The following is a 57,671-nucleotide window of genomic DNA, read 5'->3' as shown; positions in this document are numbered from 1 at the left end:
TCCAGAAAGGCTACAATGATTTAGATTTTATAGCAGGTGGATCTGGATTTAACGATTTACTTCGCTTAACCGATGATGAATTGAACTACTTTGCCGAGCAAGTCATGCAGCTCAACGGATATGTTGATTTTATTATTTTTGACACAGGGGCCGGATTGTCCAAAGAAACGTTGAAGTTTATTCTCGCTGCCGAAGAAGCTTTTGTTGTCACAACGCCTGAGCCTACTTCCATAACGGATGCTTATGCCATTATAAAAATGGTTAACTCAATGGGACATGACGTTTCTTTTAAACTAGTAATTAACCGAGTAACCGATGCAAAGGAAGGCAAGCACACGGCTGATAAAATTTCTTTAGTCGCTAAACAATTTCTGGATATCCAGATCCCTACATTAGGATTCGTTGACGATGACGCAGCTGTATCTAAGGCGGTTAAAAAGCAAATACCTTTTACTGTTGCTTTTCCGAATTCGGCCGCATCACGAAGTCTTCAATTATTAGTCGATAATTATCTTAATGGTTATCGAGTAATCGACACACCTACTTCCGGTGTCAAGGGCTTTTTAAATAAAATGATGAAACTTTTAAAATAGGATTTTCGCAAATCGTGGTCGAATATGCACATAAGAGGGAGGGAAGCAGCTTGGCACCATATAACATTCTTGTCGTAGACGACTCCGTCTTTATGCGAAAAATTATAAGCGATTTGATCTCTGATAATCCTCAGTACAAAGTCATAGGAACAGCAAAAAATGGTCAAGAAGCTATTGAACAAGTGAAGCTATTGCGCCCCGATGCCGTTACGATGGATGTGGAAATGCCAATAATGAACGGTTTGGATGCTTTACAGCGAATCATGACCGAACAACCAACACCCGTCATTATGTTAAGTTCCTTAACCCAAGAGGGTGCATCTGAAACGATTAAAGCACTCGAGTGGGGAGCCGTCGACTTTATTCGAAAGCCGTCAGGCTCCATATCCCTTGACCTGTATAAAGTAAAACAACTTCTACACGAGAAGCTGCATATGGCAGTTCGAACAAAGTTGCGGCCGGTACAGCAACAGCCTGTGCCTCCGCGGGTTATTCAACCGCTAATAGCCAAGAGTATTGCAAGTTCGATAAAAGCACCCGATACTAAACTTGCTGCAAAGCCTGGTTCAACGCATTTCGATCATCTAGTAGCCATAGGTACTTCAACTGGAGGACCTCGCGCTTTACATCAGGTGATCTCTCATATTCCAGCAGGTTTTCCTGCGCCGATCTTAATTGTTCAACATATGCCGCCTAATTTCACCAAATCATTAGCCCAACGTCTGAATGACATTTCTCAGATACAAGTAGTCGAGGCTGCGGAAGGGGATGTGCTCCAAACGGCAACAGCTTATGTAGCACCGGGAGGATGGCATATGGTCATCTACAAAGATACGGACAAAACGTACAAAATTCGCTTGACCAAAGAAGAACCTCGTTCTGGCCACCGCCCTTCGGTGGATGTCATGTTTGAGTCCTTGCTTGGAATGAATGAGTTGAAGCGGCACATCGTCCTGATGACCGGCATGGGGAGCGATGGAGCTAAAGGTATGCTCTCATTAAAGCAATCCGGTGTATCAACAACCATTGCCGAGTGCGAAGAAACTTGTGTCGTATACGGGATGCCAAGAGCTGCTGTAGAGATCCAAGCTGCGATGCATGTTTTGCCACAGCAGGATATTGCAAGTCGGTTAGCTCAATGCGTACTTAATTAAATGAAATTTAGTAAACAGGTTACATAATGATTCTATTGGAGGTGTGTGGTTTTGGAACTTAGTCAATATTTATCCATGTTTATCGATGAATCGAAAGAGCATTTGCAATCTTTGAATGAGAACTTACTTAGTTTAGAAAGCAATCCTCAGGATATTAGTATTGTTCATAACATTTTCCGCTCTGCTCATACGTTGAAAGGGATGTCCGCAACAATGGGCTTTGAAGATATCGCTGCCCTAACGCACGAGATGGAAAATGTGTTGGACTTGGTACGTAACAGTAAAATTGAAATGAACCCATTCATTTTTGACTGCATTTTCAAAAGTCTTGATTCATTGGAATCTATGGTCGAAGATATTATTCAAGGTGGTACAGGAAAAGCGGATGTTTCACCAATCGTCGTTGCTCTTCGTTCCATCGTGACAGGTGACTATAAAACCGCACAAGCTCCAGCTGTGACAGCTGCGAAGGAACCAGCAAAAGGTATCGAAGTTGATGAGTTTCAATTTTCTATTCTTCAACAATCGATTGACTCGGGATTCCTTGTATTTTATATCGAAGTAAGTGTTAATGAGAATTGTGTACTTAAGGCAGCAAGGGCATACATGGTGTTCGATGCACTGGAGCAAATGGGCGAAATCGTAAAAGCGACGCCATCCGTACAAGAAATCGAACAAGAGAAATTTGATCGTTCCTTCTCGCTTTATTTTATTTCTAAGGTTGATCAAGTAACGTTAGAGAAAGAAATTTTGAACGTTTCCGAAATCCAATCAGCCGTCATTATCACAGTTGATTCAGAATCACTAGCCGAATTATCCCGTCCAAGAACTGAAGTTGAGGCGGCAAGACAAGAAATAGCTGCAGCGGTTGCAGAAGGGATTGCACCAGCTGTATCTGTTGAAGCCATACATAATGTTGAGCCAGCTACAGCTGCAGCTAAACCAGCAGCAGGTGGGGCTCCTGTTGCAAGTCGTACCATTCGTGTTGATATTGAACGCTTAGATGCGCTCATGAATCTGTTCAGCGAACTTTTAATTGATCGAGTACGTTTAGAACAACTTGCTAGCGAGGTTAAACGTAATGATCTAACTGAAACAGTTGAGCATATGTCAAGGGTTAGCAGTGATTTGCAAAATATTGTATTGAAGCTCCGCATGGTACCAGTAGATTCGGTATTTAATCGTTTCCCACGGATGATAAGGGATTTGGCTAAATCGCTAGATAAGAAAGTAGATCTGGTCATTACTGGTGCAGAAACGGAATTAGATCGGACCGTCATTGATGAAATTGGTGATCCGCTTGTACATTTACTTCGTAATGCTGTGGATCATGGTATTGAGTCAATCAGCGATCGACTGGCTGCTGGCAAAAGTGAGCAAGGTACCATTCAGTTGCGTGCTTTCCATAGCGGCAATCATGTCTTTATAGAAATTGAAGAAGATGGTAGAGGGATTTATAGAGAAAAAGTATTGAAGACTGCACTCAAGAATGGCCTTGTAACAGCTGAACAAGCAGCGAAGTTAAGTGATTTGGAAGTATACAACTTGTTGTTCGCATCTGGTTTTAGTACGGCTGAGAAAATTTCTGATATTTCAGGACGAGGCGTAGGTCTAGACGTTGTGAAAACGAAGATTCAAATGTTGGGTGGACATGTTCAAGTTGATTCCAAACCAGGTTTTGGAAGTAAGTTCTCTGTCCAATTACCACTGACACTGTCTATTATTTCCGCCATGCTTGTGCGTCTTGGCAGCGAAAAATATGCGATACCGTTGTCATCCATTGTTGAAACTTCAGCTATTCAGAAGCAACAGATTCGTAACATTCACGGGAACAAAATGGTGGATTATCGTAATACGGTTATTCCTCTTGTATCGCTCAGTACATTGTTTAATGTACCTGATTTCGATGAGGATCTTGAGGAAGAGACTGAGATTGTTGTTGTACGCAAAGGGGACAAACAAGTTGCCTTGATGGTAGACGAATTTATTGGTCAGCAAGAAATTGTTCTCAAAACGTTAGGTAAATATTTATCCGGTCTATTTGCAATATCCGGTGCAACGATTCTAGGAGATGGACAAGTTGCATTGATCATTGATCCGAATGCATTGATTAAATAATTACATACTTTTAGGGAGGTTTTCACAATGGGAGAAGAGAAAAAGGTAATCGTCTTCGCACTTGGAACGGAAGAGTACGGCGTGGAAGTTGAGAAAGTTAGAACGATCGAAAGAATGCAGCCAATGACTCGCGTACCTAAAGCACCTGCATTTATTAAAGGCGTTATTAATCTTCGCGGTGTTGTTATTCCTATTATCGATCTTCGCTCAAGGTTTGGACTTGAAGAACAAGCTAATTCAGATGCTACTCGTATTATCATCGTATCTGCAGGTGACTTTGAAGTTGGTCTTATCGTAGATTCTGCGAATGATGTTATTGATCTGGACACAGACAATATTGATAATCCACCAGAAATTGTGGGTGGTATCAAAGCCAAGTATCTGGATGGTATCGCGCGTGTCGGCGAACAAAGATTACTTGTTTTGCTGAATTTAGAGCAAGTCTTGGATCGTGATGAACTTCAACAGTTAGAAAGAGTAGAGGAATAGCTTGTGGATGTGTTTAGTCGTTTAGAGGATTTTCAAATGGACGTTCTCAAGGAAGTAGGTAACATAGGTGCAGGGCATGCAGCTACTGCCCTATCTACTTTGCTGGATAAGCCGATTGATATGCTTGTTCCAAAGGTTAGAATGCTTCCTTTCGAAGAAATCTGCGAAAGTGTTGGCGGTGCAGAGACGGTGGTTCTTGCTATCTTCTTGCGAGTGGATGGTGACGCACCTGGAAATATGTTTTTTATCCTTGATTTAGATGCTGCCAAAAATATGCTAAGGGATTTGATTGGGCTAAGTATCGAAAATCAGGAAGAGTATTCAGAACTGGAATTATCTGCTCTGAATGAAATAGGGAATATTCTAGCCGGTTCTTATTTATCTTCTCTTGCTGATTTTACGAATTTGAATATGCAACCTACTGTCCCTGCATTAGCCATTGACATGGCTGGTGCCATCTTAAGCTATGGATTATTGCAATTTGGCCAAATGGGAGATCAAGCCCTTCTCATTGATACCAAATTTATGGAAGGGGAAAATGAAGTACAAGGGCATTTCTTCTTAATTCCTGATCCGGAATCGTTTGGCAAAATATTTTCGGCATTAGGGGTAGAGTCTCCATGACGTTAGATAATTTAATTAAAGTAGGAATGGCTGACCTGAATGTTGCTCACCAGACAGGTGTATTGAAGACAACGGGGCTGGGTTCGTGTGTGGGTGTCACCTTATATGATAGCCGCGTAAAAGTGGCAGGTATGGCTCATGTGATGCTGCCTTCCTCCGAGATAGCTCGTGAAGGTTCGCTGAATATTGCTAAATACGCGGATACGGCTATTCCTGAGTTAATCTCCAGAATGGAAAAGCTAGGAGCTACTGTGAATAGGCTGGAAGCTAAGCTTGCTGGCGGTGCTCAAATGTTTGCATTTGCAGGAAATAATGATACGATGAGAATTGGTCCAAGAAATGTAGAATCTTGTAAAGAAATGTTGAATAAATACAAAATTCAGATTCGTGCTGAGGATACCGGGGCTAATTACGGTCGAACGATAGAATTTCATAGCGAAACCGGCATCCTGGTTATTCGAAGTGTCCAATTAGGAGTAAAGGAAATTTGATGATGATTGGAACCATTCGAATTAATGTCATCGTAGCATCATTGGCGGGCTTATTTACATTTGCCTTATCGATCGGCAATAATTTATTTTTTTCTACTTGTCTAAAAAGTGCATACAGCTTTCTTATTTTATTCGTTCTGACATTTGGTTTTAGATGGGTGTTGGGTGTAATGATAGGAGCTGAACATGCTGCAGGCGGAGCATCTTATGCGAATTCCGCAACAGAATCATCCGTTGGTCAATCATTGGATTTGACTACACCGGATGAGGATGAGGAAACACGTGAGATGATGAAGGCTAACCTGGGCAGTAATAACTCTGTACTATCTAACGAAATGCAATTTTCACCACTGAATCCACCTAAGCTAGTCACCAAGAATAATTTGGACCCTGAACAACTGGCGGGTGCCTTAAGGCGAATGTCTGAAGACTAAGGATGGTGAAACATAGATCATGATCGAGCAAAAGCAATCACAACTAGTTAATATCGAGTTATGGAAGCAATGGAAGGAGCAGGGCTGGGTTCCCGCTAAGCAGTCGCTTATCGAGAGTTACTTGCCCTTAGTCGACTATGTTTCCGGACGTATGGCAATAGGACTTCCCAAAAGTGTTTCGAGAGAGGATCTTTCGAGCTTTGGTGTGATGGGCCTTATCGATGCTGTGGAGAAATTTGACTATTCACGGGGACTACAATTCGAGACCTATGCTTCTTGGAGAATTCGTGGTTCAATTATTGATGGACTTCGGCAAGGGGATTGGGTTCCTCGATCTGTGAGAGAAAAGGCCAAGAAGGTCGAAGATGCTTACCAGAAGCTAGAGCAGCAGTATCTACGTTCCGTTACGGATGCTGAGATCAGCGACTATTTACAAATTAGTGAGCAAGATTTTCAGCAGATGCTTCAGGATATTTCGATTACAACCGTTTGTTCGATTGATGATCCCATCCGTGAGGAAGATTCGGAAACGCGTCTTTCATTACTTGTTGACGAAAAAGCCAAGAACCCGGAGTTTCAAGTTAATGAGTTTTATTTGAAGGAGTCATTGGCCAAGGCTATTGAACGACTAACAGAGAAAGAGAGAACGGTTGTCTCGTTATTCTATTTCGAAGAGCTCTCCTTAAGTGAAATTGCTGAGGTTATGTGCTTGTCTCCTTCTCGTATTTCCCAATTACATTCGAAAGCAATTCTTCGACTTAAAGGCGTACTAGGTCGATTTAAGACGCAATTATTTCAAGATACATAAACATACAATCAGAAGGTAATGAAAGGTGGTTTGTCTATGCTTGAGAGGAACATGCCTTTGGATTTTTACATTAGTATTTCCATCTCGGATGACAAATTAACAGCTTATTTGTTAATTAACAATGTTGATGACGATTTTCGAGTAACAGCAGGACAATTGGAAGAGTTAGTTCAAACGAATCACATCGTTCACGGTTTAAATCGACCTTTACTTGCTCAAATAGCTGCAAATCCGAAACCTTTTTATCATCAAAAAGTTGCAATTGCAACGGGGACCAAAGCAATAGAAGGCCAAAGCGGCTATATTAAATTTATTTTTGATTTTGATGAGGATGAAAAAAAACCGCTGGAGCTGGATGACGGCAGGGTAAATTATAAAGAAGTTGTATCCCTTCATAATGTTAGAAAAGGACAGCTTATCGGACAGCGTTTTCTGGCAACGGAAGGCACACCGGGAAGAGCGGTTACAGGCGAGACCCTTTTTACTAAAGCAGGGAAAGAAGCTAGATTTAAATTAGGTAAGAATGTGGTAACAGACGCTGAACAAATGGGCCTTTATTCTACAATTGACGGCATGGTGGTAAGAACAGATCGTGACAAAATTAATGTGTTTCCTGTCTATGAAGTAAATGGAAATGTTGATTATAATATTGGGAATATTGATTTTATTGGTACAGTGGTTATTCGTGGAAATGTTCTTCCTGGTTTTAAAATCCGTGCAGCAGGAGATATTCGTGTTACTGGTGGCGTGGAAGCTGCAGAACTTGAAGCTGAAGGTTCAATTGATATTAGTGCAGGCATTGTTGGGCAGAATAAAGCACATGTCAAAGCTGGAAAGAATGTAAAAAGTTCTTTCATTCAAGATGCTGTTGTTGAAGTTACTGGAGAATTAACGGTTTCTCAGAGTATTATGCATTCAACGATTAGAGCAGGCAAGGCTGTTAATTGTAGCGGTTCCAAAGGACTCATTGTTGGAGGCACCATACAAGCCGGGGAGCGTGTTACTGCGAGGACGATAGGGAATTCGATGTCAACGGCTACAGTTGTTGAAGTTGGCGTTCTACCAGAGCTTCGTAATGAAATGATTGATCTACGCAATCAACTGAAAGTATACATGGAAAATATGGATAAAACGGATAAAGCGCTTACGCTATTAAATCAATTAGCTGCAGCAGGTCAACTAGGCCCGGATAAAGTGGCCATGCGAATCAAGTTGACTCATACGAAAAAGCAAGCGTTAGAAGAGCAAAATACCATTAAAGAACGTATACTTGAGATTGAGAAATCGTTAGAAGACTCCGACAAAGCGAAAGTAGAAGTATTGTCTACTATTTACGGGGGAACGAAGATTGTCATCGGCCGGTATACGAAATTTATCAAGGATCCAACAAACCGTATGACTTTCCGTTTAAGTGAAGGCGATATTTCTATGAGTGCCTATGTGTAAGTGAAGGAGAGGGTAAGCGATGAGTTTTAAAGCCATCGATTTACAGTTCGCTGTACACAAAAACGATGAAGCGGGCATCCGTCAAAATCAGCTTATGCAGAAACCGCGGCAGGACGAAACGGTCTTGGAGAATCAAGCTGCTCAAACAACGGAGAAGGATCGCCATCGCAGCAGCAAGCTTGAAGAGAGTGTTCGTACAGATATCAAGGATCATGGTGACCAGCGTCAGCAGTTTAACAAGGGTAAGACGAAGAACAAAGGTAAAGCAGTTTCCGCTTCTCCTGAAGGCAGCTATCAGCCAGATCATCCGTATAAAGGGCATCATATTGATTTATCCTTATAACTAGTTATCTCTCATATAGAAAAAGGTGAACCCAATGGCTATGCAGCCGTGGATGTATGTCGTACTTTTAGGACTTGTTTTGATTGTTTATGCACGTTTCTTGCCTAAGGAGCAAGCGTCTGCGTCCACAAAGAACAACGTAGTCCAAGAGATCGAGGAAACCATCGAGCATTTCGCTGCTGAGATGGATGAACAAAATCAAACGCTGCTCAATCTGTTCTCCAAAACGAAACAAGATTACGAGAAAGAGCTTGCTAAGCTTGCTGGCAGACTGGAATCATTGGAAAAGCAAAAGCATGAACTGTCGCAGGAATTAACGAAAGTGCATGTCAATCATCAAATGAATCAAGGAATAAATGCGGCAACTGACGTGTTATCTGATGATCAGCATGCTGTGATTTCGGGAGTACCTATTACTAATCCAGCTCATTCTGTTCAAGTCACGTCTTCTGAACTTATTGCATCTTCTAAAGAACAATCCTTAGTAGACGAATCTACCTACACTGGATTGAGCATGAAGAGCAGATACAGTGAACTATTTTCATTACATGATCAAGGAAAAGGCGTCGAAGCGATTTCTAAGAAGCTAGGCATGAATAAAGGCGAGGTCAGTCTAATCCTTCAATTATCCAGACAGGAGGAGAGGGCACGTGTTTAAAAATAGGTCGTATGTTTTTGGAATAGGGACTGGAATTATTGTAGGAGCTTTACTTCTGCAAATTATGTCTGTGCGGGCTAGTGCACCTAGTCAAACTGGCCTTACATTGGATGAAATGGATCCTCAGAAGTTAAAAGTCGAAGCTGCGAAGTACTACCAAGTATTCGATAAGAACACAAAAGTTTTTACGCAATCGGAGTTCGATGCAGCAGTATTGAAAAAGGTAAAAGAGGAAACAGACAAGTTGACGGCAGCTAAACCTCAGGAACAGCCCAAAGCAAATACACCTGAAGTTGCTCCGAAAATAATTATTTATGTACAACCAAATCTTGATGCAACAGCTGTCAGTGAACTTCTCGTGAAATCCGGCATTATTTCGGATCGTAAAACTTTCATTACGGAGCTCGATAAGCAAGGTGGCAGCACCAAAATTCAGATCGGTTACCATGTTTTTGAAGGTGTTACGGATATCCCCAAAGTCGTGGCCAATTTAATTACAGTTCAATAGATAGTCCGACAAATGGATCTTTATTATGGAGGTCTGTTTTTGTTGTTTCTATACATATACATGCCTTTTGTAGGACAAAATGACTATCATGACAAAAGGTTGCATAGGCATTTCAGTTGTGGTATATTTATTCACGGTGTTAAAAACTCACGCCCGTCAATTTGCATAATGGTGCTTACTTCGGTAAGTTTTATGCAAAGATGCGACAGGCGGCGGATACCAAATAAACCATTTTAGAGGAGGGATTGGGGATGGCAGTTATCTCCATGAAACAGCTTTTAGAAGCTGGCGTACATTTCGGTCACCAAACACGTCGTTGGAACCCGAAAATGGACAAATACATCTTTACAGAAAGAAACGGTATTTACATTATCGATCTACAAAAAACGGTTAAAAAAGTTGAAGAAGCTTACAACTTTGTTAAATCCGTTTCAGAAGATAATGGAACGATTCTTTTCGTAGGAACGAAAAAACAAGCACAAGATTCCGTTGCTGAAGAAGCAGAACGTTGCGGAATGTACTTCATCAACCAACGTTGGTTGGGTGGTACACTAACAAACTTCCAAACGATTCAAAAACGTATTGACCGTTTGAAAACTCTTGAAAGATGGGAAGAGGACGGTACTTTCGAAGTTCTTCCTAAGAAAGAAGTTATCATTCTCCGTAAAGAGAAAGATCGTCTTGAGAAATTCTTGGGCGGAATCAAGAACATGAAGGGGCTGCCTAGCGCACTTTTCATTATCGACCCACGCAAAGAGCGTATTGCTGTTGCGGAAGCTCGCAAATTGGGTATCCCAATCGTTGGTATCGTTGATACAAACTGCGATCCGGACGAAATTGATTACGTGATTCCAGGTAACGATGATGCTATTCGTGCCGTTAAATTATTAACAGCTAAAATTGCTGATGCAGTTATCGAGGCACACCAAGGCGAGCAAACAACAGCTTAATCTATAGGAATGTGAAAAGGGTGGTTGGAAGGTGTAACAGCCTGTCACCACCCTTTTTTTAAAGAATCAATAGGTATTACATACCAATAACAACTATCGGGAGGTTTCTTTCAATGGCAGTTACAGCAGGACAAGTGAAAGAATTACGTGAAAAAACAGGCGCAGGGATGTTGGATTGTAAGAAAGCACTTGAAGAAGCAAATGGTGATATCGTCAAAGCGGGCGAACTGCTTCGCGAGAAAGGTCTTTCTGCTGCAGCTAACAAAGCAGGCCGTATTGCTACAGAAGGCGCAGTAGAATCTTACATTCACGCTGGCGGTAAAGTAGGCGTACTTGTTGAGATCAACTGTGAAACTGACTTCGTTGGTAAAACAGAGCAATTCCGTACTTTCTGCAGAGACATCGCAATGCATATCGCAGCGGCTAACCCGACGTATGTACGTCGTGAAGAAGTGCCAACAGAAGCTTTGGAGAAAGAAAAAGAAATTCTTCGTAACCAAGCTTTGAATGAAGGTAAACCAGAGAAAATCATTGACAAAATGGTTGAAGGCCGTATTGGTAAATACTACGAAGAGTTCTGCTTGATGGAGCAACAATTCGTTAAAGATCCAGACAAAACAATCGACCAATTGTTGAATGAAAAAGTCGCAGCAATCGGCGAGAACATCACCATTCGTCGTTTCGTACGTTTCGGCCTTGGTGAAGGTCTTGAGAAAAAACAAGAGAACTTTGCAGAAGAAGTTATGTCCCAAGTTAAACTATAATAGGCGTTTAAAAAAGATGGAACACTTGGTGTTCCTTCTTTTTTAGCCAATAAGAGAGATCTTTTCAAGCATTGAAACGGAGGTTATACAAGTTGGGTCAACCTTTTTATAAAAGAATAGTGCTAAAATTGAGCGGCGAAGCTTTGGCAGGACAGCAGGGTTATGGCATTGATTCGGAAGTGATTACTTCCATTGCCCAACAGGTAAAGGATGTTGTGGAATTAAGTGTAGAAGTCGCTATCGTTGTTGGCGGTGGAAACATTTGGCGCGGTATTGCAGGCAGTGAGAAGGGGATGGATCGTGCGACAGCAGATTACATGGGTATGCTTGCAACTGTCATGAATTCATTGGCTCTGCAGGATGCATTGGAGAATCTGGATGTACCTACAAGAGTTCAATCTTCTATTACTATGCAGCAAGTGGCTGAACCATACATCCGTAGAAGAGCAATGCGTCACCTTGAAAAAGGGAGAGTTGTTATCTTCGCGGCAGGTACAGGGAATCCATACTTCTCAACAGATACTACAGCGGCTTTAAGAGCAGCTGAAATTGAAGCAGAAGTTATTCTTATGGCCAAAAATAAAGTGGATGGCGTATATTCAGCAGATCCATTCAAAGATCCAACAGCGAAGAAGTTCGAGACGTTAACTTATATGGAAGTTATCAGTAACAATCTTGGTGTCATGGATTCCACCGCATCTTCCCTTTGTATGGATAACAACATCCCGTTAGTGGTGTTCAATATCACAGAAAAAGGGAATATCAAACGAGTGGTCCTTGGCGAGAAAATTGGGACTACAGTTAAAGGGAGTGTCTAAACCATGCCACAATCAGTAAAAAAGAATGCAGAAGATCGGATGGATAAAGCAATTGGCGCATTAAGAAGAGATTTAACTTCTCTTCGTGCAGGCCGTGCTACGCCATCTTTATTAGATCGCATCCAAGTGGAATATTACGGAGCGATGACACCTGTGAATCAACTTGCGAATTTAACAACACCTGATTCACGTACTTTACTCATTCAACCATGGGACAAAAGTTCGATGACATCGATTGAGAAAGCGATTATGAAGTCTGACTTAGGATTAACGCCATCTAATGACGGATTGGTTATTCGAATTGTTATTCCTGCTTTAACAGAAGAGCGTCGTAGTGATCTAGTGAAAATGACGAAGAAATTTGGCGAGGAAGCCAAGATCGCTATTCGTAACATCCGTCGCGATGCCAACGATGAGATCAAAAAGTTAGAAAAAGCAGGGATCTCTGAAGACGAGTCCCGCAAACATCAAGAGGATATCCAAAAGTTTACGGATAAATTCGTAGCTGAAGTTGAGAAAGTTTTGGCTGCTAAAGAAAAAGAAATCATGGAAGTATAAGATAGATATGCCCCCGGGTATTCGCTGGGGGTTTTTCATCTTTCCCTAGTTGGGAGGAACAACTGTGCTCAAGCTATTTAAGAAATGGTTAGGAATTAATGGTAAGTCTGTTTCTTCAGCTATACCAGCTATCGAATTAGATAAAGTGCCAGCACATGTCGCTATCATTATGGACGGGAACGGTCGTTGGGCTAAGCAAAGAGGCTTGCCTCGTGTAGCAGGGCATCATTCCGGGATGAAAAATGTTAAGAAAATTACGATGGCTGCAAATGAGATCGGTGTTAAAGTGCTAACAATGTATGCTTTTTCAACGGAAAATTGGAAAAGACCGAAGGAAGAAGTCGAATTTCTAATGAAACTTCCTCAAGAATTTTTTCCTTTAGAAATTGAAGAGTTGATCGAAAACAATGTTCGTATCCGAATGACGGGTTGGAAAGAAGGCTTACCTGATTACACACTCAAAGCGATTGAGGGAGCTATCGAACGGACGAAAGATAATACAGGACTCATTCTTAACTTTGCCTTAAATTATGGTGGACGTAAAGAAATGATTGCTGGTGTTCAGGATATGATTCGTGATGTTCAAAATGGCAAACTACAAATAGAAGATTTGGATGAGGCAAGTTTTTCTTCCTATATGTTAACCTCGGATTTACCAGATCCAGATTTGTTAATTCGAACAAGTGGTGAGCTTAGACTTAGCAACTTTCTTCTTTGGCAATTAGCATATTCGGAGCTTTGGTTTACGGAGGCATACTGGCCGGAATTCACGGAATCATTATTTATGCAAGCAATTGCAGAATATCAGCGCCGCGGGAGAAGATACGGAGGTATCTAATCACTTCGTATGCTTCCGGCGCGTGTTCATCTAGGAGGATTCAACTTGAAGCAAAGGATCATCACGGGAGTCATTGCCGGGCTCGTTTTCATTACGTTATTAGTATTGGGTGGTTATTGGTACGCTGGGTTAATCGTGTTATTGTCAATTATCGGCTATCGTGAGTATATGCAAATGAATGGCTACACGAAGTATAGATTAACAGCGGTTGTTGGTTTAATCTCTTTGTTATACTTAACGGTGCCGTGGGAGGCATTTGGTGGTTCACTTCCCGTTTCTTCGACTGCCATGATTTGGCTGACTATGTTTGTCTTGCTTTTCATTACAGTTGCTTCAAAAAATACGATTACAATCGATCAGGTTTCTGTTGTTTTACTTGGTGTCATTTACATAGGTTTTGGATTCAATTATATGATTGCTGCACGCTTAATGGAGCATGGCTTATTTTGGTCAATCGTTGTGTTTGTATGTATTTGGGCTTCGGATTCAGGAGCTTATTTTGTCGGTTCGAAGCTAGGAAAACATCTTCTATGGCCTCAAATCAGTCCTAAGAAGTCAATTGAGGGAGCCGTTGGTGGCGTCGTTATTTCGATGATTGCCGCACTTGCTTTCGCCTGGTATGCACCGGATTTACTGGGACTTGGCAAGGCATTGGTGCTTGGCTTCGTGATTGCTGTTGTTGGACAAGTCGGAGACTTAATACAGTCTGCTTATAAACGAGTAAAGGGTATTAAAGATACGGGAGCCTTACTTCCCGGGCACGGTGGTGTACTCGATCGTATGGATAGTTGGCTTATCGTATTTCCATTTATTCATTGGCTGGGAATTCTTACTCACTAATAGTCATAGGCGAGGTGGAATATGATGAAACGGATTGCCATTCTGGGTTCAACAGGATCTATTGGTACACAAACCTTAGATATTGTCCAGCATGCCCCTGATAAATTTCAAATCGAAGCATTATCTGGCGGTTATAATAGTCAATTATTGATTGAACAGGTGAAAAAGTTTCACCCAAAAGTAGTATCCATAGCGACCAAGGAGCTGGCCGACGAAGTTTCCAAGAATGTTTCATCATCGACCAAGGTGTTATATGGTGAAGAGGGATTATTGGAAGTTGCCGCATCGACAGATGCAGAACTGGTTGTAACAGCTTTGGTAGGGAGTCAGGGACTTAAGCCTACAATGGCTGCGATTGAAGCCGGCAAACACATTGGTCTTGCAAATAAAGAGACGTTAGTGAGTGCAGGCCATATTGTAAAGGATGCTATTCGTCGAAAAGGTGTGTCTTTGCTGCCTATTGATAGTGAGCATTCGGCTATATTTCAATGTTTGAATGGTGAGAATCGCTCACAAATTTCGAAAATAACGCTTACTGCTTCTGGTGGTTCCTTTCGCGATCGATCGCGTGAAGAGTTAGAGGGAGTAACGGTCGAACAAGCCCTCCAACATCCGAATTGGTCGATGGGAGCCAAGATTACGATCGATTCCGCGACGATGGTTAATAAAGGTCTTGAGGTCATTGAGGCTCATTGGTTATTTGATCTCTCCTATGACCAAATAGATGTCCTCATTCATCCTGAAAGTGTCATTCATTCCTTTGTAGAGTTTGTTGATAATAGTGTTATTGCTCAACTTGGTAATCCGGATATGCGAGTTCCTATTCAATACGCATTAACTTATCCAGACAGATATCCGACGCCGACCAATCGACTAGATTTGGCTGCCATCGGAAAGCTTCATTTCCGTGAAATGGATTACAATCGGTATCCGTGTTTACGAATGGCCTTTGAGAGCGGTAAACAGGGAGGTACTACACCTACTGTTTATAATGCAGCGAACGAAATAGCTGTTGCACGGTTCCTCAAAGGTGAGATTAAGTTCTTGCAAATTGAACAGATCATTGAAGTTGTTTTGCAGAAACACGAATCCCATTCAAACCCTCATTTAGAACTCATTCATGAGCAGGATATTTGGGCAAGAGCCTTTGCATCATCCATCGCTTTTTAATTTCATGAGAGCTTGGTCAGCGAGGTTGGCTCGGCTCTTTTTTCAATCTATCACCTAGGCGCTTTATAAAGTAAAGTCTAATTCAATCTCCCAGCTCGTATACTGTGCTAAAAGAGCATAGCTTGTATTCAGCAGTTCAATAATGGTAATCTAAGAACATGCTGTCCATAAGTGGATGCTTAAAAGGCAGGTTTTCAAACGAAAACGATATGGTTTTTGCAAACATAGGTAAGTTTTCTGAAGAAAACTCGAAGGAGGAAATACGACTTGTCAGCCATAGAAGTTGGATTGAAGGTTATTTTGTTGTTTTTCGTTCTTGTTACGATTCATGAATGGGGTCATTTTTATTTTGCGAAACGTGCAGGCATCTTAGTTCGGGAATTTGCAATCGGTTTTGGACCCAAAATTTTCTCATATAAAAAAGGGGAAACTCGATATACCTTGCGTATTCTGCCAATTGGTGGATTTGTTCGCATGGCAGGGGAAGACCCGGAAATTGTCCAAGTGAACCCTGGACAAACGGTTGCCGTTAAATTAAATAAACAAGATCAAGTGTCATCTCTTTATCTTGATCAACTAGATCGACGCTCAAATGTTATCATTGGTGTCGTGGAACAAATTGATCTAGAGAGAGCGCTTCAAGTATCACTTGATGTTGACGGAGAAAGAGTTACTTATCCCATTGATCCACAAGCGATGATGGTGACCAAAGGGACAGAAACACAGATTGCTCCATATGATCGTCAGTTTGGTTCGAAAACAGTTGGTCAGAGAGCAATTGCTATTGTGATGGGGCCTGTGATGAACTTCATACTCGCCATTGTGTTGTTCTTTATGGTTGTTATTATGTCGGGCGTATTTACGAACGTCAAGCTAGATTCTGTGCTTGCAGGTAAGGCAGGCGAGAAATCGGGTCTCCACAAAGGGGATATCATTATATCAATTGATAATCAGCCGATTGGTGATGACCGCGAGAAGCTTGTCACCTCGATTCAATCATCTGCAGGAAAGCCTATGACCTGGGTTGTGGATCGTTCAGGTAATCCAATTACACTTCAAGTTACACCTGAAATGGAAGCAGGGGCTGGTAAGCTAGGTGTAGTCATTTCAGGGGATCGTAGAAGTGCAACCTTTAGCGAAGTGTTAACTGGCACTTATGAACAAGTTGTTGGAACAACGATTGGCATTGTGACTGGTTTACAGAAACTTGTAATGCTGCAGTTTAAACTTGATGATCTAGGCGGACCTGTCCGTACAGCTCAAGTATCAGCTGAGTTTGCCAAAATGGGAATTACTTACTTAATCTCATGGGCAGCAACATTGAGCTTGTATCTAGGTATATTTAATCTCCTGCCTATTCCAGCTTTAGATGGAAGTCGACTTCTATTTATGGGTCTAGAGGCATTACGCGGGAAGCCAATTGATCCGAATCGAGAAAGTATGGTTCATTTTGTTGGTTTTGCATTGCTAATGCTTCTCATGGTGGCAGTTACTTACAATGATATTTTAAGATTAATTAAGGGATAGTCCTAATATTGTAGGAGGGTTTATGTCAAACGATAAACAGTTTGTTAAAGAGATTACACCACAGGGAGAGGATTTCTCCCGTTGGTACATAGACGTAATCAAGAAAGCTGATTTGATGAGCTATTCGCCAGTTCGCGGATGTATCGTATTTAAACCGGATGGCTATGAAATCTGGGAAAACATTCAACGTGAACTCGATAGCAAATTCAAAGAAACGGGTCACCGGAACGCCTATTTCCCTTTATTTATTCCAGAAAGTTTTTTCCAGAAGGAAAAAGAACACGTGGAAGGCTTTAATCCAGAGCTGCCTTGGGTCACTGAAGCAGGTGGAGAGAAGCTCGAAGAGCGACTAGCTATTCGTCCAACTTCGGAAACGATGATTGGTCACATGTATTCAGAATGGATCAACTCCTATCGCGATCTTCCGCTTTTGATTAATCAATGGGCTAACGTAGTTCGATGGGAGAAGCGGACATTGCCTTTCCTTCGTACTACGGAGTTCCTGTGGCAGGAAGGTCATACGGCTCATGAAGACGAGCAGGATGCTCGCCGTGAAACGATGCAGATGCTGGAAGTATACCGCGAATTTGCGGAAGATTTCTTAGCAATCCCTGTCATTGTTGGGCAGAAGACTCCTTCTGAGAAATTCGCGGGTGCTGTCGATACATTCTCTATCGAGGCAATGATGAAAGATGGGAAAGCGGTGCAAGCTGGCACTTCTCACTATCTGGGTACGAATTTTGCAGTCGCTTTCGATATCAAGTTCTTGGACCGTGAGAATCAGCATCAATTTGCCCATACGACTTCATGGGGAGTTAGTACTCGACTCATCGGTGCGCTTATCATGGCTCATGGCGATGATCGTGGGTTGGTATTGCCTCCTAAAGTAGCCCCTACACAAGTCATCATGATTCCAATTGGTCCTCCAAAAACACGGGAACAAGTTATTGGGCGTGTAGACGAATTGTTTGCAGAGCTAAAGAAAACAGGCGTTCGTGTTAAAGTGGATGACCGAGCTGACCAAAGCCCAGGTTGGAAATTTAATGAATATGAAATGCGTGGTGTACCGATCCGTGTTGAATTAGGTCCTCGTGACATGGAAAATGGACAAGTCGTTCTCGTTTCTCGCGTAAGCGGGGAGAAGAAAACCGTTCAGCAAGCTGACTTTGTTCAGGAAGTTCAAAATTTACTTGCTGAGATTCATCAGCAGATGTATGATAAAGCGAAGCAGTTCCGTGACGAGCATTACATAGCGGTGGATTCTATTGATGAGTTCAAATCATTCCTAGAGACCAAACGCGGATTTGCTTTGGCCGGCTGGTGCGGGTCTAATGTTTGTGAAGATCAAGTGAAGGAAGAGACGGGGGCAACAAGCCGAAATATTCCCTTCAATCCTTCAGAAACGAAATCAACATGTCTGGTTTGCGGCGATGCTGCTAAACATACGGTCGTTTTTGGCCGAAGTTATTAATTACAATCAAGGGCAAATGGAAGCAACAATTCCATTGCCCTTCGTATTTTTATGGGGAGGCTGTTCATGAGTAATTTGGCTGATAAACGGAATCGCTTTGAGCTTTTGATGCAGCAAGCCGAGATTCCAGCCGATATCGTGCGGTCATTTTTTGCGGAAGGCTACATCGAGCAAGTAGAAATTAGTCGTAAAAATCGCGACTGGACCTTTTATTTGGTGAAAAATGAAATAGTGCCTCAAAACACTTACCGTTCATTTTGTAAAATGATCCAAGAGAAGTTTGCTCAAATTGCGAAGATTCGTTTTATTTGGAAATTTGAGCAAGCAGAACCCGCGGCTTTGGTAGATGAATACTGGAGCCTGTTTATGGAATGGCTGCAGCGTGAAGTTGCATCGATTAATGGTTGGATGTCAAAAGCAAGGGTTGAGGTACAAGGTCACACGCTAACTCTCATCATGCTAGATCAGATTGGACTTGAACTTGCTAAAAAGAAAAATGTAGATATGTTCATACGGAACTTTTTTCATAACTTTTTTCAAACAGAATTTAACGTAAAGTATGCGGTTAGTGATTCTACCGAGATCGAAGCTGAGTACGAGAAATTTGCGAAGCAGCGCGAGCAAGGCGAGAAGACCATTACCCAAGAGATCATGATGTCCATCGACATGGAAGAAGAAGTATCTTCATTACCAGATACGGATCTCAAGCTTGTCATGGGCATTGATATCAAAGAGGTACCGACGCCAATCAAGGACATTCAAGAAGAAGAGAAGAAAGTGGCAGTTCAGGGTACCGTATTTGGGCTAGATGTCAAGGAATTGAGAAACGGGAACACGTTATATACATTTAACCTGACTGATTTTACCGATTCTTTGGCGATGAAGGTATTTGCGAAAACCAAAGATGATGTGAAAATTATGAGCTTGCTTGCAAATGGAACATGGATTAGAGCGCGAGGCAAGGTCGAGTATGATCGTTTCATGCAAATTCCTGAACTTGTCATGATTCCAAATGACTTGTATGAAGTTATGGCACCTAGAGATCGGATGGACGATGCAGCTGAGAAGCGCGTTGAGTTTCATTTGCACACGACCATGAGTACTATGGATGCTTTAACTCCTATTGATCAATATGTGAAAATGGCCGCTAAATGGGGACATAAAGCCATAGCGGTTACTGATCATAGTAACATTCAATGTTTCCCTGATGCAGGAAAAGCAGCCAAAAAGCATGGGATTAAAGTGATTTATGGTGTGGAAGCTAACGTTGTGAATGACTCTGTTCCTATTGTGATGAATGGTAGAGATATGGATCTGAAGCAAGCCACATATGTGATATTCGACGTAGAAACAACGGGGCTTTCTGTTACCAATAACCGAATTATCGAGCTTGCTGGTGTTAAAATGCAGGACGGTAAAGAAATTGAGCGGTTTGCAACGTTCATTAATCCTCACGAGAAAATTCCTTATAACATTCAACAACTAACGAACATTAACGATGATATGGTAAAAGATGCGCCTGATATCGAGGACGAGCTTCCTAAGTTCATTGAGTTTGTCGGTGATTGCGTTCTCGTAGCCCATAATGCACGATTTGATATGGGTTTCCTTCAAGCGAATTTGAAGCGTATGGGATTGCCAGAGGTTACGAACTCCGTACTGGATACCCTTGAGCTTGCTAGATTTTTATTCCCATCAATGAAGAACCATCGTTTGAATACCTTGTCGGATAAATTTAAAGTAGGCTTGGACAACCATCACCGAGCGATTGATGACTCTATTGCCTTAGGTTTTGTTTTGTATCATTTAATTAACGAGGCTAATGATCGACAAATAACGAATCTTGCTAAATTGAATGATTATGTAGGCAAAGATTTGTCTAATCAGCGCCCTTTCCATTGTTGTGTTTACGCACTAAATGCCGTTGGGAAAAAGAACTTATTCAAACTTATATCCTTATCCCATACTACGTATTTACAACGCTCCGCAACGATTCCAAAAAGTGTTCTAGTAGAGCATAGAGAAGGTCTTCTTATTACCTCCGGCTGTGAAAAAGGGGAATTCTTTGAAGCCGTTCTAAATAAATCAATCGAAGAAGCCGAGCAAGTGGCCGAGTTCTATGACATTCTCGAGATTCAACCAGTGAGCTATAACATGCATCTGGTAGAGAAGGGTCTCGTGGGGAGTGTCGAAGATTTAGAGAATGCGGTACGACGTGTTTGTGAAATTGGTTATAAGACCGGTAAACCGGTTATTGCTACAGGGAATGCGCATTATCTGAATCCTCGTGAGAAAGTATGCAGAGATATTGCCATTAATGGAATTACCGGATTTAGTCCACTGAAAACCATGAAAAAACCGGATGCTCACTTCCGTACGACCAAAGAGATGCTGGAAGAATTCAAGTTTCTTGGTGAAGAGAAAGCACTTGAAGTTGTCGTGCGCAGTACGAATGATCTGGCAGATCGGTTCGAAGTCATTGAACTATTCCCGGATAAGCTGTTCACACCCATCATCGAAGGAGCCGACGAAGAAATTCGGACGACTTGTTATAATACTGCGAAGGCTATGTATGGAGACGAACTTCCGGAAGTCATTATAGCCCGGCTTGAGAAAGAGCTTGTTCCGATTATTAAGTTCGGTTTCTCTGCCAACTATTTGATTTCCGAACGTCTTGTGAAAAAGTCGAATGCGGATGGCTATCTCGTAGGTTCAAGGGGTTCCGTTGGTTCTTCCGTCGTTGCGATGATGTTAGGCATTTCCGAGGTTAATCCGCTTCCTCCTCATTATATATGTCTATCTTGTCAGCATAGTGAGTGGTTCCTGGACGGGAGTGTTCCGAGTGGATTCGATCTTCCGAACAAAGTTTGCCCGAATTGCGGGGGGAATTTAAAAGGTGACGGTCACGACATTCCGTTCGAGACGTTTCTAGGCTTTAAAGGGGACAAGGTTCCCGATATCGATTTGAACTTCTCTGGCGTTTATCAACCAATTGCGCATAATTTTACGAAAGAAATTTTTGGTGAGAAGAATGTATTCCGTGCGGGTACCATCGGTACTGTCGCCGAGAAGACAGCATTCGGATTCGTTAAGAAGTATGAAGAAGAGCAAGGCCAGAAATGGCGCGGTGCTGAGATAAGCCGACTTGCTGCGGGCTGTACAGGTGTGAAGAGAAGTACAGGTCAACATCCCGGCGGTATTGTCGTTGTACCCGATTATATGGAAGTTGATGATATCACACCCGTACAATATCCAGCAGATGATAAGAATTCAGAATGGAAAACAACCCATTTTGATTATCATGCCTTTGACGCCAATTTGCTGAAACTTGATATTCTCGGACACGACGACCCGACGATGATGCGGATGCTGCAAGATTTAACGGGAGTTGATCCAACGACCATACCTATGAATGATCCGAAAGCGATGAGCATTTTCAACTCGACTGAGGCGATTGGGGTCAGACCGGATCAAATTCGTTCTCCAGTAGCTACTTATGGTGTTCCGGAAATGGGAACCAAGTTCGTTCGTCAAATGCTTCAGGAAACGCAGCCAAGCTCCTTTGCCGATTTATTGCAAATTTCCGGTTTATCACATGGAACGGGAGTTTGGCTTGGTAATGCACAGGAGTTAATTAAAAAAGGGATATGCAACATTAAGACGGTTATTGGTTGTCGGGATGATATCATGCTCTTCTTGATTTATAAGGCAGGAATGGATGCAGGTCTTGCTTTCAAAATTACCGAGAGTGTTCGTAAAGGTAAGGGGCTTACAGATGAATGGAAAGATGAGATGAAACGCTGTAATGTGCCAGCTTGGTATATTGAATCTTGTGAACGGATTGAATATATGTTTCCAAAGGCGCATGCTGCTGCTTACGTTATCTCTGCTGTTCGTACAGCTTACTTTAAGGTTTATCATCCGATAGCCTACTATGCGACTTATTTTAGTGTTCGTGCGGCTGACTTTGATCTAGAGCTTCTGTGCCAAGGATATGATGCCATTCTTAAAAAGTTGATTGAGATTGAAGAGAAAGGCTTCCAGGCGCTGCCGAAAGAAAAAGCGATGGTTTCCATTTTGGAAATGTCACTCGAAATGACGTCCCGTGGCTTCAGTTTCAAACCGATTGATATCTATCGTTCGGATGCAACGCGGTTTATTATCGATGGTACGTCACTTATCCCGCCATTTGCGGCAATGTCAGGTATCGGAGATAACGCAGCCCAAAATATTGCTGCTGCCAAAGAGGAGGGAGACTTCCTTTCCATCGAAGATTTCCAGAAACGATCCAAAGCCTCAAAGACGGTTATTGAGATGCTCAGCGCGATGGGATGCTTCCGCGGATTGCCGGAATCGAATCAATTGTCCTTATTCTAAGCTTTCGAAGTGAGTTTTCTAAAGAAAAACTTTAGGCTGTCAAGTGAAAATGATTAACAAGTTTGCTATTGTAATGCAAAGAATGGTTATGGTATAATTTTTATTGGCAATAATGAGGATATCATCTTGTGATTAAAGAGTGGGGAAACCCACTCTTTACATTTTGATATAGGACTTTTCGGAATACGATAAAGGAAAGTCAATTTAGGAGGTACATTTATCTGTGGCTACACAAGCGCAAATCAAATCCGTCATTGAGGACATGCTGAAGGATTTCATTGAACAAAATGGATTTGAACTCGTGGATATTGAATATGTCAAAGAAGGCAGCAATTGGTTCCTTCGTGTCTATGCAGACAAGGAAGGCGGAATTGATATAGATGATTGCGGCCGCATCAGTGAATACTTAAGTGTTCAATTGGATGAGAAAGATCCCATTGCTGATGCCTATTTCTTGGAAGTTTCTTCACCAGGCGCGGAACGTCCGCTTAAGAAGACACAAGATTATCACAAGGCTGTGAATAGTCATGTATTTGTTACCACCTATGAACCGATAGACGGTTCCAAGGAATTTGAAGGTTTGCTGCTTTCCTTTGACGAGGAAGACCTCGTTATTGAAATTGGCAAAAAGAAAATTATTATCCCGTTCGCTAAAGTAGCAAGCGCTCGTCTAGCTATCGTTTTTTAGTGACCGTTACTTATTGAAAGGGGGGACTCAGTTCAAATGAACACGGATTTTATCGAAGCGCTGTCGGAAATTGAACGTGAGAAAGGTATCTCAAAGGAGTTACTTATCGATGCAATTGAAGCAGCGATGATTTCAAGTTATAAACGTAATTTCAACACCGCACAGAACGTGCGAGTTGATATCAATCGCCATACTGGCCTCATTAAGGTATATGCCCGTAAGACCGTAACTGAGGAAGTATTAGATCCAAGATTGGAAATTTCACTCCACGCTTCTCGTGAAATTAATCCGAATTACCAATTGGAAGATATCGTTGAAATTGAAGTGACTCCTCGTGATTTCGGACGTATTGCTGCTCAAACTGCCAAACAAGTAGTGACTCAGCGCATTCGTGAAGCCGAGCGTGGCTTGATTTATAATGCTTTTATCGACAAAGAAGAAGATATCGTTACAGGTATCCTTCAACGCCAAGATCAACGTAACATTTATGTGGACTTGGGTAAAGTTGAGGCTGTGTTGCCTTTGACTGAATTAATGCCTACTGATAAGTTCAAACAAGGCGATCGGATTAAAGCGTATATCACGAAAGTGGAAAATACGACGAAAGGACCGCAAATCATTTTATCAAGAACACATCCAGGGCTGTTGAAGCGTCTTTTTGAACTGGAAGTTCCTGAGATCTTTGATGGTGTGGTCGAGATTCGTTCGGTTGCGCGTGAAGCCGGTTTCCGATCCAAAATTGCTGTTCATTCCCGCAACGCTGAAGTTGATCCAGTAGGATCCTGTGTAGGGCCTAAAGGATTACGTGTTCAAACGATTGTAAGCGAACTGCGCGGCGAGAAAATAGACATCGTACGTTGGATGGAAAGCGTGGAAGAATACGTAGCCAATGCGCTTAGCCCTTCCAAAGTGCTTGAAGTGCAAATTCATGAAAATGAAAAAATGGCGCGTGTCATTGTACCTGACTATCAGCTTTCTCTGGCTATTGGAATCAAAGGGCAAAATGCTCGTCTTGCTGCCAAATTGACAGGTTGGAAAATAGACATCAAAAGTGAAACACAAGCCGAACAAGAATATGGCAGAGTAAAAACTTATTCCGAAGAAATGCATCAAGATTCTGTGAGTGTCGATTAAGTTTTTGTTTGGAGCAAGGGGTGATCGGAATGAAGCAGAGAAAAATCCCTCTGAGAAAATGCGTGGCCTGCCAGGAAATGATGCCGAAGAGGGACTTGATCCGCATCGTCAAAACGCCTGAAGATGAAATTCTCATAGATCTTAAAGGGAAAAAATCTGGGCGCGGTGCCTACCTGTGCGGTAAAGTTTCTTGTTTTAAATTAGCGAAGAAAAGTAAAGCCCTGGATAGAGCCCTTAAGCATGCCGTTGGTGCCGATATTTATGACCAATTGGAGCAAGATTTCATTCGTGTTGAAGATGAGTTCCTCTCTTCTAAAGAGGAGGAGTCCGAAGATGAATCCTAAATTTCTATCCCAATTGGGTTTGGCGATGCGGGCAGGGAAGCTGGTTACCGGTGATGAAGGTGTGTTTAAAGCGATTCGCTCGGGAGAAGCCAAACTTGTCATTATGGCGGAGGATGCATCCGCTAATACACGTAAGAAATTTCAAGACAAATGCCAATTCTATGGGATTAAACTCATGGAAATAGGTACGAAGTATGAATTGGGCCGCAGCATTGGGAAAGAAATGCGTGTCACCATAGGTGTATTGGACGGAGGCTTCGCGCAGATGCTGCAGAAGAGTCAAGAAAATCCTGCGGAGGTGAAACATATTGACCAATAAACAAGACAATAAAGATAAGACTCGCGTTTACGAATACGCAAAGCAACTCAATATGAGCAGCAAAGAAATTATAACCATCCTCAAACGTCTGAATATTCCTGTTAACAATCATATGAGTGTAATGGAAAATGACGCAGTGAGCAGTGTAGAAAAGTTTTTTCGTGATATTAAAGCCAATGCGGCTGCCAAACGAGCAGCTACGGACGGAGGAAATGTGAGTTCATCTACGACGAATCAGAATCCTGCAACGCAGGCTCCAGCACAAGAGAATAAAGGTGCAGCAACACCGGCTTCGAAGCCAGTTGCTTCAGAACCAACGAACAGCACGACTACCAATGGTGCAGTAACAGCGCCTCAAGGACAATCTACGCCTAATACGGCTAGTCGTCCTGCTCAGCCTGGGCGCGATCAACGACCAAGCGGTCAAGGATCATCGCAAGGCGGGCAACGTCCGCACAGTCAAGGCCAAGGTGGACAACGTACAGGTTATCAAGGTTCCAATCCAGGCGGGCAGCGTCCTAGCGGCCAAGGCTCTAGCCAAGGTGGGCAACGTACGGGCTATCAAGGTTCCAATCCAGGTGGACAGCGTCCAAGTGGTCAAGGCTCCAGCCAAGGTGGGCAACGTACAGGTTATCAAGGTTCCAATCCAGGTGGACAGCGTCCAAGTGGTTCCACTGGCGGCTACAATAGCCAACGTCCAAGCGGCGGTCAAGGCTACAGCCAAGGTCAAGGCCAAGGCCAAGGCGGAGCTCCACGCAGCAATAGTAACTATGCAGGATCCCGTCCAAGTCAGGGGACTAGTGGACCGGGAGCTGGTGGTGGACAAAGCGCGAATAGCGGCCGTCCGCAAAATGCAGGCCCGAACCGCAGTGCTGGTCCTAACCGTCAGTCTAAACCGTTTGATAACCGCAACAATAATCAAAGCGGAAGACCTGTCATTCAAGAAGCAAAGCCGCAGTTCCACGTAGGAGCAACAGCAGCTGAATTGGATGATGCAGCAGCAAAAGCGGGTGTAATTACAACTAAGAAATCCAAACCAACACCTAAACGTTTTGATGATAACCGTTCCGGCGGAAATCGCGGGCCTGGTGGACAAAACAGAGGCAACCAACGCGGTAACAATAGAGGCAGATACCAACAGGAAACTGTTAAAAAAGAGAAAATTGACAACACACCTAAGAAAATCATCGTTCGTGGCAGCATGACCGTTGGTGAAACAGCGAAATTACTTCACAAAGATGCTTCTGAAGTTATTAAGAAGCTTTTATTCTTGGGTACAATGGCAACAATCAACCAAGAGCTTGATTTGGAAGCCATTCAATTGATTGCATCCGAGTTTGGCGTTGAAGTAGAAATTAAGATTAAAGTCGAAGAAGACAATTTCGAGACTTTCGAAGAAATTGACGATGAGGCTGATCTGATTGAGCGTCCGCCAGTTGTTACGATCATGGGTCACGTTGATCATGGTAAAACAACGTTACTTGATGCTATTCGTAAAACAAGTGTAACCGAGGGTGAAGCAGGCGGTATTACACAGCACATCGGTGCTTACCAAGTTGAAGTTAACCAAAAGAAAATCACTTTCTTGGATACGCCTGGTCACGAAGCTTTTACAACCATGCGTGCCCGCGGTGCACAAGTAACCGATATTACAATTATCGTTGTTGCTGCTGATGACGGCGTAATGCCACAAACCGTTGAAGCTATTAACCATGCTAAAGCGGCAGGTGTTCCGATCATTGTAGCAGTTAACAAGATTGATAAAGAAGGCGCAAATCCAGATCAAATCAAACAAGCACTTACGGCTTATGAGTTGGTTCCGGAAGAGTGGGGCGGAGATACGATTTTCTGCGAAATTTCCGCAAAACAAAGGATTGGGCTTGAAAATCTGCTTGAAATGATTCTGCTTGTTGCGGAAGTTCAAGAGTATAAGGCTAACCCGAACAAACGTGCTAGAGCGACTGTAATCGAAGCCGAGTTGGATAAAGGTCGTGGTCCAGTTGCCAGAATCCTGATTCAACATGGTACATTGAAAGTCGGAGATAGCTTCGTAGCTGGCGTGTGCTTCGGCCGCGTAAGAGCGATGGTGAATGATAAAGGTAAACGTTTGAAAGAAGCGGGTCCTTCAACACCAGTTGAAATCACGGGTCTTACAGAAGTACCACAAGCTGGAGATCCATTCCTTGCTTATGAAGATGAGCGTAAGGCAAGAGACATTGCAGATCGTCGTTCCATTGCACTTCGACAATCCGAGATGACGGCGAATTCACGCGTTACATTGGATGACCTCTTTAAACACATTAAAGACGGCGAAATCAAAGAGCTCAATGTAATCATCAAAGGTGACGTTCAAGGTTCTGTTGAAGCCCTGAAAAGCTCCCTTGAGAAGATCGAAGTAGAAGGCGTTCGCGTCAAAATTCTTCACAACGGTGTTGGTGCTGTTACGGAGTCTGATATTATTCTGGCTTCTGCATCTAACGCGATTATTATCGGTTTCAACGTTCGTCCTGAACCTGCAGCGAAAGCAACAGCAGATCAAGAGAAAGTTGATATCCGTCTGCATAACATTATCTACAACGTAATTGAAGAAATCGAGCAAGCTATGAAGGGCATGTTGGATCCTATCTTTAAAGAAGTTGTACTTGGTCAAGCAGAAGTACGTAATGTGTTCAAAATTACGGGCTCAGGTACAATTGCTGGATGTATGATTATTTCAGGCAAAATTGCTCGTAATGCACAAACACGCTTGATCCGCAGCGGTATTGTCGTGCACGAAGGTAAAATTGACTCCCTGAAACGATTCAAGGATGACCAAAAAGAAGTGGCACAAGGTTATGAATGTGGTATATCTCTTGAGCGTTATCATGATATTAAAGAAGGCGACATTATTGAAGCCTTCATCATGGAGTCCGTTGAGAGGTGATGACAAATGGCTAGAGTTCGTGTAGGTCGAGTTGGCGAACAAATAAAGAAAGAATTAAGCCAGATCGTTCAGTCCGAATTGAAAGATCCACGCATTGGTTTCTTGACCGTAACTGGTGTAGAAGTTACGAACGATTTATCCTTAGCTCGCGTTTTTCTTAGCGTAATGGGCACAGAAGAAGAGAAAGCTGCAACACTTAAGGCGCTTTCTGTAGGTTCTGGATATATTCGTTCGGAATTAGGCAAACGAATTCGTTTACGTAAAATTCCAGAGCTGCAATTTAAGTTCGATGCTTCTATTGATTATGGAAGTCATATCGATAACTTATTGCACAAGCTTAATCAGGAAGGAAATTCAAGCGTATGAGCAGTGGAATGAACCATGCCACCGAATACAGCCAGCAGCTGGCAGCAGCAGCTACGTTTATCGAGCAGCATGATGATTTCCTGGTGGTATCTCACATCCAACCGGATGGGGATGCCGCCAGTTCTACGTATGCAACCGGTTGGATTCTTAAACAACTGGGAAAATCCTTTACAATGATCAATGAGGGCGCTATGCCCTCTAAATTTTCCTATTTATGGGGAAGTGATCAAGTACTTGATTATGGCAAAGAAGTTCCTGATAGACGTTATCAAACCATCATAAGTGTAGATTGTGCTGATTTCTCCAGAATGGGTAGGATCAGCACTCTTTTTGATGACCAAGCACGGCTGCTCAATGTTGATCACCATCCAACGAACGATAGATTTGGTTCGTGCCATTTGATTAAACATGATGCCGCTGCAACCGTTCAAATTTTGTATGATTTAGCCATACATATGAAACTTGTACCGAGTTTGGAGTTTGGTGATTGCATTTACACGGGCTTGTTGACAGACACAGGTGGTTTTCGGTATTCGAATACCTCGCCTGAGGTTATGCAAATTGGAGCAACCTTGTTATCACTGGGTGTTCAGGGCTCTGTCATAGCTGAGCAAGTGCTGGAAAGAGTCACCTACTCGCAAATAGTACTTCTCCAGAGAGCTTTATCTACTCTCTCATTTGCAAATGATCGTAAATTAGCCTGGCTTGCTGTTTCTCTGGCAGATTTGGAGTTAACTGGTGCTTCAAGCGACGATCTGGATGGGCTTGTCAACTATCCGCGTAATGTGGAAGGCGTGGAAGTGGGCATGCTATTTAAAGAGAAAGCAGTTGGTGTCATTAAAGTAAGTCTCCGCTCATCAGGACTTGTTGACGTTGCTGCGATTGCGCAATCACTTGGCGGTGGCGGCCATGTTCGTGCTTCAGGCTGTACAATCCAAGGTACGCTTGAGGAAGCAGTAGCTAAAATGGTTCAGGAAGTAGGGAACAAACTCATATGACGTTAGAAGGCATTTTGCCTGTATGGAAACCAGCGGGCTTCACTTCTCATGATGTTGTTGCCAAGGTTAGAGGTATCCTTGGGATCAAACGCATCGGCCACACAGGAACGCTCGACCCGCAAGTAACCGGGGTTTTGCCATTATGTATAGGTAGAGCAACTCGAATGGTTGAGTACATTCAGGATCTGCCTAAGGAGTATGAAGCTGTTCTTCGAATCGGTCTTTCAACCGATACGGAGGATATGACGGGTACTGTGTTGGAAGAAGTTTCACAAGTGACTTTGGATGAAATGAGAGTCCATGAGGTTCTTCATTCTTTTGTCGGAGAAATCGAACAGGTTCCACCGATGTTCTCTGCAGTGAAGATTGATGGGAAACGACTCTATGAATTAGCCCGCGAAGGCAAAGAAGTAGAGCGGAAGTCACGTAAAGTGACGATTCATAAGCTAGATATCCTCCATATGGACCTACAGCAAAAACATCCAGAGATTCAATTTCGTGCTTCTTGCTCCAAAGGAACCTATATAAGAACCTTGTGTGTGGATATTGGCAAGGCTCTCGGATATCCGGCGGTGATGAAAAGTTTAATTCGTACATCGACTGGCAGTATTCGCCAAGAGCAGTGCTTAACATTTGAACAGATTGAACAAATGAAGGTTCAAGGATTACTGCAGGCGCATATGATTCCTATGGATCAGGCGATTTCACATATCCCATTCATTGAACTATCTGCCGGGGAAGCTGTACATGCATTACAGGGGAAGAAAATAGCTATGACAGCGAATCGGACGGCTCATGCTGATGCATCACAAACCATTTTCAGGGCTTATTCGACTGATGAACGTTTTCTTGGTTTGTATGAATGGAACAGTGCTAGTCAAGTCCTGATCCCTGCCAAAGTTTTCCTCTAATTATAACGTCACGGGACAGGTTGAAATGGGTAGGTGAAATGAATTTATGCGCATAATACCAATATCATACCCCATTAATATGGATGATTTGGACCTAATAGTGGGAGAGCAAGTAGTGGCAATTGGTGATTTCGATGGTGTACATATGGGACATCAGGAAGTCATTGGTCGAGCCCTTCGCACGGCAAAGAAACTTGGGCTGAAGGCGTCAATCATGACCTTTCATCCACATCCTAGAGCAGTAATGGGTCAAGATAAATATTTGGATCTAATAACTCCGATGAGTAAGAAAATGAAGATGTTTGAATCGCTGGGTGTTAATCATGCCTACATTGTTACCTTTGATGCCTCTTTAATGCGGTTATCCCCGGAACATTTCGTGGATCAAGTATTGGATCGACTTGGTGTTGAAAGTGTCATATGTGGTTTTGATTTTACGTTTGGTTTTCAAGGTAAAGGTACCCCGGATTCGCTCTGTGAGTTGAGTCATGGGAAATTTTCTGTAGAAGTGGTGAGACCCTTTCATATGGATGGCGAAAAAGTTAGCAGTACACTCATTCGTGAATCATTACAGCAAGGGGACATAGACACAGTTACCAGACTTCTTGGGCGTCCCTATAGTATAAGCGGCATCGTTGTGGATGGAGAGAAGCGAGGGAGAACACTTGGCTTTCCTACAGCTAATATCCAACTGGATGAGTCTTACGTCATCCCTACCAATGGTGTTTATGCGATTAAAGCTTCTGTTAAAGGGGAAACCTATAATGGGGTTATGAATATTGGTGTAAAGCCTACCTTTACAACTGGAGAATTGAAGCCCTCATTCGAAGCTCATTTATTTGATTTTTCCGAACAAATTTACGGAGAGCATATGAATGTTGAGCTAATAGCTTTCCTACGACCAGAGCGGAAATTCTCATCCCTAGACGATTTGGTAACTCAAATTAAACTTGATGTTGAATCAGCTAAGAGCAAATTATAACGTTACAGTTGAAACAAGCATTTACTTCTACTGTGCGATTATGATATACTGAATAACGTTGCCAAAAGGATGTATACCTTCTGGCATGAACCTTAGCTTGGACATACGCTATCATCGGCGATTTCTGGGCTATCGGGGATACAATAGAATTTAGGAGATGAACAATCATGGCATTAACTCAAGAGCGTAAAACACAACTGATTCAAACTCACAAGGTACATGATACCGATACGGGTTCACCTGAGGTACAAGTAGCAATCCTTACAGAAAACATTGTCAACCTGACAAATCATCTGCGGACTCACAAGAAAGATCATCATTCCCGCCGCGGTTTGCTCAAAATGGTTGGTCAACGCCGTAAGCTGCTAGCATACGTGAAGAACAAAGATGTGAGCCGTTACAGTGCTTTGATCGAAAAGCTTGGTTTGCGTCGATAAAACCGACAATGAGAAGCAACCTGTTGCTCCTTTGCTGGGCTTGATAAAGCTTTGGCGAAGAAAGGCAACGAGGTTGCTTTTTCTTGTATTTTTAAAACGGGAAAAGAAGGAAATACTAGACATTACGCAGAAATAGTGGATGACTCCAACGTTAGGCAATTTTTGAGTACATATGGAGCATAATATAAAAGGTTTCTGAACCTTCCTTTCTGTGCATGTTTATCAAACACATATGAATTGAATAGAACAATTCCTTAGGAGGATGTTATGGAGAAAAGGGTACAAATGGAACTTGGCGGCAAACCGTTCATTCTTGAAACGGGTAGATTGGCCAAACAAGCCAATGCAGCTGTAACTGTCCGTTATGGCGATACGGTTGTATTGAGTACAGTAACAGCTTCAAGCGGACCGAAAGATCTGGATTTCTTTCCGTTAACGGTTAATTATGAAGAAAGATTATATTCCGTTGGTAAAATTCCAGGTGGTTTTATTAAACGTGAAGGACGTCCAAGTGAGAAAGCGATTCTTGCGAGCCGTTTAACGGATCGTCCGATTCGCCCTCTTTTCCCTGAAGGCTTCCGTAATGACGTGCAAATCGTTTCTATCGTAATGAGCGTAGACCAAGAGTGTCCGCCAGAAATGGCAGCAATGATTGGTACTTCTGCTGCACTTGCAATCTCTGACGTTCCTTTCAATGGGCCTGTTGGTGGCGTGATTGTTGGACGAGTAGATGGGCAATTCGTTATTAATCCGACGGGTGAGACAGCAGAGAAAAGTGATCTTCACTTAACGGTTGCCGGCACCAAAGATGCGATTATGATGGTAGAAGCAGGCGCAAATGAAGTTTCAGAGGAAGTTGTGCTCGAAGCTATCATGTTCGGACACGATGAGATCCGTAAGATTGTTGCGGTGATTGAAGAATTGGTTGAACAAGCAGGTAAACCGAAAATGGAGGTTAAACTTCATACGGTTGATACCGAGGTAAATCGTGCTGTTCGCGAATTTGCTCAAGCTAGATTAGTTGATGCGATTAAAATTCCTGAGAAGCATGCTAGACAAGAAGCAATCGATATTGTGAATGCTGAAGCTGTGGAACGTTTTACAGCCTTGTATGCAGAAACTCCTGGTTTACTAGGTGATGTGAAAGAAACACTTTATGATATCGTTAAAGAAGAAGTACGCCGTTTGATCACACATGATAAAGTGAGACCAGATGGACGTAAACCAGAAGAGATTCGTCCAATTGATTGTGATATTGATTTGTTACCGCGTACTCACGGTTCAGGCTTATTCACACGTGGACAAACACAAGCACTAAGTATCTGTACATTAGGCGCTTTAGGCGATGTTCAAATATTGGATGGCTTGGATCTTACTGAAACCAAACGTTTCATGCATCACTACAATTTCCCTCCGTTTTCCGTTGGGGAAGCAAGACCGCTTCGTCCACCAGGTCGTCGTGAAATTGGACATGGTGCATTAGGTGAGAGAGCCCTTGAGCCAATCATCCCTAATGAAGTTGAATTCCCTTACACCATTCGTCTCGTATCTGAAGTATTGGAATCGAACGGTTCAACATCCCAAGCTAGTATTTGTGCAAGTACACTTGCTCTTATGGATGCTGGTGTTCCGATTAAAGCTCCGGTTGCTGGTATTGCGATGGGTCTGATCAAAGACGGAGATCACTTCTCCATTTTATCCGATATTCAGGGTATGGAAGATCATCTTGGCGATATGGACTTTAAAGTTGCGGGAACCGCTGAAGGAATTACAGCCCTGCAAATGGATATCAAAATCGATGGGATCGATCGCAGCATCCTGCAGCAATCTTTGCAGCAAGCCAAAGAAGGCCGTTTGCACATTTTAGGTAAAATGGTTTCTCGTATTTCAGAGCCTAAGAAGACTCTTTCCAAATACGCGCCTAAAATTCTTACGATGAACATCAACCCGGACAAAATCCGTGATGTTATTGGTGCAGGCGGTAAAATCATCAATAAAATTATTGAGGAAACCGGCGTAAAAATTGATATCGAACAAGATGGCCGTGTATTCATCGCTTCATCCAATCAAGAGATGAACGAAAAAGCACGTTCTATTATCGAAGGCATCGTTCGTGAGGTTATAGTGGGTGAAACTTACCTGGGAACCGTAAAACGCGTTGAGAAATTCGGAGCATTCGTAGAAATTTTGCCTGGTAAAGAAGGTTTGGTTCATATTTCACAGATCTCCACAGAGCGAGTAGCGAAAGTGGAAGACGTAGTGAACATTGGCGATCAAATCACCGTTAAAGTAACTGAGATTGACCAACAAGGAAGAGTTAATCTTTCTCGTAAAGCGACATTAACTTCGCAAGTCCAGGCTCAAACCTAAGCCGCGTGACTTGTGAAGTCCCTTTTAAATAGTTTTGGATAAAGAGTCAGATCAATCTGTCTCTTTTTTGCTGTTTAGATATACCGGACATGCCTCGTTCTACTCTTGTCCCTTCCTGCATAAAATCAGGACATAAGGAAGGGGGATCTGTGTATGCTCCACAAAAAATGGCTTCTGCTTGGAAGTTTTTTTGCTATGGTTCTGCTTACATTGGATGCAATCCCTAGCGTAGGAACTTACATTAATGCAGTGAAGAATAACCAAATTTCGTATCTAGCAGACTCCAATTGGTTGGACGAAGAAGCACTTCCGGTCTTTGCCTCTGCGACTTTGAATTCAACCGAACAAAAGAAGTCAAAGCAAAGCAATTTACTAGAAACGGTTATGAAAGAATCAGAAAAACGAAAAATTCCCGCTATTAATGCCAAACTTGATCCTGTTTGGAAAGCAGTTCCCGGTTACAACGGATTGGAAGTCGATATTGAGGAGACGCTCAAGCTAGCAGAGCATCATTTAACGCCGAATAAAATCAATTATGTAATGAAAGAAGTGCAGCCTAGTATTCAATTAAACGATCTCGGTCCGAATCCGATATATAAAGGGAACCCCAAGAAGCCAATGGTTTCTTTCATGATCAATGTTGCTTGGGGAAATGAGAACTTACCTAGTATGCTTGAGACTCTGCGCAATGAAAATGTACATGCGACTTTCTTTCTAGATGGCTCGTGGTTGAAGAAGAACGTGGAAATGGCCAAAAAGATCCAAAGCGAAGGGCATGAAATATCTAATCACGCTTATTCGCACAAGGATATGAGAAGTATAACGCGCAGCAAAGCTGTTGAGGAAATTTCTAAAACAGAGGATCTGTTGAAGCAGCAGCTTGGTGTGAAGAACATGCTATTTGCACCTCCCTCGGGTTATTTTAATCAAGAAACGGTTCAAGTAGCTTCGGAGTTCAATTTGCAAACTGTACTGTGGACATTCGATACGATAGATTGGAAAAATCCAGGGTCTGAGCGAATCCTTCAACGGTTATCATCAAGCGTCGAGCCTGGTTCACTTATTTTGATGCATCCAACGACCTCATCCAAGGAAGCATTACAAGGAATGATCCGTATCATTAAAAATAAAGGATTGACGATTGGCACTGTATCTGAGCTTTTATCCTCTAAACGTGTTGCTGAAGCGGGTCAAATCGTGAAATAATTGATCAATCAGCTGGAAAGTTGAGTCGTTGGCACATTTTTGTTAGACTGAGTAAGTATAATTGGGGAAAAGGACTTTAGGTGCTACAATTCGAGGAGGAACCTTGGTGATCAAATATCGCTTACATAATGGCTTGAGAGTCGTCATGGAACAAATTCCTACGTTTCGATCGGTAACGTTCGGGATTTGGGTGAAGACAGGCTCGCGTAATGAGTCTCAAGATAATAACGGCATTTCGCATTTTATTGAACACATGTTGTTCAAGGGTACAGAGCGCCATTCAGCCAAAGATATCGCGGAGATATTTGATGGAATCGGCGGAAATGTGAATGCATTCACCTCCAAAGAGTATACATGCTATTATGCAAAGGTTCTCGATGATCATTTGCCACTTGCTATGGATATGCTTTCGGACATGTTTTTCCATTCTGCATTTGATGAGAGTGAGTTAGAAAAAGAGAAGAACGTCATATATGAAGAGATCTCTATGTATGAAGATACACCGGACGATTTGGTTCATGATTTATTGGCCAAAGCTTCATATGGCTCACATTCACTGGGGTATACGATCCTTGGAACCCAGGACAATTTATCGAAAATGAAATCCGAAGATCTGCGTAACTATATGAAGCAATATTATAATACGGAAAATACGGTTCTTAGTATAGCTGGCAATATTGATGATAGTGTGCGCGAACTTATTGAGAAGCATTTCGGAGAATTCGCTCAAACAGGCGTGGAAACAAGTTATGATGCACCGGATTTCCTTGGAGAATTGATTTTCCATTCGAAAAAAACGGAACAAAATCACATCTGTTTATCGCTACCAGGTCTGTCGCTTCAAGAAGAGAATTTATATCCGATGGTACTGCTCAATAATGCCATTGGCGGTGGAATGAGTTCAAGATTGTTCCAGGAGATTCGGGAGAATCGCGGGCTTGCTTATTCCGTCTATTCATACCACTCCTCGCATATCGACAGCGGCATGTTCACGATTTATACAGGCACAGCACCGAAGCAGACGGAAGAAGTACTTAAAGTGACAATGGAGCTGCTGCATGATATTGCTGTGAAAGGAATGACGGATTCTGAACTCAAGAAAGGCAAGGAGCAGCTAAAAGGCAGCTTGATTCTTAGTTTGGAGAGTACCAGCAGCCGTATGAACCGATTCGGGAAAAATGAGCTTATGACTGGTAAGCATTACAGTCTCGACGAAATGATCGAACGAATTGAAAGCGTTCAGATGGATGACATTCGTCAATTGACGAAAACACTATTCCGGTCACCTTTTGCTCTGTCAATGGTGGGGAATTCGGATGATGTCATTAAGGGCTTCAGGAGGGATCAGCTTGTCTCTCTATAACTTTGATGTCCAAATTAAACGGGTATCCGGACAGGAGGATATCCTTCTGCCTCAGAAAATGTCCGCAGCTGCCAGCGGCTTCGATCTTCATGCCGCAGTGAGCGAGCCGGTAGTGCTAGGTCCAGGTGAACGTCAACTCATCCCGACAGGCTTTGCACTCAGCATGCCGCCAGAGCTTGAAGCTCAGATCCGACCGCGGAGCGGGCTTGCCTACAAGCATGGCATCACAACGCTGAATTCACCTGGAACGATTGATGCCGACTACCGCGGAGAAGTGAAAGTGCTGCTGATTAACCATGGGCAGGAGCCGTTCACCATTCAGCGGAATGAGCGAATTGCGCAGATGGTTTTCCAACTTGTGCCGCAGATTCAGCTCAATGAGGTTTCGGAATTAACGGAGACAGAGCGAGGATCAGGTGGTTTCGGCCATACAGGACGGTAATAGATCTGCTACATATGTAAGCATAAAACATCAGCCTCTCTTCTAATTGAAGGGGGGGCTTTTTGTTTTCCAAGGAACTGAGCACGGAAAGTCACCCATCCTTAGGCGAACGCATACTATAACGTATCGAAACGGACCGAGGAAGGGGTGTAAGCGAGAATGCTCACTGGGATTTCGGTTGCTATTATGGGTGGAGACGCTCGGCAGCTTGAAGTAATTCAGAAATTTACTGAACTTGATGCTACGGTGACATTAATCGGCTTTGACAATCTAGGGAGGCAATTTAGCGGTGTATCAAATGCTAGACTCGATCCCCTGCTGTTTCAGACCGTTGATGTACTTATTTTACCAGCTGTAGGTACGGATGATTCGGGACAAGTGGAATCTATATTTTCGAGTGAAGAGATGAGACTTACGGATGATCTTATTTCTTCACTGCCAAAGCATGCCAAAGTGTATACAGGAATGGCCAAAAGCTTTCTGAAAAAGCTTTGTGCTGCACATGGGATTGAGGTAGTGGAGTTATTCGAGCGTGATGATATAGCGATTTATAACTCCATTCCGACAGCCGAGGGAGCGCTAATGATGGCGATCCAGAACACTGATATTACGATCCACGGTTCAGTTAGCATGGTTTTAGGTTTTGGTCGTACAGGTTTTACAATGGCCAAAACTTTGCAGGGATTAGGGGCAACCGTGAAGGTTGGCGTGAGGAAACCGGAGCATTTTGCAAGGGCGTGGGAGATGGGTTTTCAGCCTTTTTATACAAAGGATCTGTACCCGGAAGTGGGGAATATTGACTTGCTTTTTAACACAATTCCGACTATGATAGTCACAGCGCAAGTTATTACTAATATCCCACATCGCGCGCTCATCATCGATTTGGCTTCTAAACCCGGTGGAACGGACTTCCGATTTGCCGAGAAAAGAGGCATCAAAGCGATGCTAGCGCCCGGTTTACCTGGCATCGTCGCCCCCAAAACAGCTGGCCGCATCATGGCAAACACACTCAGTCAGCTGATCGTGGAAGACTTCAAAGACAGGAGCGATGTGGAATGAATTGGCAAGGGAAAACAGTCGGATATGCTTTAACTGGTTCTCACTGTACGTTGGAAGAAGTCATGCCTCAGATTAAGAGATTTGTAGATGCAGGTGCTCGGGTTATTCCGATTGTATCGAATACAGTCATGACCACCGACACACGTTTCGGCAATTCAGCAGATTGGCAGCAACAAATAAAGGATATAACCGGAAACGAGATTATATCTACTATTGTAGCCGCTGAGCCTCTAGGTCCATCCAAGCTGCTTGATGTGATGGTTATTGCACCATGCACAGGGAACACGACTAGTAAGCTAGCAAACGCGATGACAGAGAGTCCAGTACTTATGGCTGCAAAAGCACAAATGAGAAATTTGCGGCCGCTAGTTTTAGCGATTTCGACCAATGATGGGCTGGGTTTGAACGCGATGAATATCGCTAAGCTTCTCATTACCAAAAACATCTATTTTGTGCCCTATGGTCAAGATGCACCTGGAGCTAAGCCAAATTCGTTGGTAGCTCGGATGGACTTGATTATGGAAGCCTGTGAAGCTGCTCTTGAAGGTAAGCAATTGCAGCCCATGATTATTGAGAGATTTCAATACTAATTCATATACAACATCTTGAAGGGGAGAGTCCAGCTCATGTCGAACCAGAAGCTTTTTAACGTTGCAGTCGTAGGCGCTACAGGTGCAGTAGGAGAACAAATTATACGTCTACTAGAAGAACGGAATTTCCCCATCAAGGAATTGAAACTACTTTCTTCCGCTCGTTCAGCGGGCGTAAAGCTTTCTTTCAAAGGTCAAGAAATAACCGTTCAAGAAGCGACACCGGAAAGTTTTCAAGGCGTTGAAATTGCTTTATTTAGCGCTGGTGGCGATGTTACGAAGGCATTAGCTCCTCACGCGGTTAAGGCAGGTACGATCTGTATCGACAATACAAGTGCATACCGCATGGATCCTGAAACACCACTTGTGGTGCCTGAGGTAAACGTTGAGAAAATTAACGAACACAAAGGTATTATTGCAAATCCGAATTGTTCTACAATTCAAATGGTAGCTGCACTCAAGCCACTATATGATCGTTATGGGATTTCCCGTATTATCGTGTCAACGTACCAAGCTGTTTCTGGAGCTGGTGCTAAAGCAATTAACGAAATGCTGAGACAATCGAAAGAAGTGCTTGAAGGAAATGATGCGAATCCGGATATTTTACCAGTCGGTTCTTTGCCAGTGAAACATCAGATCGCCTTTAATGCGATTCCGCAAATTGATAAATTCCTCGATAATGGTTTTACGAATGAAGAAATGAAAATGATTCTTGAAACGAAAAAGATTATGGGCGATGAGTCCATTGAAGTTACAGCTACATGCGTTCGTATTCCGGTTGTTTATGGACATTCTGAGTCTGTCTATGTTGAATTAAAAGAAGATTTCGACGTAGAAGAAGTGAAGACGTTACTTGCAAATGCTCCTGGTATTGTTCTTGTTGACAATCCGGCTGAGCAGCAATATCCGCTTGCTACAGATGCAGCAGGTAAACTGGAAACTTTCGTTGGTCGTGTACGCCGTGATTTGAGCAATCCGAAAGCGCTAAATATGTGGATTGTTTCTGACAACCTGCTAAAAGGCGCTGCATGGAATGCTGTACAAATTGCTGAATATATTGCTATAGAACAATAATCAGCAAGTATGACTGCGCTAATCATCATGCAGTGAATATGGGGGAAACTCATGCGAATCCTTGTACAAAAATTTGGGGGCACTTCGCTTTCCACCGCTGATGCCAGAGAACACGTTATTGGACACATTCAAGACGCACTTATCAATCATTATAAATTGGTTGTTGTTGTATCCGCGATGGGAAGAAAAGGAGAACCCTATGCGACTGATACGCTCTTAGACCTCGTTCGAAAGAACGGGGAGGGGGTGCCAGCGCGGGAACTCGATATGTTAATGGGCTGCGGAGAGTTAATTTCTGCGGTACATTTGTGCAGCTTGTTACAAGCAACAGGTATTCGATCTACGGTTTTGACAGGTGGGCAAGCTGGTATTCTTACGAATGATGTTCACGGTAATGCCCAGATAGTAGCTATGCAGCCAAACCGGATCCTGGAATTGTTGGAGCAAGATATGGTTGTCATTGTTACCGGATTTCAAGGTAAAACAAGTCAAGACGAATTAACAACATTAGGGCGCGGAGGTAGTGATACTTCGGCGACTGCTCTTGGGGCTGCCCTAAAAGCTGAAATTGTAGATATTTTCACGGATGTCAACGGGATATTGACTGCGGATCCACGGATTGTTGAGGATGCTAAACCGCTGGTTCGCGTAAGCTTCGCTGAAATCTGCAATATGGCACATAATGGTGCAAAGGTTATACATCCACGCGCGGTAGAAGTAGCCATGCAGGCCAATATTCCGATTCGCGTGCGATCTACGTTTTCCAAAGAAGAAGGAACGTTGGTTACAGCTTCAGACAGTATCCCCACAGATATGAGTCAAGTGAAGGATCGATTCGTTACGGGAATTGCTCATTTTACGAACATTACTCAAATTCATGTTGCTGCAGTTGAAGGTCAATTCGATCTTCAGCTTCGTGTATTTAAAACGATGGCGCTGCATCAGATTAGTGTTGACTTTATTAACGTCAATCCATCGGGAGTCGTTTATACGGTGTTCGATCATGAAGCGGAACGCGCTCTCAAACTGCTCAGAAGTCAAGGCTATGATCCTAAGGCCGTGAGTGGATGTGCGAAAGTTTCTGTGATCGGCGGCGGTATGAACGGAGTGCCAGGTATTATGGCGCAAATTGTTGAGGCATTAACGGTAGAGGACATACGTATCCTTCAATCAGCTGATTCAAATACAACGATTTGGGTACTTGTCCATGGTGTCGATATGATTAAATCTGTTAGGGCACTACATCATAAGTTCAATTTGTATAAGTGATTATGTAAGATTGAGGAGGTATAACTTTTGGATTTCGGAAGAGTAATTACAGCTATGGTGACTCCGTTTGATGAGAACTTACAAGTGAACTGGGAGCAAGTGGAACCATTAATTAACTATTTGATCGAAGAGCAGCAGTCGGATAGCCTTGTTATTTGTGGCACGACTGGTGAGGCACCAACATTGACAGACGATGAGAAGTTGAAGCTTATTGAGCTATCGGTTCGTTATGCCAGAGGGCGCTGCAAAATTATTGCAGGGACAGGAAGTTATGACACTCTGGACACTGTTGAATTTTCTCGAAAAGTGGAGAAACTTGGAGTCGATGCCTTACTGATCGTAGCTCCTTATTATAACCGCCCTTCCCAGGAAGGGTTGTACCAGCATTTTAAAGCAGTAGCTGAGTCTGTTCAGGTCTCGATTATGCTTTATAATGTACCTGGACGCACAGGAGTGAATTTGGATGCAGAGACAACAATTCGTCTATCCCAAATTCCGAATATCGTGGCTACCAAAGATTGCGCTAACACGGATCAATTAACACGTATACTTAATGATGCAGCTCCTAATTTCCTTGTGTACAGCGGGGATGACAGCAGTGCACTGCCTGCTCTAGCGGTAGGATGTCAGGGAATTATTAGTGTTGCTAGTCATGTGATTGGAAAAGAAATGCAATCTATGATAAAGTATTATTTAGAAGGTAACATTCAGCAAGCGGCAGAACTACATCGTAAGCTACATCCTGTTTTTACTGGCATTTTCCGTGTACCGAGTCCTGCACCAATTAAGCATGCTCTCGCACTGAAAGGCATTCAAACTGGAGGCGTTAGACTTCCGTTAGTTCGTGTATCCGAGCAAGAAGGACAATTCATTCAATCACTTTTTGTATGATAACGCCTAATGAATCGGTGCTTCCGGCATCGGTTTTCTTTTTTTGGGGAATCTAAAGTAATCGGTATTAACTTGTATTTGTTGTTTTTTTTCATGTATAATGGTTGCAAGTGACTAGTTCGGTTTTTTCATTTAAAATTCGTCGTCCAATCTAAGAAGGAGGTATATTCTTGTCCAAAAAAAATATTGATAAACTTTTGATCTTCGCTCTTGGCGGCGTGGGCGAAATCGGAAAGAATATGTATTGCGTTCAGTATGCGAACGATATCATCGTCATTGATAGTGGTTTGAAATTTCCAGAGGAGGACATGCTTGGAATCGACATCGTCATTCCAGACATTGGATACCTAACGGAGAATCGGGATAAAGTACGCGGCATTATCATCACTCACGGCCACGAAGATCATATTGGCGGCTTACCTTATGTGCTTAAGCATCTTAACGTTCCACTTTATGCAACTAAGCTTACAATGGGACTTATCGAAGCAAAGCTGAAGGAAGCAAATTTACTCGGTACTACGAACAGGATTCTCATTAATTCGGAATCCGTTCTTTCCTTAGGTGTTCTTACTGCATCTTTCTTCAAAACCAATCATAGTATTCCTGATTCTGTGGGTGTCGCTTTAGATACACCAGAAGGTGTTGTTGTTCATACAGGAGACTTTAAATTCGATCAAACTCCTGTAAATGATCAATATGCGGACTTGCATCGTATGGCAGAGATTGGGAAGAAAGGCGTACTTGCCTTGCTTTCCGACAGCACAAATGCAGAACGTCCTGGTTACACAGGGTCTGAGCGCAGTGTTGGGGTTGAAATTGAAGAAGTGTTCCGTAAAGCTAAGCAAAGAGTTGTTATTGCGACATTTGCATCCAATATTCACCGTGTTCAACAGGTGTTTGATGCAGCCGCAGCAACAAATCGCAAAGTAACGGTAATCGGTCGCAGTATGGTTAACGTGGTTTCGATTGCTAGCGAGTTAGGGTACTTGCACATTCCGGATGGCATGTTAATTGAGCCAGAAGAAGTTAACAAGCTTGCTGCTGATCGCGTTGTCATTCTTTCCACAGGTAGCCAAGGAGAGCCAATGTCTGCTCTTACAAGAATGGCACGTTCAACCCATCGTAAAATTGATATTTTACCTGGTGATACGGTCATTATTGCGGCAACTCCAATTCCGGGGAATGAGCGTTATGTAGGCCGTACCGTAGATGAGTTATTCCGTATTGGCGCTAATGTGATTTACGGTCCAGGTTCTGTTACTGGCGTACACGTATCAGGTCATGGTAGTCAAGAAGAATTGAAGTTAATGCTCAATCTTATGAAGCCTAAGTACTTTATTCCGATTCATGGCGAATATCGCATGCTGCGTCAACATGGCATCCTAGCCGAGTCTGTCGGCATTCCTAAAGAAGATATATTCATGTGCGATATCGGTGACACGGTAGAAATTCAAAATGGTGTTGCTCGCAAAGGATCTAAAGTTCAAAGCGGCAACATTCTGATTGATGGACTGGGTGTTGGGGATGTAGGCAACATTGTGTTGCGTGACCGTAAATTACTGTCTCAGGACGGAATCCTTGTGGTCGTAGTTACTCTCAGCAAACAAGATGGCAAAATTTTATCTGGACCAGATATTATTTCTCGCGGATTCGTGTATGTACGTGAATCTGAGGGTCTCTTGGAAGAAGCCAATCGTATCGTAACGAATACGTTAACGAAATTAATGAATGAAAATGTCAATGAGTGGGCATCTTTAAAAACAAACGTGAAAGATGTTCTCGGACGCTTTTTATATGAACAAACCAGAAGAAGACCGATGATCCTTCCTATTATCATGGAAGTCTAGGCTCGAACAAGTCACTTGAACCTATGCAATAGTAAAGCTCTCTCCATAACTGGAGGGAGCTTTTTTTCATGTGTTCGTAGGGTGCGAATGCATGAAAGTACGCAAATTTATTCATACTATGGGAGATTATGAACAGTACATGCAAAGTTTGCTAGCACAATGCAGTTCAAGCTTACAAAGCTGTTTTTGCAAAAGCAAAACTCGAAGGGGGATTTTCAGTGGCAGCACCCACAGGACCGAAACAACAAGAACCGGAAACGGAAGAAGGTAAGAAAAACGCAGTCCTCGAAAACATTCAACAGTTAGGTCAAACAAATACGCTTTCTGGCGAATCTAATATTTTCTGCCTTACCATTATTGGACAAGTGGAAGGACATATTGTTCTCCCTCCCCAGAATAAAACGACCAAATATGAACATCTAATTCCGCAATTAGTCGCCGCAGAACAGAATCCGAAGATTGAAGGCGTTATGATTATTTTAAATACGGTAGGGGGAGATGTAGAAGCAGGACTTGCCATAGCAGAGATGGTAGCTACACTATCGAAGCCTTCCATTGCTTTGGTACTAGGTGGAGGGCACAGCATTGGTGTTCCCATTGCAGTATCAGCGGACTACTCGATTATTGCCGAAACGGCAACGATGACGATTCACCCCATTCGATTAAATGGTTTAATTATTGGAGTCCCACAAACATTTGAATATTTGGATAAAATGCAGGAACGTGTTGTGCGGTTTGTTACGAAGCACTCTAATGTAACAGAAGAAAAGTTTAAAGAGTTAATGTTTAAAACCGGAGAGTTAACAAGAGATATTGGGACGACGGTTATTGGTATAGATGCCGTTAAATATGGCTTAATAGATCAAGTTGGCGGTATTGGTGATGCAATCCGAGAGCTTAATCAGCGTATAGAAATTAAGAAATCAGCAGCGAACGGAGGCATCGTACAATGATACATTACTCCGTTATACCGATGGATGTTATTTTTGAAGGAATGGAGACTTATGAACCCAAATTTATCGAAATCGATCAGGGTGGAGTCAAAATGCAAATTGAACCGATTAGTGGCTTTCAGGCACGAATTGTCAGGCTCTTTAGCTGTAATCCTCAGGATTATTTGAATAATCAATATGCCCCTGGAACTATTATTTCATATAGTCCTGTAGCAGAGGCGACTTTAACTTTCTAGCTTGACCTTCCTGTATCATCCCCCAAGTCAAATATGGTATAATGTGGACTTGGGGGTGGCAAGCGTGGCGAAACGCAAGAAAAAAGGTAAGGCTCTAAAAACAAGCTTGTTATTCGAGTTATATGGTATTCTCATTCTAATCTTCTCGGTCATTGCACTTGCTCATCAAGGGCATGTCGGGAATTCGTTGATTTACCTTTTTCGATTTTTTGTGGGAACGTGGTATTCACTTATACCGCTGATTTTCATATATGTGGCCTTATATGCGATGATCAAGAGAGCATGGCCACAGATGGTTACGCCCAAGAAAGCTGGCATACTGCTGTTCATTCTTGGACTACTAATCAAAAATCATATTGATTTGTTCGCTCAATTGTATCCTGATGGCGGTTTCACGTCGGGCAAAGTCATTGCGTCGACATGGAATGCCATGTTAGATGGTCTGCATCCAACAGAAGCAGGCAAATCGGCACTGGAGCATGGTATTGGCGGCGGGATGATAGGCGCTATGCTATACAGTGTCCTTTACTTTCTGTTCGATTATTTGGGCGCTCGATTAATCCAATATGCGCTATTTGTCATGGGCTTTATCCTGGCAACTGGGATTTCTTACGTGGACGTTGGCAATATCGTGAAGGGTCGATTCAGTAATGTTGGCCAAAATTTTAAAGATAGAATGAAAGAGTGGCTGCAGGATCGCGAAACACGTCAGCCCCAAACAGTCTCCGCGGGTGCTAGTGCAACTAAAGCGAAGAAATTCTCTTATGTTCCTGTTGATGATGAATTCGATGAAGAGGTTTTCCAGCCTGTTAAACGGGCGAAGAAAACACCACTTTTTATGGAACTGCTTCGTCCTAATAAGGAAAGTAGGAAAAAGGCTGCAGTCGAGAATGATTCAGAAGCAGATGAATTAAATGATTTAGATGCAGCTGATGAAACCGAGCAGGTTCTTTATAAGTCAAGCGCCAAGCAAGCTGCTGAATCAGATTCACCACCCACAGATCAACCAATCACACCTATTATTCGTGATTTTCAAGAGCAGGTTTTTCAAGAAGCTCAGCAGGCAGTCAAACATCCTGCGTCTTCCTCTACAGCGCCGGTCTCTAAAGTACAGGGAGCAGGGGCTGTTGAAACGGATGAAGAGCCAGTTACGTTAGAATTTCAGGAGAATGTGCCGATTGTACAAACACGGCCATATGAGATGCCTTCACTTGATTTATTAGCAAAGCCTGCTGTTGGCAAAGGCAGTGAGATGGCAGACTATAAAGCAAATGCAAGGAAGCTCGAAGCCACCTTGGAGAGCTTTGGCGTTCGTGCCAAGGTGCTGGAGGTCGTCAGAGGCCCTGCCGTGACACGCTATGAGATACAGCCTGACGTGGGTGTGAAGGTCAGCCGAATCGTCTCCTTGACCGATGATATCGCATTGGCGCTTGCTGCTAAGGATATTCGGATGGAAGCGCCGATTCCTGGTAAAGCTGCGATCGGCATCGAGGTGCCGAATCTGGAGGTTTCGATCGTAACCATGCGTGAAGTCATGGAAACATCCGCTTTTCAAGAATCCAGCTCGCGGCTATCAGTTGTACTTGGGCGTGATATTTCTGGACAACCAATCGTCGGAAATTTGGCAAGAATGCCTCACTTACTTGTAGCTGGAGCCACCGGTTCAGGCAAATCCGTCTGTATTAATGGAATTATTACGAGCATTTTGTATAAAGCAAAACCTAATGAAGTGAAGTTTCTTATGATCGATCCGAAGATGGTTGAATTGAATGTCTACAATGGGATTCCACATCTGCTGGCACCAGTTGTAACTGATCCTCGACGAGCTTCGTTAGCGCTTAAGAAAGTCGTCGTTGAGATGGAAAAGCGTTATGAACTATTCTCGAAAAGCGGAACGCGAAATATTGAGGGCTACAACGCGATGTTGACAGAAAGCGGAACAGCTGTTCCTCTGCCATATTACGTGGTCATCGTGGACGAGTTAGCCGATTTAATGATGGTTGCTGCTAATGATGTGGAAGATTCTATCACCCGACTTGCTCAAATGGCACGCGCAGCGGGTATTCATTTGATTATTGCTACACAACGACCATCCGTTGATGTTATTACGGGCGTGATTAAAGCGAATATTCCATCGCGTATTGCGTTTGGTGTTTCGTCTCAAGTAGACTCACGGACCATTTTAGATATGGTCGGCGCAGAGAAGCTATTAGGCCGAGGAGACATGCTTTATTTGCCAGTAGGCGCGTCCAAACCTGTTCGTATTCAGGGTGCTTTTTTATCTGACCAAGAGGTTGAACATGTGGTTGGCTTTGTACGCACGCAGGAGCAGGCGAATTACCAAGAAGAAATGGTCCCGCATGTTGAAGAAATGCCGGAGCAGCAAAATGAATTTGAAGATGAGCTGTACGACCAGGCTGTTCAAATTGTATTGGAAGCCAAGCAAGCCTCCGTTTCCCTGCTGCAGCGACGTATGAGAGTCGGTTATACACGTGCGGCAAGGCTGGTTGACTCGATGGAAGCCAAAGGGGTCGTCGGCCCGTACGAAGGCAGTAAGCCTCGAGAAGTGCTGATGTCGATTGAACAGTACCATCATAATCGGATCAGCTCCTAGATTTAAATATACGATTAGACGAGCACTCTCCTCAGGAGAGTGTTTTTTTTGTATAAACAGTGAGCTCCTTTCTCATAATAAGCAAGAAAAGGCTGTAATTTGAAAAGTGAGGTTGAGAAGGGGAATGAATAAACGATTAATTGTACTTACATTCTGTATTGTTTTCGTACTAGTTGTCGCTTTTCAGTTGAAAGGAAAGTTCAATCCACCTGCAGAAGAAACGTTTAGTAAAAATGAAGTGCGTTATGGAGCAACTGGAGCTGACGTCAACGAATTGCAAGGTAGATTGAAGTTCATTGGTTTCTATAGCGGCAGCATAGACGGAGATTATGGGTATAAAACTTTATTGGCAGTGAAGCGATTCCAAGGTGAGTTTGGGATGAAAGTAGATGGCGTTGTAGGTCCCAAGACCAAGCTTAAACTGTGGGAAGCCACGAAGAATTGGAAGCCTACAGCACCAACAACAGCAGGACAGGGAAGCGCAGGCAATGAAACTGCAACTTCAAATCAAAAGCCAGCCAATTTGCTGCCATCTAATAACCTAGGCTTATCTGAGCAGGATATTAATCTGATGGCGAATGCCGTGCATGGCGAGGCTCGGGGAGAACCTTATATTGGTCAAGTAGCCGTAGCAGCTGTTATATTAAATCGTGTGAAGTCAGCAAGTTTTCCTAATACGGTTTCTGGTGTTATCTTTCAGCCTGGCGCTTTCACAGCCGTAGCAGATGGCCAAATTTGGTTAACACCAAACGAATCTACGAAAAAAGCCGTAAAAGATGCGCTTAATGGATGGGATCCTACGGGCGGTTGTATCTATTATTTCAATCCGGTAACAGCAACTTCCAAATGGATTTGGAGCAGGCCGCAAGTCAAAAATATTGGGAAGCATATTTTCTGTAAATAATTTAGACATGGACAAGGAGAAGGAACCAGCGTTGGTTGCTTCTCCTCTTCGTATAGGAATATAATGGATTTATATTACCGATAAAGAAGGGAGACCGACCTTTGAAGCATATACAATTTGAGCGCACTACATGGAATCATATACGTTTACATGTGCTGCCGACAGATCGGTTTAAAACATTTGCCATTTCAGTGTACATAGGCCGTCCTCTAGAGGAAGAAACGGTCACGAGTACCGCATTAACACCATTTGTACTTCGTAGAGGAACGGAATTACGCCCAGAAACGAAGCAATTTCGAGAATATTTAGATGATTTATATGGTGCAGGATTCGGTTTTGATATTTACAAACGGGGCGATTACCAAATTGTTCAGCTGCGTATGGATATTATCAATGACCGATTCGTGAAATCAGCGCAATCTTTATTAAAACAGGGACTTGAATTCGTTGGAGAAACTTTGACAAAGCCAGCGCTCGAAGAGGGACATTTTCGCAAAAAATATGTCGATGCTGAGAAGCAGACTCTACAGAAGCGCATAGAATCAGTCATTAATGATAAAATTCGTTATGCGGCTGAACGTTGTATCGAAGAAATGTGCAGTGATGATCCTTATCGGCTTCACCCATTGGGTAAAATTGATGATTTGGACCCTATCAATGCCGAGCACCTGTACGAACAATATAAACACTGGCTTCAAACGGCACCTATCGATATTTATGTCGTCGGGAATACGACTCTTTCTGAAGTAGAGGAAATTGTAAAGCAGGCATTCTCCATTGAACGTAAACAGGATGTGGGGTATGTAACATCTGCCCCGCGGGGGACAACAGGAGATGTTAAAACAATCGTTGAACGCCTGGATGTTAATCAAGGGAAATTGAACATGGGATTGCGTACCAATATTTCGTATCGAGATGAGCAGTACCCAGTAGCTCTTATGTATAATGGCGTTCTCGGAGGTTACCCACATTCCAAATTGTTTACGAATGTTCGTGAGAAAGCGAGTCTGGCCTACTATGCCTCGTCTCGGTTTGATGGTCACAAAGGCATTTTGACAATTCAATCGGGGATTGAAATGGCGAATTATGAGAAAGCGGTTGATATCATTCGTAAGCAGCTGACTGCCATGGAACAAGGTGAGATCAGTGATATTGAATGGAATCAAACCCGAGCCATGATTGCCAATCAACTGCGCGAAATTCAGGATTCCGCATTTGAATTAATTTCATTTGACTTTAATGCTATTTTATCTGGAAAAGAACGTACGGTTTCAGGTTTGATTGAATCTGTAGAGCAGGTAGATATTGCGGCTATTGCAGAAGCTGCCAAACGTGTTCAACTGGATACGATATACTTTTTGCGGGACCAGAAGGGAGAGTAGAAGATGCAGGTTATTCCTTATCCACACCTGGGTGAAACCATTTATCACGAGAAGCTTGATAATGGGCTAAATGTATTTGTTCTACCCAAAGATGGTTTCCAGAAAACCTATTCGACGTTTACGACGCAATTCGGATCTGTTGATAACTTTTTTCAAGTTGAAGGGAAAGAGGCAGTTCAGGTTCCGGATGGCATTGCTCATTTTCTAGAGCATAAAATGTTTGAAGAGCCTGAAGGTGATATATTCGCTACTTTCGCATCAAACGGCGCTTCGGCTAACGCTTTTACAAGCTTTGATCGTACAGCGTATTTATTTTCATCCACGGATAATTATTTAACAAATTTAACGACATTAATTAATTTTGTGCAAAATCCTTATTTTACAGATGAAAATGTAGAAAAGGAAAAAGGCATTATCGGTCAAGAGATCAAAATGTACGAGGATAATGCGGATTGGAGAAGCTATTATGGATTAATTGAATCCTTATATGCGAAGCATCCCATCCATATTGATATCGCTGGTACTGTAGAGTCCATTGCCGAAATCTCAAAAGAAACCTTGTATGAGTGCTACAACACATTCTATCACCCCAGCAATATGAGTCTGTTTGTCGTTGGAGGCGTAGATCCAGAAGAGGTTATTTCGTTAGTTAAAGGGAATCAAGCAGCCAAAACGTTTCCACCTCAAGGTCATATCCAACGATTTTTCCCAGAGGAACCCTTAGAAGTGAAGGAAGCGCGCAGAGAAACATTACTTCCTGTTTCCATGCCAAAATGTTTAATCGGATTCAAGGAGCCTGCGCCTTCTGTAAGTGGGAAAGACTTGCTAGTTAGAGAATTGACGACGAAATTAATGTTGGATGTTTTGTTTAGTTCAAGTTCTGATATTTATCAGGCGCTATATGATGAACAATTGATTTCTGATAATTTTGGTCATGAATATAATTGCAGCGAGGGATATGCTTTCTCCATTCTTGGCGGGGATACCAAAGATCCGGACCAACTTGTAGCACGCATACGCGAAGAGGTTGAGAAACGTAAGGATTCTGGACTCGATGAAGTCACCTTTGAGCGGAGTCGTAAGAAGAAAATTGGTAATTTCCTGCGGATGATGAACTCACCGGAATCCATAGCGAATGAATTCACTAAATATCGGTTCAAAGACATTGATTTATTCGATATACTGCCTGTTTACGAGCAAATTACACTTGAAGACGTGAACCGTCGGTTCCGCGAGCATTTTGATTGGAGCAGACTTGCTATTTCGATTGTTCAAAGTCGTAAGCCATCGTGACGTTCCATAAGCCATTCAGTGAACAAACGGTTCTTATTACAGGAGCTAGCCGGGGAATTGGTGCAGCCATTGCTGAGCGTTTTGCCGCGGTAGGCATGAATGTTGTTATTCACTACCGTGAGTCACATGAAGCTGCCAATGAAGTAGCCAGATCTTGCATGAAGCATGGCGCCAAAGTGTTAACCGTTTCTGCGGATGTAAAATCTCGTGAGCAAATCAATAAGATGCAAGAAAAGCTGGAACAAAGAGAAATGGTCCCTGATATTATCGTGAACAATGCGGGGATTTCTCACTTTAGTATGCTTTCTGATGTAAGCGAGGAAGACTGGGACCTGGTGATGAATGTGAATCTTAAAGGCGCCTTTCTTTGTACCCAAACTTTCATGACTGCCATGGTTAAACAAAAGTATGGCCGTATTATTAACGTATCCTCCATATGGGGCATCTCAGGTGCCTCCTGTGAGGTTGTATACTCAACAGCTAAAGGTGGGTTGAATGCCTTTACGAAGGCGTTAGCGAAGGAGCTGGCTCCTTCTGGTGTGACGGTGAATGCCGTGGCGCCCGGTGCGGTACATACCGAAATGATGGCAGGATTTCAACCTGAGGAGCGGGAAGCGATCGCCAATGAAATTCCGGTAGGCCGTTTTGCTTTGCCTGATGAAGTTGCTTCGCTTGTATACTTTCTAGCACTGCCTGAATCCGGTTATATTACGGGTCAAATCATAAGTCCAAATGGTGGATGGTTAACCTGAGTACAAAGTAGGAAGTCTTGCGCATAATTTTGAGCTGGGAAGCGAATATTACGTATGTAATGACCATTTCTCATAACTCAAAGGAGGCTTCTTACAATGGCTACTGTACTTAAAGTATTTGATAAGTGGAAAGAGTTTTTGGCTGAACGTGTGAGTCAGGCTGGACATGCGGGAATGAGTGAGGAAACCATTTCTAAGCTCGCTTTTCAAATCGGTGAATTTCTGGCTAATAAAGTGGATCCTGAAAATGAACAAGAGCGAGTGCTTAAAGAGCTGTGGGATGCAGGGGATGAGCAAGAAAAACTCACAATTGCCCGCCTCATGGTAAAATTAGTAGACAAAGGTTAATAACCGTTTTACAATTCAATAGGGTACTATGTGAAAGCCTCCTCTTTCGGAGGCTTTTGCACGCTTTATAAGGATGAAAGGAATTGTAACTTCATGGTAATCAAACGTTTTGTGCTTACTTTATTGCTCTTATCTTTTATTTTAACGGGGTGTGGGAATCGTGGAATTCCAGCCATTAAGCAGGAATTATTGGATAATAAATTATCTGTGCTAATGCTGACTGGAGCTAGTATGTCTGCGACTGCGAAGCAGTCGGTAGGGAATTCGCTTCAGCAGTGGAGAGATGCGAATTTTATAGCCTTCGATTGGATCAAGGATTTAAATCAACTGGATGAAAGCGTTATAGCAAAGTTAAAAGCTAGCAAATATGATTACATATATGTCATTGGTAATGAATTGTTTCCTTCTGCTAATGGGGTGATAGGACAAGGACTTTCGATGGGTAAATGGACTTTATTACAAAGTCAGCTTGATGCCAAAGGGATCACAAGTCAGGTAAATGATCAAGCTTCGTTCTTGCAAATTGATTCTCTTCAGATTGAGACCTTGAAAAATAAATGGATCCAAGACCTATTAACACAAAATGTTATCGTGGAGTGGGTGACTCGAAGTGATCGTCCCATTCCTTCCGCTTGGGCACCTTCGGAGGAAGCGGACCATATTGTTTTGCTTGATAATAATGAACAGTGGTTTCAGCAGTTATCCTTCCAAACGAGGCAGCATCACTCCAGCACAATTATTTTCTATACACCAGTAGATGAGGCTCAAGTACAGAAAGCTAAGTCTATCGGAGTATCGGTTGTGGATATTTCAGGAGCTGTGTCTGCTGAACTTAACTGGGCTCAAATTCTGGACAATCGTCTCGCTATAATGAAAACCAATTCTTGGAAAAAAGGCGGAACAGTTTACAACGAACAAGAGCTTAAAGAACTAAAAATGAAATAAATTTGTGTATTTTTGCTCGATAAAAGAAGGACATTGACGGAAATTGTAGAAATTACTTGAATAGGTGTCGACTTGTTCGATACAGATATTGCGATGAGGTGGAAAGATTGGACGTTAAAGAATGGTATATGGAGTACAAAATTCACAAAAACCGTCCCGGCTTATTAGGGGATATAGCTTCCTTGATGGGGATGCTGGATATTAATATTGTGACTATTAATGGGGTAGAAGATCGTACACGCGGTATGCTTCTTCAAACCAATGATGAAGAAAAAATTGACTTAATGGGTAAAATGTTAAGAAAAGTAGATAATATTACTATTACCGCTCTTAGACCCCCAAAGCTTGTTGATATTTTGGCTGTCCGTCATGGTCGGTATATTGAGCGCGATTCGGATGATCGCAAAACTTTCCGTTTTACTCGTGATGAATTGGGGCTATTAGTTGACTTCCTTGGTGAGATTTTCAAGCGAGAAGGGAACCAGGTTGTTGGCCTTCGTGGAATGCCGCGAGTTGGTAAAACGGAGTCGATTATTGCAGGAAGTGTATGCGCAAACAAACGTTGGACTTTCGTTTCCTCTACGTTACTCAGACAAACCGTGCGCAGTCAACTATCGGAAGATGAAATGACTCCAAATAATGTATATATTATTGATGGTATCGTTTCCACTATACGTTCCAATGAGAAGCATTACAGCCTTTTGCAGGACATTATGGGTATGCCTTCTACCAAGGTTATTGAGCATCCGGATATATTTATTCGGGAGTCGGAATACACATATAATCACTTCGATTATATTATTGAGCTGCGAAATAGCCCAGATGAAGAAATCAATTATGATTCATTTACGTATACGTCCGAACCTTTTTAGTATCTGTAACGTCATTAAATAATAAAGATTCCGCGAGGAGGTGACCATATGTCTGATCTAGGATACATTTTACGTAAAACACGCCAGGAAAAAAAGATCTCGCTTGACGATCTTCAAGAAGTTACGAAAATTCGTAAACGGTACTTGGAAGCGATTGAAGAAGGAAACTACAAGGTTCTGCCTGGAAGCTTCTATGTACGTGCCTTTATTAAAAGCTACGCTGAAGCGGTGGGACTTGACCCTGCAGAAGTTCTGGGCATGTATCAAACGACGAATCCCTCCCCAGCTGTAGAGAAACCAGTTGTTGAAACGATTCGTAAAAATAGAACAAGTGTCCGTAATACCGAAAAATTGAGCCGCTGGGCTTCTGGTACGATGTTTGTCTGTTTCATTCTTCTAATATTCGGTATCGTATACTATTATACATACAAGAATTATAAGGGAACGCCAGCAGATCAAAATCCTTCCCAAACGCAATCTCCGAGAATCACAGATTCGACGAATCCAGCGACTGGCACTGCTCCAAGTACGACAATGAATGCGTCCGGTGACGGTAAAGTGGCGCCTCTTGCGACTCCAACTCCAACACCGGCGCCGACACCAACGCCATCTGTTCAGGTTAAGTTTAGCAGCAGCGAGAAAGGTGTAGATAATTACACGATAACCGGTGCTTCCAATCTTAATATTCAAATGAAAATAACAGGTTCCTGTTGGATTCGTGTGGACTCTCTTACAGAGGCGGGCGGTAAAGAAATGCTTAGACAGAAACTTTACAAAGCCGGTGACACGGACTCTTTTGATTTAACAGGTTCTGCGTATTTAAATGTAGGTGCAGCCAGTGCTTTGGAGCTTACTGTGAATGGTACGATCGTTCCTGTCGGGGATACACCAAACCCCAAGAGGGTACAGCTCAATTTGCAAAAAAACTAGCTTTTTGACGTTTCCTGCGCTTTCCCGGGTAATGAAAAATGCCAAGAGATATCCTAGGCCGAAGGGGCTTGGGATGTTTCTTTTTTTACGGCTTCTTGCTATAATGCTATTGTAATTTGATGGAAAGGATGTTTTGTCTAAGATGAGTTCAGAATGTTCGTTTGATATCGTATCCAAGGTGGATATGCAGGAACTAAACAACGCCATACAACAGGCGGAAAAAGAGATCCTTACCCGCTTTGACTTTAAAGGTAGTAAAAGCAGCATTAAATTGGATAAGGACCAGCTTGTTGTCACCTCAGATGATGAGTTTAAGCTTCAGAATGTCCTTGATATTATGCACGCCAAGATGACCAAACGCGGTATCTCGATTAAGAATCTCGAGTACAGTAAAGTAGAACCAGCTGCTGGTTCCACCGTAAGGCAGAAAATTAGCATGAAACAAGGTGTTGATCAGGAGAACTCGAAAAAAATAAACATTCTTATTCGTGACTCCAAGCTTAAAGTTAAGACGCAAATCCAAGGTGATCAAATCCGGGTAACCGGGAAGAGTCGAGATGATTTACAAGCCGTTATTGCGCTCTTACGTAAGGCAGAAATTCCTCTTGATTTACAATTTGTAAACTTGAAATAGGCATACATACGATGTTCTTTGGAGTGTCTCCCCCTACTTGTAGGGGGTTTTTACATTTTGACACCCTATAGGGCTTGTATTATACTGGTAGGGAGTGTTTTTTAGGACTATTGGAGGTTGTTTCTTTCATGACAGAAAAGGTTAAAGTAGTTACTCTCGGATGCGAAAAGAATTTGGTCGATTCCGAGATTATGTCAGGATTAATTCATGGCCGTGGTTTTCAGCTTGTTGATAACAAGGAAGATGCCACTGTCATTATCGTGAACACTTGCGGGTTCATTGATGCAGCGAAAGAAGAATCCGTTAATACAATTTTGGATATGGCAGAACTAAAGCAAACAGCGAATCTCAAGGCGCTAATCGTCTCAGGATGTCTTACGCAACGCTACAAAAAGCAGTTGATGGAAGAAATGCCAGAGATTGATGGCATCGTAGGTACCGGAGATTTCGATAAAATCAACCATATCGTAGATGAAGCGCTTCGCGGAAAGAAACCGGTTCTTGTTGGGAATCCGGTGTTTAATTATGATGCGGACCTGCCAAGACTCATGACTACTCCACGATATACAGCCTATGTGAAGATTGCAGAAGGCTGCGATAACGCTTGTACATTCTGCAGTATTCCAATTATGCGTGGAAGCTTCAAAAGCAGAAGCATGGAGTCCATCGTTGCGGAAGTAGCCAATCTTGCTGCACAGGGTGTTAAAGAAATTAGTCTAATCGCTCAGGATTCCACAAATTATGGAACAGATCTATATGATGGTTTCATGCTGCCTACCTTGCTGAATAAAGTGAGTGAAGTCGAAGGCATCGAATGGGTACGGCTGCACTATGCATACCCTGGATTCTTTAGTGATGAATTGATTGCTGTCATGGCATCTAATCCGAAGGTATGTAAGTACATCGATATGCCGCTTCAACACAGTGAAGATTCTATCCTCAAACGGATGCGCAGACCTGGCCGCCAGAAGGATACGCGTGAACTGGTTCGTAAAATTCGTGAAGCGATTCCTGATGTAGCCCTACGCACATCACTAATCGTAGGTTTCCCAGGCGAAACTGAACAAGATTTTGAGAACTTGAAACAATTTGTTCGCGACGTTCAGTTTGACCGTCTCGGTGTTTTTGCCTATTCCAAGGAAGATGATACGCCAGCAGCACGTTTGCCGGACCAAGTTCCTGATGATGTAAAAGAGTACCGCGCGAACGCCATTATGGAAATTCAGCGTGAAATCTCGAATCTGCGTGGCGGACGCCGCATCGGGCAGGAAATTGACGTGCTGATCGAAAGATATGATGGCAGAAGTGATGTATATATTGGGCGTTCCCAATTTGATGCTCCAGAGATTGATGGAGAAGTATTCGTGTCGAATGCGAAGCTTAACATAGGTGAACTAGCTAAAGTTCGTATTACCCACTCTTATGAGTTTGACTTATCCGGGGAGGTAATTGCATGAACCTAGCTAATCGCATCACCGTGGCGAGGATTTTATTAGTACCTATTATCATGTTTTTTCTGTTGATTAAGGTGAAATTCCCTCATATACGGATAGAGGAATTTAGCATAACGTATAATCAAATTATTGCTGCTTTAATTTTCATTATTGCAGCGAGTA

The 57,671-nt window shown here is 42.8% G+C and carries 56 protein-coding genes (2 of these 56 only partly in view); all 56 read left to right on the top strand.

All coding sequences use genetic code 11. From position 1 onward, the window contains the following. Positions 1-593: the 3' portion of a MinD/ParA family protein gene (locus tag ASD40_RS01360; protein WP_057301543.1), read on the top strand. The gene continues 277 nt to the left of window position 1, outside the view; the window shows 593 of its 870 coding nt (coding positions 278-870); its start codon lies off the left edge, out of view; the stop codon is at positions 591-593. 50 nt (positions 594-643) lie between these two features. After that, positions 644-1,747, top strand: coding sequence for a protein-glutamate methylesterase/protein-glutamine glutaminase (locus ASD40_RS01355; RefSeq protein ID WP_057301542.1), 1,104 nt, complete (start codon positions 644-646; stop codon positions 1,745-1,747). 51 nt (positions 1,748-1,798) lie between these two features. Beyond that, a complete protein-coding gene (locus ASD40_RS01350; protein WP_057301541.1) occupies positions 1,799-3,865 on the top strand; it encodes a chemotaxis protein CheA in 2,067 nt (688 codons plus the stop codon). A gap of 27 nt (positions 3,866-3,892) precedes the next feature. Beyond that, positions 3,893-4,354, top strand: a complete 462-nt coding sequence (locus ASD40_RS01345; protein ID WP_057301540.1) for a chemotaxis protein CheW — start codon at positions 3,893-3,895, stop codon at positions 4,352-4,354. A gap of 36 nt (positions 4,355-4,390) precedes the next feature. After that, positions 4,391-4,978, top strand: coding sequence for a chemotaxis protein CheC (locus ASD40_RS01340; RefSeq protein ID WP_414858669.1), 588 nt, complete (start codon positions 4,391-4,393; stop codon positions 4,976-4,978). After that, a complete protein-coding gene (locus ASD40_RS01335; RefSeq protein ID WP_057301538.1) occupies positions 4,975-5,469 on the top strand; it encodes a chemotaxis protein CheD in 495 nt (164 codons plus the stop codon). The genes ASD40_RS01340 and ASD40_RS01335 overlap by 4 nt, the downstream gene beginning before the upstream one ends. Further along, complete coding sequence (locus tag ASD40_RS01330) at positions 5,466-5,903, top strand: hypothetical protein (RefSeq protein ID WP_156389849.1); 438 nt, start codon at positions 5,466-5,468, stop codon at positions 5,901-5,903. The genes ASD40_RS01335 and ASD40_RS01330 overlap by 4 nt, the downstream gene beginning before the upstream one ends. A 19-nt stretch (positions 5,904-5,922) precedes the next feature. Then, positions 5,923-6,711, top strand: a complete 789-nt coding sequence (locus tag ASD40_RS01325; RefSeq protein ID WP_057301536.1) for a FliA/WhiG family RNA polymerase sigma factor — start codon at positions 5,923-5,925, stop codon at positions 6,709-6,711. Positions 6,712-6,747: 36 nt separating this feature from the next. After that, positions 6,748-8,157, top strand: coding sequence for a DUF342 domain-containing protein (locus tag ASD40_RS01320; protein WP_057301535.1), 1,410 nt, complete (start codon positions 6,748-6,750; stop codon positions 8,155-8,157). A 19-nt stretch (positions 8,158-8,176) separates the two neighbouring features. Beyond that, complete coding sequence (locus ASD40_RS01315) at positions 8,177-8,500, top strand: hypothetical protein (protein WP_057301534.1); 324 nt, start codon at positions 8,177-8,179, stop codon at positions 8,498-8,500. A gap of 34 nt (positions 8,501-8,534) precedes the next feature. Then, positions 8,535-9,158: a hypothetical protein gene (locus ASD40_RS01310; protein ID WP_057301533.1), complete on the top strand. Its 624-nt coding sequence runs from the start codon at positions 8,535-8,537 to the stop codon at positions 9,156-9,158. Continuing rightward, positions 9,151-9,666, top strand: a complete 516-nt coding sequence (locus ASD40_RS01305) for a hypothetical protein (protein WP_057301532.1) — start codon at positions 9,151-9,153, stop codon at positions 9,664-9,666. The genes ASD40_RS01310 and ASD40_RS01305 overlap by 8 nt, the downstream gene beginning before the upstream one ends. Positions 9,667-9,917: 251 nt before the next feature. Continuing rightward, the gene (gene rpsB / locus ASD40_RS01300) at positions 9,918-10,616 is read left to right on the top strand and encodes a 30S ribosomal protein S2 (RefSeq protein ID WP_029195233.1); all 699 of its coding nucleotides are present in this window, start codon (positions 9,918-9,920) and stop codon (positions 10,614-10,616) included. 113 nt (positions 10,617-10,729) lie between these two features. Beyond that, the gene (gene tsf, locus ASD40_RS01295; protein WP_057301531.1) at positions 10,730-11,380 is read left to right on the top strand and encodes a translation elongation factor Ts; all 651 of its coding nucleotides are present in this window, start codon (positions 10,730-10,732) and stop codon (positions 11,378-11,380) included. 92 nt (positions 11,381-11,472) lie between these two features. After that, entirely contained in the window at positions 11,473-12,198 is a 726-nt protein-coding gene (pyrH, locus tag ASD40_RS01290) for a UMP kinase (protein ID WP_057301530.1), read from the top strand. A gap of 3 nt (positions 12,199-12,201) precedes the next feature. Further along, positions 12,202-12,756, top strand: coding sequence for a ribosome recycling factor (gene frr, locus ASD40_RS01285; protein ID WP_029195236.1), 555 nt, complete (start codon positions 12,202-12,204; stop codon positions 12,754-12,756). Between the two features lie 64 nt (positions 12,757-12,820). Next, on the top strand, positions 12,821-13,594 hold the full coding sequence (locus tag ASD40_RS01280; protein ID WP_057301529.1) for an isoprenyl transferase: 774 nt from the start codon (positions 12,821-12,823) through the stop codon (positions 13,592-13,594). A 45-nt stretch (positions 13,595-13,639) separates the two neighbouring features. After that, complete coding sequence (locus tag ASD40_RS01275; protein WP_057301528.1) at positions 13,640-14,434, top strand: phosphatidate cytidylyltransferase; 795 nt, start codon at positions 13,640-13,642, stop codon at positions 14,432-14,434. 24 nt (positions 14,435-14,458) lie between these two features. Then, positions 14,459-15,604 (top strand): 1-deoxy-D-xylulose-5-phosphate reductoisomerase, encoded by a 1,146-nt coding sequence (locus tag ASD40_RS01270; protein WP_057301527.1) that lies wholly within the window; start codon positions 14,459-14,461, stop codon positions 15,602-15,604. 267 nt (positions 15,605-15,871) lie between these two features. Beyond that, positions 15,872-17,131: an RIP metalloprotease RseP gene (gene rseP / locus ASD40_RS01265; RefSeq protein WP_057301526.1), complete on the top strand. Its 1,260-nt coding sequence runs from the start codon at positions 15,872-15,874 to the stop codon at positions 17,129-17,131. 22 nt (positions 17,132-17,153) lie between these two features. Then, positions 17,154-18,602, top strand: coding sequence for a proline--tRNA ligase (proS, locus tag ASD40_RS01260; protein WP_057301525.1), 1,449 nt, complete (start codon positions 17,154-17,156; stop codon positions 18,600-18,602). A 66-nt stretch (positions 18,603-18,668) separates the two neighbouring features. Beyond that, positions 18,669-22,979, top strand: coding sequence for a PolC-type DNA polymerase III (locus ASD40_RS01255; RefSeq protein ID WP_057301524.1), 4,311 nt, complete (start codon positions 18,669-18,671; stop codon positions 22,977-22,979). Between the two features lie 223 nt (positions 22,980-23,202). Then, positions 23,203-23,667, top strand: coding sequence for a ribosome maturation factor RimP (rimP, locus tag ASD40_RS01250; protein ID WP_268795861.1), 465 nt, complete (start codon positions 23,203-23,205; stop codon positions 23,665-23,667). A gap of 36 nt (positions 23,668-23,703) precedes the next feature. Further along, positions 23,704-24,801, top strand: a complete 1,098-nt coding sequence (gene nusA, locus ASD40_RS01245) for a transcription termination factor NusA (protein ID WP_047672911.1) — start codon at positions 23,704-23,706, stop codon at positions 24,799-24,801. A gap of 29 nt (positions 24,802-24,830) precedes the next feature. Then, positions 24,831-25,145 carry an RNase P modulator RnpM gene (rnpM, locus tag ASD40_RS01240; protein ID WP_029195245.1) on the top strand — a complete coding sequence of 105 codons (315 nt, stop codon included), beginning with the start codon at positions 24,831-24,833 and terminating at the stop codon, positions 25,143-25,145. Further along, positions 25,135-25,464: a L7Ae/L30e/S12e/Gadd45 family ribosomal protein gene (locus tag ASD40_RS01235; protein ID WP_235549131.1), complete on the top strand. Its 330-nt coding sequence runs from the start codon at positions 25,135-25,137 to the stop codon at positions 25,462-25,464. The genes rnpM and ASD40_RS01235 overlap by 11 nt, the downstream gene beginning before the upstream one ends. Then, entirely contained in the window at positions 25,454-28,387 is a 2,934-nt protein-coding gene (gene infB / locus ASD40_RS01230) for a translation initiation factor IF-2 (RefSeq protein ID WP_063870685.1), read from the top strand. Before ASD40_RS01235 ends, infB begins: the two co-directional genes overlap by 11 nt. Positions 28,388-28,393: 6 nt before the next feature. After that, positions 28,394-28,753, top strand: coding sequence for a 30S ribosome-binding factor RbfA (gene rbfA, locus ASD40_RS01225; protein ID WP_057301522.1), 360 nt, complete (start codon positions 28,394-28,396; stop codon positions 28,751-28,753). Further along, the gene (locus tag ASD40_RS01220; RefSeq protein WP_057301521.1) at positions 28,750-29,751 is read left to right on the top strand and encodes a DHH family phosphoesterase; all 1,002 of its coding nucleotides are present in this window, start codon (positions 28,750-28,752) and stop codon (positions 29,749-29,751) included. The genes rbfA and ASD40_RS01220 overlap by 4 nt, the downstream gene beginning before the upstream one ends. Continuing rightward, positions 29,748-30,662: a tRNA pseudouridine(55) synthase TruB gene (truB, locus tag ASD40_RS01215; protein ID WP_057301520.1), complete on the top strand. Its 915-nt coding sequence runs from the start codon at positions 29,748-29,750 to the stop codon at positions 30,660-30,662. Before ASD40_RS01220 ends, truB begins: the two co-directional genes overlap by 4 nt. A 46-nt stretch (positions 30,663-30,708) precedes the next feature. Continuing rightward, positions 30,709-31,644, top strand: coding sequence for a bifunctional riboflavin kinase/FAD synthetase (locus ASD40_RS01210; protein WP_057301519.1), 936 nt, complete (start codon positions 30,709-30,711; stop codon positions 31,642-31,644). A gap of 167 nt (positions 31,645-31,811) precedes the next feature. Further along, complete coding sequence (rpsO, locus tag ASD40_RS01205; protein WP_029195252.1) at positions 31,812-32,081, top strand: 30S ribosomal protein S15; 270 nt, start codon at positions 31,812-31,814, stop codon at positions 32,079-32,081. A 267-nt stretch (positions 32,082-32,348) separates the two neighbouring features. Then, positions 32,349-34,451: a polyribonucleotide nucleotidyltransferase gene (gene pnp / locus ASD40_RS01200; protein ID WP_057301518.1), complete on the top strand. Its 2,103-nt coding sequence runs from the start codon at positions 32,349-32,351 to the stop codon at positions 34,449-34,451. Positions 34,452-34,604: 153 nt separating this feature from the next. Next, positions 34,605-35,657: a polysaccharide deacetylase family protein gene (locus tag ASD40_RS01195; protein WP_235549129.1), complete on the top strand. Its 1,053-nt coding sequence runs from the start codon at positions 34,605-34,607 to the stop codon at positions 35,655-35,657. A gap of 106 nt (positions 35,658-35,763) precedes the next feature. After that, the gene (locus tag ASD40_RS01190; protein ID WP_057301517.1) at positions 35,764-37,020 is read left to right on the top strand and encodes a M16 family metallopeptidase; all 1,257 of its coding nucleotides are present in this window, start codon (positions 35,764-35,766) and stop codon (positions 37,018-37,020) included. Further along, positions 37,007-37,462, top strand: a complete 456-nt coding sequence (dut, locus tag ASD40_RS01185) for a dUTP diphosphatase (protein ID WP_047672937.1) — start codon at positions 37,007-37,009, stop codon at positions 37,460-37,462. The genes ASD40_RS01190 and dut overlap by 14 nt, the downstream gene beginning before the upstream one ends. Before the next feature lie 159 nt (positions 37,463-37,621). Continuing rightward, entirely contained in the window at positions 37,622-38,521 is a 900-nt protein-coding gene (gene dpsA / locus ASD40_RS01180; protein ID WP_057301516.1) for a dipicolinate synthase subunit DpsA, read from the top strand. Further along, positions 38,518-39,111, top strand: coding sequence for a dipicolinate synthase subunit B (locus tag ASD40_RS01175; RefSeq protein WP_057301515.1), 594 nt, complete (start codon positions 38,518-38,520; stop codon positions 39,109-39,111). The genes dpsA and ASD40_RS01175 overlap by 4 nt, the downstream gene beginning before the upstream one ends. 36 nt (positions 39,112-39,147) lie before the next feature. Next, positions 39,148-40,185 carry an aspartate-semialdehyde dehydrogenase gene (locus ASD40_RS01170; protein ID WP_057301514.1) on the top strand — a complete coding sequence of 346 codons (1,038 nt, stop codon included), beginning with the start codon at positions 39,148-39,150 and terminating at the stop codon, positions 40,183-40,185. A gap of 51 nt (positions 40,186-40,236) precedes the next feature. Continuing rightward, positions 40,237-41,454 carry an aspartate kinase gene (dapG, locus tag ASD40_RS01165; RefSeq protein WP_057301513.1) on the top strand — a complete coding sequence of 406 codons (1,218 nt, stop codon included), beginning with the start codon at positions 40,237-40,239 and terminating at the stop codon, positions 41,452-41,454. Between the two features lie 27 nt (positions 41,455-41,481). Further along, positions 41,482-42,345, top strand: a complete 864-nt coding sequence (dapA, locus tag ASD40_RS01160) for a 4-hydroxy-tetrahydrodipicolinate synthase (RefSeq protein ID WP_057301512.1) — start codon at positions 41,482-41,484, stop codon at positions 42,343-42,345. Positions 42,346-42,515: 170 nt separating this feature from the next. Further along, complete coding sequence (locus tag ASD40_RS01155; RefSeq protein WP_029195262.1) at positions 42,516-44,192, top strand: ribonuclease J; 1,677 nt, start codon at positions 42,516-42,518, stop codon at positions 44,190-44,192. Between the two features lie 218 nt (positions 44,193-44,410). After that, positions 44,411-45,145, top strand: coding sequence for a ClpP family protease (locus ASD40_RS01150; RefSeq protein WP_057301511.1), 735 nt, complete (start codon positions 44,411-44,413; stop codon positions 45,143-45,145). Continuing rightward, positions 45,142-45,381, top strand: coding sequence for a YlzJ-like family protein (locus tag ASD40_RS01145; RefSeq protein WP_057301510.1), 240 nt, complete (start codon positions 45,142-45,144; stop codon positions 45,379-45,381). The genes ASD40_RS01150 and ASD40_RS01145 overlap by 4 nt, the downstream gene beginning before the upstream one ends. Positions 45,382-45,445: 64 nt before the next feature. Beyond that, the gene (locus ASD40_RS01140) at positions 45,446-47,995 is read left to right on the top strand and encodes a DNA translocase FtsK (RefSeq protein WP_057301509.1); all 2,550 of its coding nucleotides are present in this window, start codon (positions 45,446-45,448) and stop codon (positions 47,993-47,995) included. Positions 47,996-48,119: 124 nt separating this feature from the next. Beyond that, positions 48,120-48,899, top strand: coding sequence for a spore cortex-lytic enzyme (gene sleB, locus ASD40_RS01135; RefSeq protein ID WP_057301508.1), 780 nt, complete (start codon positions 48,120-48,122; stop codon positions 48,897-48,899). Positions 48,900-49,000: 101 nt separating this feature from the next. Next, entirely contained in the window at positions 49,001-50,281 is a 1,281-nt protein-coding gene (gene yfmF, locus ASD40_RS01130; protein ID WP_057301507.1) for an EF-P 5-aminopentanol modification-associated protein YfmF, read from the top strand. Positions 50,282-50,284: 3 nt separating this feature from the next. After that, positions 50,285-51,574 carry an EF-P 5-aminopentanol modification-associated protein YfmH gene (yfmH, locus tag ASD40_RS01125; RefSeq protein WP_057301506.1) on the top strand — a complete coding sequence of 430 codons (1,290 nt, stop codon included), beginning with the start codon at positions 50,285-50,287 and terminating at the stop codon, positions 51,572-51,574. Beyond that, complete coding sequence (gene ymfI / locus ASD40_RS01120) at positions 51,571-52,326, top strand: elongation factor P 5-aminopentanone reductase (protein ID WP_057301505.1); 756 nt, start codon at positions 51,571-51,573, stop codon at positions 52,324-52,326. The genes yfmH and ymfI overlap by 4 nt, the downstream gene beginning before the upstream one ends. Before the next feature lie 96 nt (positions 52,327-52,422). Further along, positions 52,423-52,674, top strand: a complete 252-nt coding sequence (locus ASD40_RS01115; protein WP_047672971.1) for a DUF3243 domain-containing protein — start codon at positions 52,423-52,425, stop codon at positions 52,672-52,674. Between the two features lie 93 nt (positions 52,675-52,767). Beyond that, positions 52,768-53,619, top strand: coding sequence for a hypothetical protein (locus tag ASD40_RS01110; RefSeq protein WP_057301504.1), 852 nt, complete (start codon positions 52,768-52,770; stop codon positions 53,617-53,619). A 128-nt stretch (positions 53,620-53,747) separates the two neighbouring features. Next, positions 53,748-54,491, top strand: coding sequence for a DUF3388 domain-containing protein (locus tag ASD40_RS01105; protein WP_373291262.1), 744 nt, complete (start codon positions 53,748-53,750; stop codon positions 54,489-54,491). Between the two features lie 48 nt (positions 54,492-54,539). Further along, positions 54,540-55,421 carry a helix-turn-helix domain-containing protein gene (locus ASD40_RS01100; RefSeq protein ID WP_057301503.1) on the top strand — a complete coding sequence of 294 codons (882 nt, stop codon included), beginning with the start codon at positions 54,540-54,542 and terminating at the stop codon, positions 55,419-55,421. 142 nt (positions 55,422-55,563) lie between these two features. Then, positions 55,564-56,055: a YajQ family cyclic di-GMP-binding protein gene (locus tag ASD40_RS01095; protein ID WP_047672977.1), complete on the top strand. Its 492-nt coding sequence runs from the start codon at positions 55,564-55,566 to the stop codon at positions 56,053-56,055. Positions 56,056-56,183: 128 nt separating this feature from the next. Then, complete coding sequence (gene rimO / locus ASD40_RS01090; protein WP_047672979.1) at positions 56,184-57,512, top strand: 30S ribosomal protein S12 methylthiotransferase RimO; 1,329 nt, start codon at positions 56,184-56,186, stop codon at positions 57,510-57,512. Further along, on the top strand, positions 57,509-57,671 hold the start of the coding sequence (gene pgsA, locus ASD40_RS01085) for a CDP-diacylglycerol--glycerol-3-phosphate 3-phosphatidyltransferase (protein WP_057301502.1). It continues 425 nt past the right edge of the window; the window shows 163 of its 588 coding nt (coding positions 1-163); the start codon lies at positions 57,509-57,511; its stop codon lies beyond the right edge, outside the window. Before rimO ends, pgsA begins: the two co-directional genes overlap by 4 nt.

Source organism: Paenibacillus sp. Root444D2 (assembly GCF_001426375.1).
GTDB lineage: Bacteria > Bacillota > Bacilli > Paenibacillales > NBRC-103111 > Paenibacillus_E.
The sequence above is the reverse complement of the archived record's forward strand: the minus strand, read 5'-3'. Positions and strand labels throughout refer to the sequence as shown.

Coding starts and splice junctions, on each gene's coding strand:
- truB (WP_057301520.1), top strand. CDS start 29,748: ATGACGTTAGAAGGCATTTTGCCTGTATGGAAACCAGCGGGCTTCACT.
- ASD40_RS01270 (WP_057301527.1), top strand. CDS start 14,459: ATGAAACGGATTGCCATTCTGGGTTCAACAGGATCTATTGGTACACAA.
- ASD40_RS01325 (WP_057301536.1), top strand. CDS start 5,923: ATGATCGAGCAAAAGCAATCACAACTAGTTAATATCGAGTTATGGAAG.
- ASD40_RS01310 (WP_057301533.1), top strand. CDS start 8,535: ATGGCTATGCAGCCGTGGATGTATGTCGTACTTTTAGGACTTGTTTTG.
- ASD40_RS01235 (WP_235549131.1), top strand. CDS start 25,135: ATGAATCCTAAATTTCTATCCCAATTGGGTTTGGCGATGCGGGCAGGG.
- ASD40_RS01255 (WP_057301524.1), top strand. CDS start 18,669: ATGAGTAATTTGGCTGATAAACGGAATCGCTTTGAGCTTTTGATGCAG.
- rnpM (WP_029195245.1), top strand. CDS start 24,831: ATGAAGCAGAGAAAAATCCCTCTGAGAAAATGCGTGGCCTGCCAGGAA.
- proS (WP_057301525.1), top strand. CDS start 17,154: ATGTCAAACGATAAACAGTTTGTTAAAGAGATTACACCACAGGGAGAG.
- rbfA (WP_057301522.1), top strand. CDS start 28,394: ATGGCTAGAGTTCGTGTAGGTCGAGTTGGCGAACAAATAAAGAAAGAA.
- ASD40_RS01320 (WP_057301535.1), top strand. CDS start 6,748: ATGCTTGAGAGGAACATGCCTTTGGATTTTTACATTAGTATTTCCATC.
- ASD40_RS01210 (WP_057301519.1), top strand. CDS start 30,709: ATGCGCATAATACCAATATCATACCCCATTAATATGGATGATTTGGAC.
- ASD40_RS01345 (WP_057301540.1), top strand. CDS start 3,893: ATGGGAGAAGAGAAAAAGGTAATCGTCTTCGCACTTGGAACGGAAGAG.
- rimO (WP_047672979.1), top strand. CDS start 56,184: ATGACAGAAAAGGTTAAAGTAGTTACTCTCGGATGCGAAAAGAATTTG.
- pnp (WP_057301518.1), top strand. CDS start 32,349: ATGGAGAAAAGGGTACAAATGGAACTTGGCGGCAAACCGTTCATTCTT.
- ASD40_RS01110 (WP_057301504.1), top strand. CDS start 52,768: ATGGTAATCAAACGTTTTGTGCTTACTTTATTGCTCTTATCTTTTATT.
- frr (WP_029195236.1), top strand. CDS start 12,202: ATGCCACAATCAGTAAAAAAGAATGCAGAAGATCGGATGGATAAAGCA.
- yfmH (WP_057301506.1), top strand. CDS start 50,285: ATGCAGGTTATTCCTTATCCACACCTGGGTGAAACCATTTATCACGAG.
- nusA (WP_047672911.1), top strand. CDS start 23,704: ATGAACACGGATTTTATCGAAGCGCTGTCGGAAATTGAACGTGAGAAA.
- ASD40_RS01100 (WP_057301503.1), top strand. CDS start 54,540: ATGTCTGATCTAGGATACATTTTACGTAAAACACGCCAGGAAAAAAAG.
- rpsO (WP_029195252.1), top strand. CDS start 31,812: ATGGCATTAACTCAAGAGCGTAAAACACAACTGATTCAAACTCACAAG.
- tsf (WP_057301531.1), top strand. CDS start 10,730: ATGGCAGTTACAGCAGGACAAGTGAAAGAATTACGTGAAAAAACAGGC.
- ASD40_RS01175 (WP_057301515.1), top strand. CDS start 38,518: ATGAATTGGCAAGGGAAAACAGTCGGATATGCTTTAACTGGTTCTCAC.
- ASD40_RS01145 (WP_057301510.1), top strand. CDS start 45,142: ATGATACATTACTCCGTTATACCGATGGATGTTATTTTTGAAGGAATG.
- sleB (WP_057301508.1), top strand. CDS start 48,120: ATGAATAAACGATTAATTGTACTTACATTCTGTATTGTTTTCGTACTA.
- ASD40_RS01220 (WP_057301521.1), top strand. CDS start 28,750: ATGAGCAGTGGAATGAACCATGCCACCGAATACAGCCAGCAGCTGGCA.
- dpsA (WP_057301516.1), top strand. CDS start 37,622: ATGCTCACTGGGATTTCGGTTGCTATTATGGGTGGAGACGCTCGGCAG.
- ASD40_RS01340 (WP_414858669.1), top strand. CDS start 4,391: ATGGACGTTCTCAAGGAAGTAGGTAACATAGGTGCAGGGCATGCAGCT.
- ASD40_RS01115 (WP_047672971.1), top strand. CDS start 52,423: ATGGCTACTGTACTTAAAGTATTTGATAAGTGGAAAGAGTTTTTGGCT.
- ASD40_RS01315 (WP_057301534.1), top strand. CDS start 8,177: ATGAGTTTTAAAGCCATCGATTTACAGTTCGCTGTACACAAAAACGAT.
- ASD40_RS01095 (WP_047672977.1), top strand. CDS start 55,564: ATGAGTTCAGAATGTTCGTTTGATATCGTATCCAAGGTGGATATGCAG.
- ASD40_RS01105 (WP_373291262.1), top strand. CDS start 53,748: ATGGAGTACAAAATTCACAAAAACCGTCCCGGCTTATTAGGGGATATA.
- ASD40_RS01170 (WP_057301514.1), top strand. CDS start 39,148: ATGTCGAACCAGAAGCTTTTTAACGTTGCAGTCGTAGGCGCTACAGGT.
- rpsB (WP_029195233.1), top strand. CDS start 9,918: ATGGCAGTTATCTCCATGAAACAGCTTTTAGAAGCTGGCGTACATTTC.
- ASD40_RS01335 (WP_057301538.1), top strand. CDS start 4,975: ATGACGTTAGATAATTTAATTAAAGTAGGAATGGCTGACCTGAATGTT.
- dapG (WP_057301513.1), top strand. CDS start 40,237: ATGCGAATCCTTGTACAAAAATTTGGGGGCACTTCGCTTTCCACCGCT.
- ASD40_RS01195 (WP_235549129.1), top strand. CDS start 34,605: ATGCTCCACAAAAAATGGCTTCTGCTTGGAAGTTTTTTTGCTATGGTT.